We start from the raw sequence: 56,343 nt of genomic DNA, 5'->3' as shown, positions 1-56,343 counted from the left end.
CCATATGCGGGACGCGCTGCCGTAGCCGTGGCCAAGCTCAACTACCAGGAACAGGACCTGGAAAGCGCCAAGTCGCAACTGACATGGGCTGCCAAGAACGCCAAGGAAGATGCGGTGCGCGCGATCGCATTGCTGCAGCTGGCTTCCATCCAGTACGAGGAAAAAGCCTACGACGAGGCGTTGAAGACCTTGTCTGAAAAGCATGACGCAGGATACGCCGGATTGTTTGCCGACCTGAAGGGCGATGTGCTTGTGGCGCAAGGCAAGACCGACGATGCCAAGGCCGCTTACAAGGATGCGCTTGCCAAGCTGGATATGCAAGGCGATTACTACAAATATACCGAGCACAAGCTGGAAGCACTCGGCAGTTAAGTGGAGCTAAGTTTGCGTTCAATTTCATTGCTGGTCGCCGCTGCCCTGGTGTTGGGCGGTTGCACCACGATCACCGACCTCAAGACCGATATATCCGAGCGCATGTTCGGGCGCGACCAGGCGGATCCGCCAGCAGAGCTGGTCGATTTTAAGCCTACCTTGAAGCCGAGGATTGTCTGGTCTGCCAAGCTGGGCGACTCAGGCCTTGCCGACTTTATTCCGGCAGCGGCTGAAGGGTTTGTCTATGCCGCAAGCGGCAACGGCGAAATCGCCAAATTTGATGCGATCAGCGGCAAGCAGGTCTGGAAGATCAATGCCGGCGAAGCGCTCACGGGCGGCGTCGGCCTGGGCAGCCAATTGGTGCTGGTCGGGACGCCCAAGGGCTATGTGTTGGCATACGATCTCGAAGGCAAACTGTTGTGGAAGTCCAAGGTCAGCAGCGAGGTCTTGAGCGCACCGCAAGTGGATAACGGCGTGGTGGTGGTACGTTGCGGCGACAGCCGGATCTTTGGCTTGAATGCCAAGGACGGCGCGCGCAAATGGGTATACGAGCGCGCGACCCCAACCCTGACACTGCGCAGCAGTGCAGGCGTGACCATTGCCGACGGCGCTGTCTATGCTGGTTTTGCGGGCGGCAAGCTTGTCGCATTGCGGGCCGAGGACGGCAAGACCTTGTGGGAGGCATCGGTGGCCTTGCCAAAGGGAACGACGGAATTGGAGCGTATCGCCGACATTACCAGCCTGCCGGTCGTGGATGGCCCGCTGGTATATGCAGTCGCCTATCAAGGCCGTGTTGCAGCCGTCGAGCGTACGACCGGGCGGGTCACCTGGAATCGTGACATTTCGAGCTATACCGGCCTGGGGGCGGAAGATGCCCGCGTGTACGTCTCGCATGCGACCGGCGCCGTGTTTGCGCTTGATTATTCGAGCGGCCGCACTTTCTGGCGCCAGCCCGATCTCAAGAACCGCCTACTGAGCGCGCCGCTGCCCATGGGCGGCGTAGTGACCGTGGGCGATGTCGAGGGCTATATCCATTTCATGGACCGGGACGAGGGTAATTTCGTTGCCAGGCTGCAAACGGAAAAAGGCGCCATCATGCCGCAGCCGGTTGCCATCGGCACCAATGGTTTCCTGGTCCAGACCCGCAAGGGCGGCCTGTATGCCGTTTCAGTAGTTCCGCAATGATGCTGCCGACCATCGTCCTCGTAGGCCGGCCCAATGTGGGTAAGTCGACCCTGTTCAACCGCCTGACCAAAACCCGCGATGCACTGGTGGCGGACCTGCCGGGGCTGACGCGCGACCGGCACTATGGCCGCGGCGTGGTGGGAAGCAAGCCCTACCTGGTCGTCGATACCGGCGGTTTCGAGCCATTGGTGGATAGCGGCATCCTCAAGGAAATGGCGCGCCAGACATTGCTGGCGATCGATGAAGCCGACGTGGTGATTTTCCTGGTGGACGGACGCAACGGCCTGGCGCCGCAAGACAAGGTGATTGCCGAACGCCTGCGCAAGAGCCAGCGCCCTATATTATTGGCCGTCAACAAGACGGAAGGCATGCAGCGCGCGATTGCCAGTGCCGAGTTCCACGAACTTGGCCTGGGCGCCCCCTTGTCTATTTCCTCGGCCCATGGCGAGGGCGTGCGCGACCTTGTCGAGCTGGCCCTGGAAAACTTCCCTGAGCCGGATGAGGAAGAAGAAGCCAAGGCGAACCAGGTGCCCAAGGTGGCCATTGTGGGCCGCCCGAATGTTGGCAAGTCCACCTTGGTCAATGCATTGCTCGGTGAAGAGCGCGTCATCGCATTCGACCAGCCCGGCACTACCCGCGACTCGATCTATCTGGACCTTGATCGCAACGGCAAGCGTTACACCATCATCGACACGGCAGGCGTGCGCAAACGGGGCAAGGTATTTGAGGCGGTTGAGAAGTTTTCCGTGATCAAGACCATGCAGGCGATCGAGGAAGCCAACGTCGCCATCCTTGTGGTAGATGCACAGGAAGGGATCACCGAGCAGGATGCGCACGTATCGGCCTACATCCTCGACAGCGGCCGTGCATTGGTAGTGGCCGTGAACAAGTGGGATGGCCTGGAAGAGGACAAGCGCGAGTGGATCAAGCGCGAGATCGACCGCAAGCTGCAATTCCTCGATTTTGCCAAATTCCACTATATTTCCGCCTTGCGCAAGAAAGGCCTGAATGAACTGTTCAGTTCCGTGGATGGCGCCTACAAGGCTGCCATGGCCAAGCTTTCAACCCCGCAACTGACCCGGGTGCTGGAGGATGCGACCATGCAGCACCAGCCGCCGATCAGCAAGGGCATACGCCCCAAGCTGCGCTATGCGCACCAGGGTGGCAGCAACCCGCCTATCGTGGTGATCCACGGCAACCATGTGGACGGCATCAAGGATAGTTACAGGCGTTATCTTGCCGGGATATTCCGCAAGGCGTTTCAATTGACCGGCACGCCGCTGCGGGTGCAGTTCAACCAGGGAAACAATCCTTTTGCCGAGCCGGAAGAACGCAAGCAGGGAGAGGGCATCGTGAGCATGCGCAGGCGCAAGACTGCGGAACGTGCCGCCTTGAATGCACGGAAGAACGAGGATCAAGGGCGCAAGGTGAAGAAAAAGCCTGGCGTGGTGGCAAATGCACGGAATGTCAGAAAGCCGGCAGCAATCAAGAAGTAGATTGAATGTCTGCTAGGAAAGAGAGTTAGCGAATTATTGGCCGGGCAATGCCCGGCCATGTTTTTATGTGAGCGTATTAAAAGCGCCTGACAAAACTTAGCGAAAAGACTTGGCTAGGCGCTCCTGCCGCAGACAGTAAAAGCAGAGTACGGCAAGGCAGGACTACAACGCCGGAAGCGTTTTGTCAACGGCCCTACAGCAGGCTTTCCCAGAACTTCCACCAGACGCGTTCGTCCTTGGGCACATTATTGCTGAGCATGGGGCTGTTGGGATAATTCTGTGCCAGCACGCGCTTGGTGTCGTCACGCAGGTCATCCATGCTCATGGCGTCGTAGGCGCTGATCAGGATCACCAAGGCTTCTTCGATATGGGGCGTGTCGGGGTAGAACTCCATGACATATTTGCAGCGGTTGGCCGCAGCCACGTAAGCCTGGCGCTTCATATAGTAGCGGGCGACGTGCAGCTCATGCTGGGCGAGCGAATTCACCAGATAGCTCATGCGCAAGGTGGCGTCCTTGACATAGCGGCTGTTGGGGAAGCGGTTCACCAGCTCCTTGAGGGCAAGGAATGATTCGCGCAACGATTTGGGGTCGCGGTCGCTGATTTGCTGCTTGGTGAGTTTCTCGATGACGCCGCGTTCGTTGAAGGTGGCCAGGCCCTTCATGTAGTATGCATAGTCCACGTTCGGGTGGTTGGGATGCAGCTTGATGAAGCGGTCTGCCGCGGCCATCGTGGCGGCAGGGTCGTTTTTCTTGTAATGCGCGTAAATCACTTCAAGCTGTGACTGGGTGGCATAGCGGCCATGCGGATAACGGGACTCCAGTATCTGGAAATACTTGATGGCTTTTTCATAGTCGCGGGTGGTCATGTTTTCCACTGCAGCGGCGTAGATACGCTGCACTGGCCAGCCCTTTGTTTCATCCAGTTCTGTCGGCGAGCCGAAAATCGCGCAGCCTGTGAGCCAGAGTACTGCAATTAACGCTAAACTATGCTTCATTTACAAAATCCATGATTAAGGTTGTGGGTGCCGTTTAACACAATGCCGCTGCCTTGGCGCAGCGCATCATGATTGATTATAACCGATGAGCAACACCGCAACGCCTATTACTCTCACAATTACCCAGGAGCTTGGGGGCATGCGCCTGGACCAGGCGCTGCAACGCCTGATGCCGGAACACTCGCGTTCTCGCATCCAGGGCTGGATCAAGGATGGGTTAGTCACCATTGCCGAAGAAACCCCCACAGCCAAGTTCAAGGTATGGGGCGGGGAGCAGGTACAGATCACGCCGCAAGCGGCGCCGGAGGCATCGGCTTTCGAACCGGAAAACATTCCGCTGGACGTGGTGTTCGAGGATGAGCATATCCTGGTGATCAACAAGCCTGCCGGCCTGGTGGTGCATCCTGCGGCGGGCAACTGGAGCGGCACCTTGCTCAATGCCTTGCTCTACCATGCGCCGCAGCTCAAGGATGTGCCCAGGGCCGGCATCGTGCACCGGCTGGACAAGGATACCAGCGGCCTGCTGGTCGTTGCCAAGACGCTGGCTGCGCAAACGAACCTGGTGAGGCAATTGCAGGCGCGCACCGTCAAGCGCGAGTACCGCACCATCGTCTGGGGGCAGGTGTGGCGCAACGGCAAGGTGGACCAGCCTATCGGCCGCCATCCGCACGCCCGCACCAAGATGGCCGTGAACCGCATGGGCAAGCCCGCGGTCACCCATTATGAAGTGCTGGACCGCTTTTCCGTGCATACCTACATGCGCTGCCTATTGGAAACCGGGCGCACGCACCAGATCCGCGTACACATGCAGCACCTCAAGGCGCCTATCGTCGGCGATCCGGTCTACGGCATACGCGGCATTCTGCCGCTACGCCATATTTCGGACAACCTCAGGACCGTATTGCTCGATTTCAAGCGCCAGGCGTTGCATGCCATCCGGCTCGGGCTCAAGCATCCTGCGACCGGCGAACCGATGGAGTGGCAGGTAGAGCTTGCCGCCGACATGAAGGTGCTGCTGGAAGCGATCCGCGCCGAAAACGTGCCGCCGGAAGAAGCGGATGCGTTCTACGTGGATGATGACGAGTTTGCCTACGAGTATGACGACGATGAAGGGGATGACTGGTTCGAGGAGGACGAGGATGCTGAATGACCAAGACTTGATTGTTCCAGATTGGCCCGCGCCGGCCAATGTCAGGGCGTTGCAAACCACGCGGGCAGGCGGTCTCAGCAAATCGCCTTACGACAGCCTGAACCTGGGGATGCATGTCGGTGATGCGCCGCTGGATGTGGCAGCCAACCGCCAGCGCCTGAACCGCTATGTGCCAACGGAGCCGGTATGGCTCAACCAGGTGCATGGCATCACGGTGGTGGATGCAGGTACCGCCAGCTGCGCGCCTGATGCCGATGCCGCTTTTGCCCGCACCCGTCACACTGTATGTATCGTCATGACGGCGGACTGCCTGCCTGTGCTGATCTGCGATAAGGCAGGCACCATTGTGGCTGCTGTGCATGCGGGCTGGCGCAGCCTGCTGGATGGCGTGATAGAGAAGACGGTCGTCGAAATGGGTAAGCACGGCAGCGACCTGCTGGCTTGGCTGGGCCCGGCCATCGGGCCTGACGCCTTCGAGGTGGGTGATGAGGTGAGGAGGGCATTCATTGCAAAGGACGCAAGGGCTGAGCAGGCCTTCAAGCGCGCTCCTGCCGGAAAATGGCTGGGCGATATTTTCCAGCTAGGGCGGCAGCGTTTGGCGAACGTCGGCGTGACAGAAACCTACGGCGGGGGCCTATGCACTTATCATGATGCCGGGCGTTTTTTCTCGTTCCGCCGCGACCAGGCCACAGGCCGTATGGCAAGCCTGATCTGGCTGGAGTAACACTAAAATAAATATCTAGGGCAGCTGATAAAATTTCCTGAAGTTATACTCTTTGCCTTGTACTGCTTCGATCATTGCTCTTCCAGCAATGGAATGCCTTCGCCGCCCGCGTAGAACACAATCAATACCGCAGGGCTATCGCCTGTATAACCACGGTGCACGGCATGCACCATTTCGGGGAGCGCCTGCCCCGGGCCGAGGTGCAATGTTTCGCCGGTGCCATGCTTTTCCACGGTGATTTCGCCGGAAAGGATATAGGCGACATTGGGCACAGGATTGCTATGCCATGGCAGGGATGTGTTGGGCGGAATGGTAAAGCGCAACACGCTCAGCTCCGGCTTGCCCCCCGGGTAATTGGCGTAGTTCTTGCCATCCCAGGCCTTGACGCTGCGCAGCACCGGCTCGACTTGCAGTTGTTGCTCGGAAGCGGCGATGGCCGATGTGCTGAGGAGATTGAGGCCGGCGATACAGCATAATGTCCAGAAGCTTTTCATGAGGCACCATTCCTTTCTTGCAGATTGCAATGTCACACATTGCTTATCAAGCAAGGAACAGGCCAGGAGTATTTGCTAGATATTATGGCCGATGCGCCAGAGCACTCCGCTCGGGTCGGTGAAGACAAAATCGCGCATACGCCATGGCTGGTCGGTCACTTCTGAGATTTTACTGCCATATTTCTCGGCTATGCCGGACTGCCGGATACGCTCATGCCAGGCATCCGCATCCTCCACCAGCAAATGCATCATGAAATTGTCCGCGTAAGGCTGTACATAGAAATCCTGCAGCAGGAAAGCGCAATGTTCATAACAAAAATAGGCGATGCCGCCGCCTTCAGAACGCTTCTCGAAACCGATATCCTGGTAGAACTGCTGGGAAAGCTTGAAATCCTTGGCTGGCACGAATGCCTTGATTTCAACGGTCTTGAGCGTGCTCATCTCGCTTCCTCCATTGGGAATGGTGCCGGCGTGCGGCGATCATGGGCGTGCCGCCATCAGGGTGGTTGAGCAGTATGCAGGGCAGGTCGAAGCAGGCTTCGACCATGGCGGGCGTCATGATGGCTTCCACCCGGTCAATCGCTTGCAGCCTGCCGTCGCGCAGCAAGGCAATACGGTCTGCATATTGCGCTGCGAGGTTGAGGTCGTGCACGATGGCGACTACTGCCACATCGCCCTTGTCCGCCCATTTGCGGGCGATCTCGAGAATGCGGTGCTGTTGACGCGGATCCAGTGCCGCGGTGGGTTCGTCCAGCAGGAGCAGCCTGGGGCCTTCGCCTGGCTCCCATATCTGGGCCAGCACGCGCGCCATCTGCACCCGCGCCTGCTCCCCTCCCGAGAGGGTGGTATACACCTGCTCGGCCAGATGGGCCGCATCGACTTCCTGCATGGCCGCCATGGCGATCTGGTAATCCTGCGGGCGGTTTGCACCTTGATGGTGCGGATGACGCCCCAATAGGATGATTTCCAGTGCAGTATAGGCAAAGCCCACTTCAGCCTGTTGCTGCATGAGCGCACGCTGGCGCGCGAGCTTGAGCAAATTCCATTCGGATAAGCGCTTGTCGCCCCAATGTACTTCGCCTTGGCTGGGCTTCAATTCCCCGGACAGCAGGCGGATGAGCGAACTCTTGCCGGCGCCGTTGGGACCGCAGATCGCCACCAGCTCTCCTGGTGGAATCATGAAGTTGATATCGCGCAGCAATGTCTTGCTGCCAATATCGAGTCCGGTATTGATGACTTTTAGCATGACTATCCCTATACCCCGATTTTGCGGCGCATGCGGAACAGCAGCGCGAGGAAGAAGGGCACGCCGAGCAGGGCGGTGATGATGCCGACGGGCACCTCCGTCGGCACGGCAATCGTGCGCGCAAGCAAGTCCGACAGCAGCACCAGGATGGCGCCTACCAGTGCGGAGGCCGGCATGACCAGGCGCTGGTCCGGGCCAATCGCCAGCCGCACCAGGTGCGGCGCTACCAGGCCGATAAAGCCGATGATGCCCGTCACCGACACCACGGCGCCCACGGCAAGCGCAATCGCGCCGATGCATACCTGGTTGAGGCGGCGTACGGAAACCCCCAATAGGCTGGCCTGCACTTCGCCGAGTGCAAGCGTATTGAGCGCGCTGGACTGCTTGAGCAGGATGAGGACGGAACTGCCGCTCAGGCAGGCCACCATGGTGACCATCGGCCAGGTGGCGGCGCCCAGGCTGCCCAAGGACCAGAAGTTGAGCGAGCGCATCTGCAGGTCCGAGGCGATAAACGTCATCAAGCCGATCAGCGCTCCGCAGAGCGAACTGATGGCAATCCCGGCCAGCAGCATCAGGGCGATCGAGGTGCGCCCCTGGCGCGTTGAAATGACGAAAATCAGGATAGTGGCAATCAGGCTGCCGATGAAGGCGAAGATGGGCAGGGCGAACTCGCCGATCACGTCGTGCAATGCCGCCATCCAGACGCCGCCCAGCACGATGGCAAGCGCTGCAAACAGGGCCGCGCCGCCGGAAACGCCCACCAATCCGGGCTCTGCCAGCGGGTTGCGCAGCAGTGCCTGCATCGCCGCGCCGGATACGGCCAATGCCGCGCCGGTGAGTATGCCGAGGGCCAGGCGAGGCAGGCGTATATTCCACAGCACCATGGCTTGCTGCATGTGTTCCTGCGGAATGGCTTGCCATGCGGCAGACCCGGGCGGGCTGGTCAACAGCTTGACGACGTCCAACGGCGCAATGCTGACCGCGCCTATGCCTGCCGCCAGTACGACGAGGATGAAAAGTGTCACGCCCAGCCCGATCAATACACGGCTGCGTAATTGCAGGCTATGGCTTGCAGGCAAGGCCATTCGCAAGGAGGGTGCCGCTCCGCTCATTGCTTGCGAATGGCTTGCCCCAGCTCGACAAGCGCGGCGGGGAGGCGGGGAGTGAATCCGAGAATGTATTGCGTATCCATGCTGACAATCCGGTTGTTCTTGCCTGCGGGCGTCATATTGAGGCCCGGCGTTTTCAGGAAGTTCTGCAAACCGCCGCTGGCTTCCAGCCCCTCGTTGGTAGTGATGATCACATCGGGAGCGGCTGCCACCAGCGCTTCAGCGGTCAGCGGCCTGTAGCCTTTGTATTGCGAAGCCATTACGTTCTCGGCATGCACCAACTTGATGACGGCCGATGCGGCAGTATCGTCGCCGGCCGCCTGGGCGCCGCGCCCTGAATTATTCATGACAAACAATACGCGAGGATGGTCGGGCAGCTTCGCAAGCTTGGCTTCCGCCTCTTTCCAGGCAGCTTCGTATTGCTTGGCGAGTTGCTCCGTGCTGCTTGCGTTGAGCTGTTTGCCTATGGTACGGATATCCGCTGCCACTTGCTGCGGGGTATGCGAATTTTCCTGCAGCTGCAGCACCTTGATGCCGGCATTGCGCACCTGGTCGATCACGTTGCGGGGGCCTGCGCCAGCCTCGGCGATGATCAGCGTCGCACCGGTAGACACCAGTCCTTCCGCGGACAAGGTCCGCATATAGCCTACCTTGGGCTTATTGGCGGCGGCCTGGGGATAGACGCTGGTGATGTCATTGGCAATGACTTCGTCGCCCTTGCCCAGGGCATAGACAATCTCGGTCACGGCACCACCTATCGTCAGCAGCTTCTCAGCCGCAATAGCAACATGGCTACCGAACATCAAGCCGGTAGCAAGCAACAGGGCGCGGATTTTCATTGCTTTCCTTTGATTATTTCAGTGTCGGCAGCTGGGCCACGATGTTGCGCCAAGCTTCGAGCTCGGGTTTGCCCGGCTTACGCTCGCCAAAGAACTGCGCCATGATTTCGCCATTTTTATCAAACACTTCCAGCGAAGTCACGATGCCGTCCTCAGTCGGCTTTTTGACAACCCAGGTTTCCACGATCAGGTCGGTGCGCAAGTGCAGGTTGAACGACTCGTCCAGCACGTTGATCCAGGGGCCGAGTTCCTTCACGTTCTTGATCGGGCCGGTATGGATCTGGATATTGCCCGGATTGCCGACAAAGCACATGATGCTGGTGCCGTCTGCCGCGGCAGCTTCCAGCATTTGCTTGGCGGCATTGTTATCCACCTTGTACGCATGGCCCTCAGGCGCCAAGCGCAACCCTTGGGTGCGGCCAACGCCGAACTTGCGCAACAGCATGAAGAAATCGTGCGTATCCTTCATGGCTAGCCAGGCGGCCTTGAAGCCTTCCTGGTCGATTTCACTGTCGGGCGTCTCTGCGGAAGCAGGCTTGGCCACCTCGACTTCCTGGCCCGGCGTCTGGTCGTCGCTGCGGTATTTTTGTACCAAGTCGTTCCAGGCATCCACATTGCTGAAATCCTTGAGGTGGATCTTGTGGATCGCCGTGCCGGTGGCATCGTAGAACTGCAGGCTGCGCTGGGTGCCTTTTTCGGTTTCTTCGGTTACTGCATATCCATGCTTCCATTGCGAATAGAAAATGCGCAAGTCGATGTCTGGGCCAACAACCAGGCCGACATGGTCGAACGATACGTTTTCGTATGTGCCGACTTTCTCATGCACGGTGCTTTCATTGCGGGTAAGCGCCATCACGCGGCCCAGTTTTGGCACTTCCGCGATGATCTCATGGAACGGCCCCTTGAGGCGTACGGTCTCGCGGCCGATGGCGTTGGCGATGGCCTGTCCTTCGCTGATGCCGATGGCTTGCGCCGCTTCACGGTTGCGCAGTTTTTGTTCCCTCTTGGCATTGTGGAAGGCTTGGTATTGCTGTTCGGTTGTCGCTAGCTGATTCATAGTGGCTCCTCTTGCTTGCTCTAACTAGATGATAATTAATGATACGGTTAATAAATAAGTTCTGTATAGAATTTGATATTGCGTCCAGGGCCGGGCAGGCCAAGATTTCCACTAAACCCACCATCCAAGATATATTCTTTGTTAACGAGGTTTTCGCCAACAAGGCGGAAAGTCAGGTGTTGGTTAGGACTCCAACGGATGCCGGCATTAAAAAGTTCGTAACCATCTTGAGTGCCAAAACGCGCTGTCGGACCAGGAAAGTCGTTCAAATAAAGCCGATCTGAGACTTTGCGGTAGTTGAGGTTAATATCCAGGTTATTCCCGATATTTGCCCCCAGTGTCAAATTAAATGCATTTCCAGGAATTGTATAAAGTGGACGAGAGACATTCGCATTCGGATATATGACGCTACCTGCTATTCTTGAATAAGATGCCTGTACATATAGCTGTTTGTAATTAATGTTATTTTCAAATTCCCAGCCATTTCTGCGTTGAGTCAGGTATTGTGGATTACCTGCATTCATCACTGCGTTACTGGTGTGAATGTGATAATAAGTGGCTTTTGATGTGAATTGAATAGGCTGTCCCAGCAGTTGATTGGTCGAGTAATTAAGGCCGGCTTCTGTGCTTTCAACACGCTGGGATCGATAAACATCGTCACATGATGAATAATCCCGAGGACATAAGCTTTGGCTTGATGGCACTCCAGCTACTATCGGTCCTAGGATAAAGGCGGATCCAGCACGGATTGGACTGAACCCCTGTCCGTAATTAGCAAAAACGGTAAGTTGCTCTGGAAGGATGTCAAAAGCGACTGACAAATTATAAATCTCTTCCGTGAGTTGAATTTCATGACGCTGTTTGGCCGCGTCCATGGCTTGTCGGTACTTATCCAGCGCTTCTAAAGAGGTATAGTCTTTTCTGTACCCTGGGGTAATAGTTAGGCGTTTAATTTGTATTGTGGGTTGTATGTAAAATGCTGTACTCGTGGTAAGGGCTGACGGTGTCGGATTGTTATCCACCATTAAAGCGGAAACTGCATTAGGCCTTGTATATGTTCGATTTGTTATCGTTTCTTGTTTTGCGTATTGAACGCCAAACAGTAGCTCCAACCTTAAATCTTTGCTTGTGAAGATATTGGCCGTGTTGGCGAAATCGAAATTTGTATTTTTAAAACTGTAATCATCTATACGGTCTCCAAAGTTAAACATCCCGCTTCCATTGTTTCCTACCCAGCCATGTGGGGTTGTTTCGTCTTGTTTCGTATGCCCTGTCCCTATGCTTGCCTTGAGATTTATCCATTTACTTTCAGGAGTAAATTCCCATGTCTGGGAAAGAGTTTCTTCATCGATCGCACGTAGAACGTAGGGAGTAGAAAACATCAGGTCTGTGATCGTGTCGTACAGTTGTGCAGTTGGGGCTTGTTTGAGTTTTGCTAACGAGGTAGAAACTCTTAATGAATCAATGGGATATAAAGTGATTTTGAATAACTCAGAGACTGTGTTGATATTTGAGTATTCAAACTTGTCGCCATTCGCAAGGGTCATGTCATTGGATTGACGATTGGTATAGTTATAAATTAAATCAATTCTTTCATGTGGCCGGGCATAGGCAATATATGAGCGCCAATATTCATCATTATTATTGCCGTAACCAAATTTTATTCGGGCGCCTGCAGTTTGACCTGGGCGGAGAAAATCTTCAGCATCCTTCGTTCTGGTGATAACTGCTCCTCCAACATAGCCAGAGTTGGTATTGATCTGCGGGCCGCGTCTGATTTCTATGGTTTTAAGTAAATCGGGTTCAATATAGGTTCCCTTAGAGCGATATTTACTATAATTTTTCAATACACCATCTACCGATACTGCAACATCATTGCTTTCAAATCCGCGGATATTAAAGCTCATGCCGTTCAGGCGAGGCCCGCCATCGATACTGACGCCAGCAGTATTCCTGACAGCATCAAATACAGTCGAGACTTGCCGTCTTTCCAAGTCTTCTGAAGTGATCTTGGTAATGGACTGTGTTTTATTGATGCGTTCGTCACGAATTCTGGACGAACTGACGCTGGTTTCCGGCAAAATGGTATCTTGAGGATTGCTTCTGGTGGCCGGAGTTGACGTAGATGTTGGAGTAGGAGCTACTTTTTCGATAGGTTGTTCTTGATCTTCCTCAGGCTCTTCCGCTAGCGCGAGCAATGGCTGATGCAGCAAGGCAGAGAATAAAACAAGTGCCAATGGTGTGCCTCGGTTCGACATGATGGAGCTGGCAATTGTCATGATGGGATAAGAAGGACCAAATAAATGTTCAAGCAAACCCGGCATGTGAAATGCATGCCGGGCATACGGCTAACTAATAAACTTACTTCTTGCGACGACGGCTTGTGGCACCGAGAATGCCCAGTCCAAGAGCCAACATGGCATAAGTGCTGGGCTCGGGCACGGCGGCTACCGCAACCGTTGCCAGGGCTACCTGGTCGATCAGGATGTGAGCTTCGGCAGCCTTGAACTGGAAGGTGTACAGATCTGCGCCTGTTACATTGTTCCAAACCCAATACAGTTCTTGCTCGCTGCCGGCACCCTGATCTGCTCCATCGGTAAAGGCCAGGATGCTATTGGCGGCAACACCGTTAAGCGAAGCCTCGGAAGCCAGGCTGTTTCCCTGGGTGGCTACACGCAGGTACACATCAAAAACGCCTGCAGTACCAGCCAAGGTGGCGGTAATGGTTGGCAGGCTGAACAGGGTATAGATGTCACCATTTTGGAAGGTGAAACCAGCAGGAGAAAGGCTGATGGTGCCTGCGCCAATTTCGGGAGTGGAATCGCCGGATAAGGTGTCGAAAGTATTCCACTCTGTCAATTGGACTGGTTCGGCATCACCCCACGGTGAAGCAGAGTCCCAGACGCCGACAGCCGCCAATGCAGAGCCGCTGAATACCAAAGAGGTTGCCAACGCGATCGAAGATAATGTTGTGTTCATTGTTTTAATACCTAACTTAATAAAATAATTGAAGACTAATTACTTACGAGCGCGCCGGGCAGTCGCTCCTAGCACGCCTAGACCCAATGCGAGCATTGCGTAGGTGCTTGGCTCCGGCACGGCGGTAACGACGGCCAATGCGAGTTGATCAAGGCTCAGGTGTGTTTCAGCTGCACCGAAATTGAAGACATAGATACCTGCTGCAGATACATCGCTCCACTTCCAATAAACCTCTTGCTCTACGCCACGGCCTGACAACAGGAAGGTTTCTACCAAAGTGGCGGATACGCCGTTTAGGGTCGCTTCTGTATTGAGCAGAGTGCCCGTGGTAGCGGCGCGCAGGTAAACGTCAAATGTGCCGGTAGCGGTTGGCGAGCCGAGTAGGGTGGCGATGAAGTTGCTTACGCCAAAAGAGTTGTAAATATTCTGGGTGCTGGTGAGGGAAGCCAAGGTGCTGGTTTCGGTAAGCGTCGCACCTGCGCCATATTCTGGCGTTGTATTGTGGAATGAAGACGCAAAGTTATCCCAAGCGGCATATTGCACAACCAGGGAGTCGTCCCATGGCGTTGCGGAATCCCAAGCATTGGTAGCAGCGAACGATGTCGTGGCGAATGTCGTACCTGCCGCCAAGGCGATAGCCGCCATTTTTATGGAAAAATTCATGATGTATTGCCCCGATGTAATATAAAGATACTAGCCCGCACAAAGTACGGGCTAGTGATATTGCTTTTAGTTGATTAGCGTTTAGGCGTTGTTCTTGCGGGAACGACGGCCAGCGTAAGCAAGTACGCCCAGGCCGAGTGCCAGCATGCCATAGGTACTAGGTTCAGGAACTGCTGCGACCGCAACAGTAGCGATGGCCAGTTGATCCAGGCTGACGTGGGCAGTTGGATCCGTCCATGTGAAGTTGAAAGTGTTGCCTGCAGTTAGTGAAACATCGTTCCAGACAAAATAGTATTCACGCTCAGCATCAACCAAGCCAAACTGTGTACCATTGTATTGGTAGAATGTTTCTACGGCTGTTGCAGCAACGCCATTCAAGGATGCAATGCTGGAAGGCTCCAAGCCTGCAACAGCAACGCGAAGGTAGATATCAAATACACCGCTGGTGGAAGCTGTGATGGCCGCATTGTAAGAAATGGGGTTCTCTTGCCAGCTGTAGATGTTGCTAGTGGATGTAATGATTGGTGTGCCAGTCGCGGTCAGGCTGCCGCTGCCAGCTACATCAGGAGTAGAGTCGGTATAGCTGTTACCCACAAAGCTATCAAAACCGAAATAATTCCATTCTGTATAGTCTACAGTGGTGGAACCACTCCAAGGAGTAGCTGCCGTGTCCCAAGCATTGATGGTTGCGAAAGCGGAAGAGCTGAATGCCAAACCTGTAGCGAGAGCTAAAGCTGAAAGTTTCATCATGAATACCTTTATCAAGTGAATGCCATCAACCCCTTCCCCTTGAAGGCGTAGACATTCAATTCAACATTTAGGCTCACGGACCCACACCGTCGAGCAATCAATGACCATCACCCTATGAACGGGTGCGGTCAGAAAACCAATTCCATTAATCGGCCGTGTTATGTTGGCTTTTATCCTGATCATTGCTTGCGGGTTGGAAGTCCACGACAAAGCGGTACTGTTTGCCGCAATCAATAATGATTTCTTTTTGCCCGCGACGCAGCAGGCGTATATCGACCTTAAGGCTGCCGAAGCCATCATGCTCAACCAACTCATCCAATAGGTTGATTAGGCAAGTCTTTACAGGGGCTTTTGCTGGCAACATAAGGTTAAATCTATCCGCTTATTATTAATGATACTTGCATACCGATAGCAACATTAAAACAAATGATAACAATTATCATTGAGAAATGCAATAGCGATATGCATACATTTACATTTGAAATTAGAAGCTTATTTCAGTAATGAAGCGGATATTGCGGCCTGCGGCGCGGTTGCCTTGGAATCCGCCAAGATCCCCGCTTGCATTTAGGTAATAGTCCTTGTTTTTGATATTTTCACCAACCAAGCGAAAAGCAAGATTCGGGGCGGCGATCCAATACAGTCCTGCATTGAATATTTCGTATCCGTCCTGAATATTAAGCCCGGAAGTGCCTATATACGCCATGCGGGGAGATACTTTTCTATAGCTGATATTGAAGCCCAGATTTTTTAGTATCTGAGTGCCCATGGTCAAATTGAAGGTTTTTGCGGGAATGCGATAAAGTTTTGCCGATTGCTCTTCATTGTTGATTTCTGTACCCCAAGTATTGGAAAAGGAAGCCCGGGCATAGAAGTCGCGGTATAGCAGACTCCCTTCGAACTCATTGCCTTTTCTTTTTTCTTTACCGTCTTGCGTTGCAATGCCTGTGATTGGATCCATGCTGAAGGAGCGTAATAGGTGATCAGTATCTATCTCGAAATAGGTCAGTTTTGAAATCAATTGCACTTCACTATTGAATAAGCGTGGGTTTTCATAGCTCAAGCCAATTTCACGTGATTCGCTCTTCTGTAGCTTGTATACGTCTCCGCAGATGTAGTTGGTAGATGGGGTTGCGCAGTTTCCTTCGCCGCCATCGTAGCCGTTGTAAGGAAAGTCAGCTGCACTCGAATATGAGAAGTATTCATTGGTGGATGGCGGACGGAATCCTTGGGCATAGTTTCCGAACAAGGTCAGTTGCCTGGGAATTAAGTCAAAAGTCAGGCCAAGGCTGTAGGTTTTATGGGTAAAGCTGATGCTGTCGGACAAGCCTTTTTCTGCCAGATGGTTTTTGACGCGCGGCTCCAGCGTTTTCATTTCATACCAGTCGATTCGGACACCGGGAATGATGCCCAGCCGGTCGATTTGCAGTCTTGGTTGGACGTAAAAGGCGGAATAGGTATTTTTACCAGAAACGCTCGCAGCCCAGAATCCGTCATTGCAAGAGTAGTTCGGATCACGAAGCGGGTCACGGCAGCTGCTGTTCTGTGAATAGGTCCTGCTGATTTCCTTGCTGATGCTACGGTGTTGCAATCCGGTCAATAATGACAGGCTGAGTGTATCTTGCTTGAAAATATCAGCAGTATTGGCAATGTCGATCGTCGTACTTTTAAACTTCAAATGATCATATCTCGTGCCTAAATTCCTTGTGCATTTTACATTGATCGCATAGTAGCAATTGTCGTCCATTTTTGTATGACCTTTGCCCACGGTAGCAACAAGATTGATCCAAGGATGGTTGGGATTCCAGCGGATGGTTTCAGAGATACTGTAGTCTTCTATCGTGCGGACCACGTTGCCGAATAAGTCGGGATTTGCCCCTATTGCATCGTATTGTTGCAATCCGGACTCTTCCAGTAATACGGCTGATGTGGAAAGCTCGAGCGTATCCGTAGGGAAGATACTGATTTTCAGGAGTTGGGATGTTGAGTCTACATTGGACGCTTCAAGCTTGCTGCCGTCAGCATGGGTAATGTCGTTGGAGTTTCGATAGGCGCGGTTATACAAAATATCAATTGCATCGTGAGGGCGTGCATACACAAGATAGGATTTCTGGAATTCATCGTTATTGCTGGCGTATCCAAATTTCAGGCGCGCGCCATAGCGCTGGCCGGGCTTCAGCAGGTCGGCAGCGTCTTTCGTCCTGAGCAGGACGGTTCCGCCTATGGAGCCTGAGCCACTGGAGATTTGCGGCCCTCGTTGCACCTCAATGGATTTCAATAGTTCCGGCTCGGCAAAAGTGCCGCCAAACCGGTATTTTTCAAAGCTTTTCGGGATGCCGTCCACACGGACTTGAACGTCTTCATTATCTGCAAAGCCTCGCACGTTGAAAGACATGCCGCTTGGTCGAGGCCCGCCTTCAAATGTTACACCGGGCACATTTTGAACAGCCTCGAAAATAGTGGCTGGTTGCGTTCTTTCCAGTTCCTTGGCCTCTATGGTCGTAATGGTTTGAGTTCGGTCGATAGTGACGGCATCCTGCTTAATGCGGCTGGCACTGACGCCGACTTCCGGCAGTACTGTGGCTTCAGGAGGGAGAGGTTTTGAAGAGGGGCGCGTAGTGGATGGCTTTCTCTCATTCTTATTGAATGTTGATTTATTTTCTGTCGACTCCACTGCCACTGCAGGAGTGGTTTGCTGTTGATCGGCAGCTAGTGCCGGCAAGCCTGTTAACACTGGCAAAAACAGCATCACTGCGCAGGCGATGCGAAAATAGCCAGGTTTTTGAAAGGTTTTCATGATGGGCTGCATTGAGCTGGAGCATGGGCGAGAAAAACCGGCATCTGGACATTATGTCCAGTTGCCGGTATCGGTGAATGCCGGAAGTATTATGACGATCAGGCGATGTTCTTGCGGCGGGAGCGGCTGCCCATGAAGCCCAGGATGCCTAGACCGATTGCCATCATGCCGTAGGCGCTTGGCTCAGGCACGGCAGCAACAGCTACAGTAGCAAGGGCCAGTTGATCCAGGCCTACGTGGGATTTTGCAATGGCATTGAAGTTGAATACTTGGTTTACACTGGTAATCGTGACGTCTTGCCAAACCCAGTAGGCTTCTTCCACGTAGCCAGAACCCATGCCTTCAAATTCCACAACATCAAAGAATTGAGTGACTTTAGTCGCTGATACACCGTCAAGCGTGGCTGTAGGCAGGAAGGTGGAGCCATTGGTCTTGACCTTGAGATACACGTCAAAAACATCGCCAACTGCGCCAATGCTGGTCAACTGGAAGTTGTAAGTCGCATCGTTGTTGGTGAAGTGATAGAGATTTCCAGTGCTGGTAACAAATACTCCAGCTTGCGCATTGACGTAGCCGTTGCTGCCGTATTGCGGTGTTGCATCGCGTCTGCCAACGAATGTATTCCATTCGGCATAATCGGTGGCGTCTGCAACGTCACCCCATGGATAGTCTTCGTACCAAACATTGTCAACAGCGAAAGCCTGGCTGCTGAAAAGTGCGCTACCAGCCAAAGCCAAGGCAGCAAATGTGGTTGTCATTTTCATTGATTTATTCCTCGCTTGAGAGCACCTGACAGTCCCTTCCCCGAGAAGGCGCTAGTACTCAACTACATACAAAAAACCCCACGGACTCTCACCGTCGGGGCAAATGGATAACCTTCTTTATGAGCAAGACGATTATCCGGAGTCATGGCAGTTTCCCAGTAGGGGGGAGGTAAGGGATCTACCTACAACTACAAATAATAATTATTAGCATTAACATTATATGGGTTTTATAAAAAACGCAAGGCTATGCTCATAAAAATTGAGGCGTCCCTTATAATTCATTCTTATGTCCATATTGCTCATGATTATTTTGGTGAGTGTCGCCGGCGGAGTATTGAGTGTGCTCGCTGCGGCATTTTTTGCACTCAAGGCCAAGGCCGCCTGGGTGCCCATGTTGATCAGTTATGCCATAGGCGCGCTGCTTGGGGCGGTATTCCTCGAAATCCTCCCGCATGCATTTCAGATATCAAGCAGCCTGGAGGTGATGTCGGCTACGGTGCTGCTGGGTATCCTGCTATTTTTCATGCTGGAGAAGCTGGTGTTGTGGCGCCATTGTCATGGTGAAGCATGTGAGGCGCATGCGGTAGATGCTCATCACCACCAGCATGGGGAGCATGATCATGGCCGTAGCGGATTGATGATCATGATCGGCGACACTTTCCATAATTTCGTGGACGGGGTGTTGATCGCGGCTGCTTTCTTAGTGGATGTGCGGCTGGGATTCGTCACTGCGATTGCCATCATCGCCCACGAAATCCCCCAGGAAGTGGGTGATTTCCTGATTTTGCTGCATTCCGGGTATAGCAAGCAGCAGGCATTGCTGTTTAACCTGGTGTCGAGCATGGCGACCCTGGTCGGGGCTGTGGGGGCTTATTTCGCGCTGGGCTTGGTGCAGGGCTGGATTCCCACGATTCTTGGGTTGGCTGCCGCCAGCATGATATACGTGGCTGTCGCAGACTTGATTCCCGGGTTGCACAAGCGGACGGAATTGCGTGCGACCTTGCAGCAGGTTGGCCTCATCGGGCTGGGCGTGGCGTCCATATGGCTAGCGGGAGAGTTGGTGCACTGATTGCGGATGGACTGATTCTGTCTTACCTCGATGTGCCATTGCAGCATTTCAGCCCGCGCATCCTCAAGGCGATGAAACGGCCGGCCAGCAGCGAGAATAACTTGGCGCGCATCAAGGCCTGGCGGGACATTTGCTCCGACATCACCATCCGCCGCACTTTATATCGCTGGCTTCCCCGGCGAAACGGATAAGGATTTTGAACACCTGCTTGAGTTTCTGCAGGAAGCCCAACTGGATCGGGTAGGGTGTTTTGCTTATTCTGCAGTAGATGGCGCTGCAGCGAATGCGCTGGGTAATCATGTGTCAGAGCCGTTGAAGCAGGAGCGTTTGGCGCGATTCATGGAAGTGCAGGAAAGCATCAGCGCTGAAAAGCAAAAACGCAAGATTGGGCGCATTGAAACCGTACCGTATTGACTGATGAGGTAAATGGCGACCAAGCGATTGGCCGTACGGCAACGGATGCTCCGGAGATTGATGGAGTGGTTTATCTTGCGGGTGCGGATGGTTTGCAGCCGGGCGATCTGGTGGAAGCGCAGATTGTCAATTCAGACGGTCACGACTATGGGCTGCTCCGCCGGTAAGGGATTGAACGCAATAATGCCCGGGCTAGCTGAACAGGTCTGGCATGATGGGCGCGGGGCGCTCTGAATCAGCGCGCTCTTCCAGGAAATCCAGAGTATGAGGGCAGCGCGTGGGGTTGCGGATGGACTTGCGCTTCTTGCCAGTGGCGTGAATGTTGATGTAAGGCGTCTGACTGATGCGCATATAGCCGGATGCTTGCAGTTTTGCCAGCGTGGTTTCAAACAGGCTGAGCGGGTTGTCTATGTTTTGCAGGGTAATGGAGTTCTTGCCGACCTTGAGCACGTTATACATGACGAACTTGCTGCCTGTCTGTTTGCCATAGATTTCGCCGCTGTGAATATCCACGATTTACCTTTCCCAATACTTTTCCAATCATATCGTTATGGCTGGAACTTTACAAGGTTGGTGAAATCAGCGGCCGGTTTGCGTCATTCTGCGGAACTGGATGTGTTGCTTAATGAAATCAATGGCCTGGGAACGGTAGCCTAAGTTGGAGTTATCCTTGATCCACATGTGGATCAAGCCGCCGAAGAATAACTGCGTATCCATAGCCAATGTGGCGGGATCAAGTTCCGGATGGATCAGGCCCTTTTGTTTGGCTTTTTCGTAAAGCTGTTGCGTTTTGTCTATGAAGCTTTGGCAGGTGATGAGAACTTGTTGCAGCATTTCATTGAATTCATCGACATATTCGCACTTTGCCATCATGATTTCATAGGTTTGCCGGGTTGAGGCGTCTGTTTCCAGCGTTTTAATCGTATTGCAAAAGAATTGCTCTATAGATGCCAAGGGGTCTTCTGATTGATCATCCAGTACGACAGCGTCCAATTGTTCAATGAAGGGCAGCATGGCTTGGTCGCGCATGGCTTGAAACAGCTCGATCTTGTTGGCGAAGTGCCAGTAGACGGCGCCCCGGGTGACTTGTGCGTGCGTGGCGATATGCTCCATGGTGGTGTGGCTCACGCCTCGCTTGGCGAATACTTCGCGTGCAGCGGTAATAATGCGCTGGCGGGTGAGTTCGGCGTCTTCCTTAGTTTTACGTGCCATGTGCTTTAAGATATCCCTGACGAGAAAACAGTTTTACATACAAACGTGATTGTATATAATATACATTCGTTAGTGAATGTAAGCAAGTAATTTGTTTATAAGACATGGGGTTATATATGAGGGTGCGCGTGATGAATCCAGTTCATACCAATGCAAGAGGGTTGAATTCCAGTAAAAAAATCGTGCTGGCCATGATGGCGGCTTTTGCCTTGGCTTCCTGTAGCAAGGGCGAGCAGCAGGCCGGGCAGGCAGGCCCCCAGGCATTGCCTGTTAGTGTCGTCGAGCTGCAGCCCGCCAGCGTTCCTGTCTCTGCCGAGGCCGTGGCTCAAACCGAAGGCGCACGCGAGGTGGAGATTCGTCCCCGCGTGGGCGGCATTCTGTTGAAGCGGTTGTATGAAGAAGGCGCGCCCGTCAAGGAAGGCCAGGTGCTGTTCCAGATCGATCCCGAGCCATACCAGATTGCGCTTGAGCAGGCAAAGGCCCAGTTGGCCCAGGCCCAGGCCAAGATTGCCCAGACCAAGCGTGAGGCGGAGCGGCTTAAAGGACTGCTGGAGTCGAACTCGATCAGTCAGCGGGAATATGACAATGCCGTCTCCGACGACGACGTGGCCCAAGCCTCTTTGCTGCAATACCAGGCCAGCGTGCGCGAGGCTGAGTTGAATCTTTCCTATACCAAGGTGACGGCGCCCGTGAGCGGCATTTCCGGCCGCTTCCAGTTCTCTGAAGGGGCACTGGTGTCTGCCAACGATAGCCTGCTGACCACTGTGGTGCAACTGTCTCCTATCTGGGTTCGCTTTAGTCTTTCTGACAATGAAATCCAGCAGCTTGGCGGCCCTGTGACGGAAAAGACAGTGAAGAAAATTGCCTTGAAGTTGCCAGATGGGACTGAATACGGCGAAAGCGGAAAACTTAACTTTGCTGCAAGTCAAATTGATCCCGCATTGGGCACGCAGCAGTTGCGTGCGACATTTGCCAATGCGGATAAAAAGTTATTGCCGGGCCAGTTCGTTCGCGCCAAGGTCGTGGTGGGGGAGCGTGATGGCGTCTTCCTGGTGCCCCAAGTGGCGGTGATGAATTCTCAGCAAGGCCGCTTTGTATATGTCGTGGATGAAAACAATCATGCCGCAGTGCGCCCCGTCGTCACCGGCGACTGGAGCGGCCGTGACTGGGTGATCCTCAAGGGCTTGAATGCTGGCGACAAGGTGGTGATCGACAACCTGATCAAGATCCGTCCCGGTGCGCCTTTGCAGCCGCATCCTCCTGCCCAGGAAGGTGCACCGGCACAAGGTGAGCCGCAGAAGTCCGCAGCCAACACCAGCGGCAAGCTGGCCTAAAAGAGGGCAATCATGACGAGATTCTTTATTACGAGGCCGATTTTTGCGTCGGTCGTATCGATCATTATTGTGCTCGCAGGCTTGGCCGCTGCTTTTCAGCTGCCTATCGCGCAATATCCGCAAATTGCCCCGCCGACAGTCATGGTGACTGCCACTTATCCAGGCGCCAGCGCCGAGACGCTTGCCAAGACGGTGGCTGCGCCGATCGAGGAGCAGTTGAGCGGCATCGAAGGGCTGCTTTACTATCAATCCAGCGCTGACTCCAGCGGCACCTTGACCATTACCGTCACTTTTGAGACGGGAACGGATGTGGACCAGGCGACCTTCAACGTCAGCAACCGTGTCAACATTGCCACGCCGCGGTTGCCTGAAGATGTGCGCCGGACCGGCTTGATCGTGCAAAAGCGGTCGAATGACATCTTGATGGCATTGATGCTGGTTTCCCCGAACAAGACCTACGATCCGCTCTACCTGAGCAACTACGCCACGCTCAATGTGCTGGACGAGTTGAAGCGTATCAAGGGCGTGGGCGATGTTACCGTGTTCGGTACGCAGGATTATTCCATGCGTATCTGGTTGCGCCCGGACAAGATGGCGCAATTGGGCGTGACCACCAGCGATATTGCAGCTGCGATTGCTGCACAGAATGCGCAATACGCCGCTGGGCGGATCGGTCAGGACCCTGCGCCGGATGACCAGCAGATCGTCTATACCGTGACAGCCAAGGGCCGCTTGATCGAGCCCGAGCAGTTCGCCAATATCATCGTCAAGGCCAACGGCCCGCGCGGCGTCCTTTATCTCAAGGACGTGGCGCGGATCGAGCTGGGCGCGCAAAACTACAATATCCGCACGACCTTGCAAGGGCAGCCTGGGGTGGGTATCCCGGTCTTCCTGCAGACAGGGGCGAATGCGCTGGATACCGCCGAGGCGATCAAGGCCAAGATGGAGGAGCTGAAGCAGCGCTTCCCCGAGGACATGGATTACCGCATTCCTTACGACACCAGCGATTTCGTCAAGGCTTCGATAGGCGAGGTGGTGCATACGCTGGGCGAAGCCATGATCCTCGTGGTGCTGGTGGTGTTCGTGTTCCTGCAGAGCTGGCGCGCTACCTTGATCCCGATCATCGCGGTGCCTATCTCCCTGATCGGTACGTTTGCCGGGTTGTGGTTGTTCGGCTTCTCGATCAACACGCTGACGCTTTTTGCCATGGTGCTCGCGATTGGTATCGTGGTGGATGATGCGATCGTGGTGCTGGAAAACATCGAGCGCCTGATGAGCCAGGAAAAGCTCTCGCCGCTGAATGCCGCCATCAAGTCGATGCAGCAGGTGTCCAGCGCGGTGGTGGCCATCGTGCTGGTATTGTGCGCCGTGTTCATTCCCGTGGCTTTCATGGGCGGCATCGCGGGCGAACTGTACCGCCAATTCGCCGTGACGGTCGCTGTTGCCGTGGTGATTTCCGGTATCGTCGCGCTGACGTTGACGCCGGCGCTCTGTGCGATCCTGCTCAAGCACGTCCATGGCGAATCGAAGCTGTTCAGGCCTTTCAACCGCGGTTTCGATAAGCTGACCAACTTCTATACCTCCGTGGTCGGCTTGACCTTGCGTCACCGGATCATCGGGGCGATCGTGTTTGTTGGCATCATCGCGGCCGGGGTCTACCTGTTCCGCATCGTGCCGACGAGCTTCGTCCCTCCAGAAGACCAGGGATATGTGGTGACTGCGGCCATCATGCCGGACGGCGCCAGCCTTTCCCGTACTAGCAAGACCATGGAAAACGTACGCAAGACAATTGCCGAAGATCCGGCAGTGGCCAGTCAGTTCGTGATCAATGGCTTCGACCTGATCGGCGGCGGCAACAAGACCAGTGCCGCGACCATGTTCGTGCGGATGAAGGATTGGGATGAGCGCACCACCACTGCCGAACAGATTGTGCAGCGCTTGTTCGGCATCGGCATGATGCAGCCGGACGGCATGGCGATCGCGTTCAACCCGCCTGCGATTCGCGGCCTCGGCAGTTCCGGCAGCATGGAAATGTATATCCAGAGCCGCGAGGATACCGACCCGATCCACCTTTCCGAGGTGGTGAATAACTTCATGGACGCTTTGCGCAAGGAATCGCGCCTGTCCGGCATCAACACTTTCTTCCGTCCGACCGTGCCGCAGCTGTCGATCGAGGTGGACGAGGCGAAGGCCTTGTCCCTGGGGGTGCCGATTGCGGATGTTTACGCCACCTTGCAAAGCACGATGGGCACTTTGTATGTCAATGACTTCAACCGTTCCGGCCGTACCTATCGCGTGCAGTTGCAGGCGGAACCAGCTTACCGCATGAAGCCTGAAGATATCGGGCGCGTATATGTGCGGGCCGCCGGCGGGGAAATGATCCCGATGTCGGCGCTGAGCAAGGTGAAGGAGATTATTGGTGCCGAGCAGTTGGAGCGTTACCAGGGCCTGCTGGCTGCCAAGGTCATGGGCGGCGGAGCCTACGGCGTCAGCTCCGGCGATGCCATCAGTCTGATCGAGCAGATCGCCCACGATACCTTGCCTGACGGCTACCAGCTCGCCTGGACCAGCCAGGCTTACCAGGAAAAGCTCACCGGCAATGCAGCGATCTTTGCGTTCAGCTTCGCCATTATCATGGTGTTCCTGATCCTGGCGGCACAGTTCGAAACCTGGGCGTTGCCGCTCGCGGTCATCATGGCGGTGCCGTTCGCCTTGGTGGGCGCCTTGCTGGCGGTGTTGTTCCGCGGCATGCCTAACGACATCTACTTCCAGATTGGCCTGGTGACATTGGTCGGCCTGGCGGCGAAGAACGCCATCCTGATCGTCGAGTTCGCGAGCCAGAAGCTGGAAGAGGGCTTGCCGATCAAACAGGCCGCCATCGAAGCCGCGCGCTTGCGCTTCCGCCCGATCGTCATGACCTCGATGGCGTTTGTGCTGGGGATCGTGCCGTTGGTGATTGCAACAGGCGCAGGTGCTGCCGCACGCCGCTCGATGGGGACGGGCGTATTCGGCGGCATGCTGCTGGCAACCTTTATTGCCACGATATTTATCCCGATGTTCTTTACCTGGTTGTCTGGGCAGACCAGCAGCCGCGTGCATCACGATGACCAAAAGGAAACAGCATGATGGTACGTCACAACATAATTTATGCTGCCGTTACATTGGCTTTGGCCGGCTGTATGGTGGGGCCGGATTACCATCGGCCAGACACGAAGCTGCCAGCTAGTTTCAATGCGTCTGAAGCTACGCAGACAGACGCACAGGCCGCATTGAATCTGGATAAATGGTGGGAAACATTCCAGGACCCGGTCTTGAACGAGCTGATGGACAAGGCATTTGCCGATAACCTGGATATCGTCAAGGCGGTGGCCAGGATTGAAGAGGCTGATGCCGCCATGCGCGAAGCGGGCGCTGTCTTGTTTCCCCAGATTGACCTGAGCGGAAACGGCGTGCGCCAGAAAGTGACGGAAACCGGTGCCTTCCCGTTGCCGTCCCATGTACCTGCGATTCGTGAGAATTACAACCTGCAGCTGGGAACCAACTTCGAGCTGGATTTCTGGGGCAGGTTGCGCCGTGCGCGTGAGGCTGCAAGGGCCCAGGCCTTGGGCACTTATTTCGCCAAGGATACGGTCAGCTTGTCCTTATCGGGATTGGTGGCCAGCAACTATCTCTTGTTGCGCAGCCTGGAGGCGCAGATTGCTGTCTCGCGGGATAGTCTGAAAAGCCGTGAAGAAAGCCTGGCATTGACCAAGCGCCGGCTCGAGGGAGGCATTGCCTCCATCCTCGACGTGCATCAGGCCGATGTAGCCAACTCCAACCTGGTGGCGCAGATTGCCGACCTGGTGCGGCAGCGTGAAATCGTGCAGCATCAGCTTGCCGTGCTGACGGGTGACCTTGAGCTCAAGGTGCCGGAAGGGGATATTCACCAGTTGCCAGCGCCTCCGATTCCTCCGGCAAACCTGCCTTCCAGCTTGCTGGAGGCACGCCCTGACATCCGCGAGGCCGAGCAGACCCTGATCTCTGAAAATGCCCAAATTGGGGTTGCCAAGGCGGCGTTGTTTCCCACTATCAGCTTGACTGCGACCTATGGCGGCGAAAGTGCAGCATTGAATGAGATCATGCATGCACCATCGCGTATCTGGTCTGCCGGCCTGGGATTGAGCCTGCCTATTTTCAATGCGGGCAGGTTGTCAGCTCGTGTCGACCAGGCAACCGCAAGGCAAAAGCAGGCGTTGGCAACATACCAAAGCTCTATCCAGACTGCGTTCAAGGAAGTGAACGACGCGTTAGTGACGGTCCGTCAGAGCCGCGAGCGCGAAGACGCCTTGAATATCAGCCAGGAAGCGGCGAAGAAGGCGTTGCAGGTGTCTGAGAACCGTTATAAGTCGGGATATTCCGCTTATTTGGATGTGCTCGACTCGCAGCGGGTTTACAACGATGCCGTGTTGGCGTTCATCCAGAGCCGACAGGCAAGGTTGACCGCGACCGTCGATCTCTTCAAGGCCCTGGGCGGAGGATGGAAAACCGCCCAATACGATCAGCCTGAAAAGCAGGCCAGTAAATAGCGACGCAACATCAATAGCTATACGTTAAGGAAAACCGGGCGTGTCCCGGTTTTCTTTTGTGAAGTGATTCAATTCAGCTGCCGCCCTGGCGCCATGTTAAAATTCCTCGTTTATTTTCATTGCGATTTCCCATGACAGTTCGTACCCGTTTTGCCCCTAGTCCTACCGGTTTCCTGCATATCGGTGGCGCCCGTACCGCCTTGTTTTCATGGGCTTATGCCCGCAAGCATGCAGGGCAGTTCGTATTGCGTATCGAAGACACCGATGTGGCGCGCTCGACGCCGGAGGCCGTGCAAGCTATTCTCGACGGCATGAACTGGTTGGGTCTGAGCTGGGATGAAGGCCCGTTCTACCAGATGCAGCGCATGGACCGCTACAAGGAAGTCATCCAGAAGCTGCTGGATGAAGGCAGCGCGTATTACTGCTATTGCAGCCGGGAAGAGCTGGACGCGATGCGCGAGCGGCAAATGCAGGAAGGCAAGAAGCCTCGGTACGATGGACGTTGGCGGCCGGAGGCCGGCAAGGCATTGCCGGCCGTGCCGGCAGATATTCCGCCCGTCGTGCGGTTCAAGAACCCGCTCACGGGCAACGTGGTCTGGGATGACCTGGTCAAAGGGCAGATCAGTATTGCAAATGAAGAGCTGGACGATTTGATCATTGCGCGGGCGGATGGCACGCCCACCTATAATTTCTGCGTGGTGGTCGATGACTGGGATATGGGGATTACCCAGGTGATACGCGGCGATGACCATGTCAACAACACGCCGCGCCAGATCAATCTGTTGCAGGCGCTTGGCGCTGCCATCCCGCAATATGCCCATCTCTCCATGATCCTCGGCGATGACGGCCAGAAGCTGTCCAAGCGCCATGGCGCCGTGAGTGTGATGCAGTATCACGAGGACGGCTATTTGCCGGAAGCCGTACTGAATTATCTGGCGCGCCTTGGCTGGTCGCATGGCGATGACGAGATTTTCAGCATGGCCCAGTTCTGCGAGTGGTTCGGGCTGGACCATGTGACGCCTTCTGCCGCCCAGTTCAATACTGAAAAGCTCAACTGGCTCAATGCCCACTATATCAAGCAGGCAGACTTGCAGCGTTTGGCGGAAGATGTTGCCGGGCGCCTGGCGCGGTCCGGCATTGCCGTCAACGCGGGCGTGGACCTGCAGGCGGTGATTTCGCTATACCGCGATCGCGCCAATAGCCTCAACCAGCTTGCCAGCAGCATTGCGTATTTCTACCGCAAGCCCGAAATTGACGCAGCCGCATTGGAAAAGCACGTGACTCCCGAAATATTGCCGGTCATGAATGCGTTGTTCGGCGAGCTCAAGGAGATAGATTGGACGCAGGAAAAGCTGCATGAAGCCATTGAGGCTGCCGTCACCAACAATGGACTCAAGTTTCCCAAGGTGGCTATGCCGTTGCGCGTGATGCTGACCGGTGGCGCCCAGTCGCCCAGCATCGATGCGGTGATGACGCTGCTGGGAAGGGAAGAGGGCCTGGCACGGATGCAGGCAGTCTTGCAGGCGCAGCGATAAGAGAGAAAAAGCCTGTAAAGGACAGAACAATTTGGTTTCTATGCAGTCCTAGTGTCAAGTTGATGACGTTGTGTCGGAACTGAATTGACAATAGGCACTTGTTTTTCAGCTTGTAGGCCCCACTAATTGAGAGGCAGGGAATTGCTGATTGTTAGTGGCAAGCGCTAGCTTGGGGAAAGTTTTTCACGTAAAGTTACTTTTAAGAATAAAACTCCCTATATATACAACTACAAGGTAAAGGAGCATCAAAATGAGCGTTAAAGGGCAGATGTTACAAGACCCCTTTCTGAACACGTTGCGCAAGGAGCACGTGCCTGTTTCGATTTATCTCGTCAATGGGATCAAGCTGCAGGGGCAAGTGGATTCCTTTGATCAATACGTCATCCTGCTCAAGAATACCGTCACCCAGATGGTATACAAGCACGCGATTTCAACCATTGTGCCAGGCCGTGCGGTTTCTATTCCCCATGGGCCTTCCTCCTCGTCCGAAGGTTAATTCTTGCCAAGTATTTGTTCATATGTTTGACCGGCCAGTCGGTGGGGATGCTTCCGTACTGGTAAGCGTGGATTTTGGCGATCCTGGATACGAGGAAAGCCTGCAGGAGTTGCGACAGCTCGTCATTAGCGCGGGCATGTCGATTACAGGGACGGTAGAAAGCCGCCGTCCCAAACCCGACCCCAAGTTCTTTGTCGGCAGCGGCAAGGCGGATGAATTGCTCGCCACGATGGAGGCCGCGGATGCCAAGGTCGCAGTGTTCAATCATGATCTAAGCCCTTCCCAGCAGCGTAATCTCGAGCAGTTGCTCGAGGCGCGCGTCGTGGACAGGACAGGGCTCATCCTCGACATCTTCGCCCAGCGCGCGCAAAGCCATGAAGGCAAGCTGCAGGTGGAGCTTGCCCAGCTTGAGCATTTGTCCACGCGCCTAGTGCGCGGCTGGACCCACCTTGAGCGCCAGAAGGGCGGTATCGGTGTCCGTGGCGGTCCCGGTGAGACCCAGCTCGAGCTCGATAGGCGGATGCTGCGTATACGCGTCAAGCAGTTGCGCGAAAAGCTTGCCAAGCTGAAGCAGCAGCGCGGCATGCAGCGTCGCGCCCGCCGGCGCTCCCAGGTCCTGTCCGTGTCCCTGGTCGGTTATACCAATGCTGGCAAGTCCACATTGTTCAACCGGCTGACCCAGTCTGGCGTCTATGCGGCCGACCAGCTGTTCGCGACCCTGGACACCACTTCGCGCAAACTTTACATTCCCGACGGCGGCCCGGTCGTGATGTCGGATACGGTGGGGTTCATCAAGCATTTGCCGCATGCGCTGGTGGAAGCCTTTGGCGCGACGCTGGAAGAGGCGGTGCAGGCCGACTTGCTCTTCCATGTCGTCGACGTGGCCAGCGATAGCCGTGACGAGCAGATTGAGCAGGTCAATCTTGTCCTATCCGAGATTGGCGCCCAGGATGTGCCCCAAGTATTGGTGCTGAACCAGATTGATCGTGTCGGAATCCCGCCGGGGCTTGATCGCGACGAGTATGGTAGAATCTCGAAAGTGCGTGTTTCTGCCAAGACAGGGGAAGGGCTTGACCTCTTGCGTCAAGCTTTGCTCGAACATCAGCAGGGATTGCAGGAAAAGCTGTCGCAATCCTATCTAAACGCATAATTTTTTGATTTTTCGGAGTGATGCATGGCTAACGATCCCGGTTGGGGCAATCGTAACAACGATGGTCCGCCCGATTTGGATGAAGTGTTTCGGCAGTTCAGCCGCAAGCTGAATGGCTTGTTCGGCAAGAATGGCGGGACGGGTGGCGAACCTAATCCAGAGGCAAGGACGATCCCGGTACTGCCTGTGCTAGGCTTGGTCGCCGTCATCTGGTTCGCGACTGGCTTCTATATCGTGGACCAGGGGTCGCGCGGTGTCGTGTTGCGTTTTGGCAAGCATGTGGAAACCACCATGCCCGGCCCGCGCTGGCACCTGCCGTATCCAGTCGAAAGCGTCACCGTGGTGAATATGGAGCAGGTACGCACCATAGAAGTGGGCTACCGCTCTGCCGAGGGCGGTTCCGGCCGTGGCCGTGAATTGAGGGAATCCTTGATGCTGACGGACGATGAAAACATCATCGACCTGCAGTTCGCGGTGCAGTACAACCTGAAGAACGTAGAAGAAACCTTGTTCAACAACCGTTTTGCAGAAGAGTCCGTGCGCGGCATTGCCGAGACCGCGATTCGCGAGATCGTCGGCAAGAGCAAGATGGACTTCGCGTTGTATGAAGGGCGCGAGGAAATTGCCGTACTGGCCAAGCAGCTGATGCAGGAAATCCTGGACCGTTACTCCACCGGCGTGAACATCGTCAATGTCACGATGCAGAACGCCCAGCCGCCAGAGCAGGTGCAGGCGGCATTTGACGATGCCGTGAAGGCTGGCCAGGATCTTGAGCGCCAGAAGAACGAAGGCTACGCCTACGCCAATGATGTGATTCCGCGTGCGCGCGGTACCGCTTCCCGCCTGCTGGAAGAGGCTGCGGGTTACAAGCTGCGTGTCGAGAACGAGGCCAAGGGTAATGCCAGCCGGTTCGAGCAAGTGTTGGCGCAGTACCAGCGCGCTCCTGAAGTCACGCGCCAGCGTCTATACCTGGATGCGCAAGAGCAGATCATGTCCAGCGTCAGCAAGGTCGTGGTCGACCAGAAGGGCAACAACAGCCTGCTCTACCTGCCGCTCGACAAGCTGCTGTCGGCTTCCGGCGCGAATCCGGCTGCCGCATCCACCGTGCAGCCTGTAGTGCCCAGCAGCACTTCCGAGCTTGACGTCAATATCCAGCGTTCACGGGACTCATTCCGTAGCCGAGACAGGGAGAGCCGATAATGCGAAATCTTGGAACAGTGCTCTTGGGCCTGATTGCAGCCTTGCTGCTGCTGAGCCTGTCTGCCTTTAGCGTGGACCAGCGCGAATATGCCTTGGTGTTCCGCCTAGGTGAAATTGTATCGGTGAAAAAAGAGCCAGGCCTTTACTTCAAGGTGCCGTTGGTGGATAACGTGCGTTATTTCGATAAGCGTATTCTGACCTTGAATTGGGTGGAGCCTGACCGCTTCCTGACCAGCGAAAAGAAGAACGTGCTGGTGGATTCGTTCATCAAGTGGCGTATCGTCGATCCTGCCAAATACTATGTTTCCGTGAAGGGCGATGAGCTGCAGGCGGAACGCCGCTTGTCTCAGACAGTCAATGACGGCTTGCGTGCCGAGTTCGGTAAGCGCACCATTCATGAGGTAGTGTCCGGCGAGCGTAGCAAGATCATGGACATCCTGCGCCAGCGCGCGGACCGTGATTCACGCCAGATGGGCATCCAGGTGCTGGACGTGCGTTTGCGCCGCGTGGACCTGCCCCAGGAAGTGAGCGAATCCGTCTATCAGCGTATGGAAGCCGAGCGTAAGCGGGTTGCCAATGAGCTGCGCTCCAGGGGCGCTGGCGAAGCGGAAAAAATTCGCGCCGATGCGGACAAGCAGCGCGAGGTGATCATTGCCGAAGCCTTCAGCGAAGCGCAGAAGATCAAGGGTGAGGGCGATGCCAAGGCTGCGGAAATCTATTCCCAGGCGTATAGCAAGAACCCTGAGTTCTATGCGTTCTACCGTAGCCTCGATGCGTACCGCAATAGCTTCAAGAGCAAGAGCGACGTCATGGTGCTTGACCCGGGTTCGGATTTCTTCAAATACATGCGTAACTCCGGCCGCGCGGGTAGCGCCGCCAAGTAAGCAGGAACGCCCATCTTGACTTCCAGCTTGCTGCTTGCCTTTGGTTTGGTGCTGGTGATCGAGGGTATATTGCCCTTGATCGCACCGCAAACCTGGAGGCAGACCTTTCAGCGCATGGTGGAAATGAAGGATGGGCAGTTGCGTTTCGTCGGACTGGCATCCATGCTGGTAGGTCTGTTGATCGTGCTATTGGTGCACTAGCCCTAAACCTTGTAGAAAATAATGCGTAACTGGTTACTTCCTGAATACATCGAAGATGTACTCCCGGCCGAGGCTGCCCGCGTCGAGCAATTGCGTCGCAGCTTGCTGGACTTGTTCAAAGTGCACGGTTATCAATATGTGATTCCTCCCATGATGGAGTACATGGAATCGCTGACGACCGGTATCGGCCATGACCTTGATATCGCCACCTTCAAGGTGGTCGATCAATTGACCGGTAAGCTCATGGGTATCCGGGCGGATATGACGCCGCAAACGGCTCGTATCGATGCCCATATGTTGAACAACCAGGGCGTGACGCGCTTGTGTTATGCCGGCAGCGTCCTGCGCACGTCGCCAGACGGTCTCGCGCGCAGCCGCGAACCCTTGCACGTCGGCGCTGAGCTCTATGGGCACGCGGGCGTCGAGAGCGATATCGAAATCCAGAGGCTGATGGTCAAGGCCTTGCATGCGGTTGGCCTGGATACTTTATATATCGATGTCAGTCATGTCGGCATCTTTGCCAGCCTGCTTGAAAATGCCGGGATCGGCGAAACCCAGGAGCAGGAGCTGTACGCAGCCTTGCAAAGCAAAGACCAGTCGGCGGTGCGCGAGCTGGGACGGAATTTAAACCCGGATACCCTGGAAGCCTTGTCCAGCCTGACCGAGCTGAGCGGCGATATCAGTGTGCTTGAGCAAGCTGCCAAGTATTTGCCGCAGACGGCAAAAATCCAGCAGGCGCTGCGCGACCTCAAGGCGGTCGGCGCAGGGTTGGCCGACCTGGACGTCAAGGTATGCTTTGACCTCGCTGAGTTGCGCGGCTACCACTACCATAGCGGCATCGTCTTTGCTGCCTATGCGCAGGGATATGCCGGGCCGTTGGCTCGGGGCGGCCGCTACGACGAGGTCGGCGCCATTTTCGGCCGGGCCCGGCCAGCGACCGGGTTCAGCTTGGACTTGCGCGGCGTGGTCAGCTCATTGCCTGTCGCCGAGGCGGCAGGCGCCATTTTCGCGCCCGCCGTTGCAGATGCTTCCCTCGCCCTGGTGATCGAAGGTTTGCGTGCGCAAGGGCAGGTGGTCATTCAGGATTTGCCAGGGCAAGAGCCCTATCGTGCGGAGCTGGGTTGCGATCGCAACCTGGTCCAGCAAAATGGAGAGTGGGTCGTAGTGGCCGCTCCCGAGTTATAACTCTATCTATTGGATCTATTCATGAGTAAGAACGTCGTCGTTATCGGTACCCAGTGGGGGGATGAGGGTAAAGGTAAGATCGTAGACTGGTTGACAGACCATGCGCAGGGTGTCGTGCGTTTCCAGGGAGGCCACAATGCCGGCCATACCCTGGTCATTGGTCAAGGTGCCTCGCAGAAGGAATACAAGCTCAACCTCGTTCCTTCCGGCATCGTGCGCGAAGGCGTCAATTGCTATATCGGCAACGGCGTGGTACTCGATGCCAACCATCTTTTGTTCGAGATTGACGGCCTGGAAAAGGCCGGCCTGGAAGTGCGCAACCGCTTGAAGGTCAGCCCGGGCTGCCCATTGATCCTGGATTACCACGTGCGCCTCGATAAGGCGCGCGAGGCTGCACGCGAACCTGGCCGCAAGATCGGCACCACAGGCAAGGGCATAGGCCCGACTTACGAAGACAAGGTCGCCCGTCGCGCCCTGCGCGTTTACGACTTGTTCTATCCCCAGCGCTTTGCGGAAAAGCTCAGGGAGGTGCTGGATTACCATAACTTCGTATTGACCAAATACCTCAATGTCGAGGCCGTGGACTACCAGCAGCAACTGGATGACGCCTTGTCCAAGGCACCGTTGCTGCAACCGCTGGTGACGGATATTTCGGCTGCGCTCTACGAGGCCAACAAGGCTGGGCAGAACCTCTTGTTCGAGGGCGCGCAGGGCACATTGCTCGACGTCGATCACGGCACCTATCCGTACGTGACGTCCTCCAATTGTATCTCCGGCCAGGCTGCGGCTGGCACCGGGGTCGGCCCGAGCATGCTGCATTATGTGCTCGGCATCACCAAGGCCTACACCACCCGCGTTGGCGGCGGTCCTTTCCCAAGCGAATTGGACATCGAAACCGAGGATTCGCCAGGGTTCCAGATGTCGGACAAGGGCCGCGAGATCGGTACCGTGACCAAGCGCAAGCGCCGTTGCGGCTGGTTCGATGCGGCCGCCTTGCGCCGTTCTGCGCGCATCAACGGCCTGACGGGCTTGTGCATTACCAAGCTCGACGTGCTGGACGGCATCAAGGAACTGAATATCTGTACCGGTTATGAGTTGGACGGCAAGCCAGTCGATTTGCTGCCGGTGGGAGCGGACGATGTCGCGCGTTGCCAACCGGTTTACGAGACGTTGCCGGGCTGGGACGAGAACACCTTCGGCATCAGCCGCTGGGAAGACCTGCCGCAGAATGCCCGCAACTACCTCAAGCGCTTGGAAGCATTGTGCGAGGTCTCGGTGGACATCGTCTCCACAGGCCCGGAGCGCGATGAAACGATTGTGCTGCGCCATCCTTTCGGAGTTTAAGACAGGCGTGAAAACGGTAGAAAAGCCGAGGTTGGCCTGGGCAATCACTGGTTCGGGTCATTATCTGCGGGAATGCCTGGAGATTATTGACGGCCTTGATGATGTGGATCTGTTCCTGAGCCGTGCGGCCGCAGAGGTGCTTCAGCAGTACGGCTTCAAGCACCGCGTCGCCAAGGTTTTTCAGGATAAGACGGCAAGCTCGGTGCCGGTGGAGATGTTCTACTACGGTACTTATCATAGCGTCGTCATCGCACCGGCAACCTCCAACACCATTGCCAAGATGGTATATGGAGTTTCTGATACCCTTGTGACCAATGTATATGCCCAGGCGGGCAAGTGCGGTGTGCCAAGTATCGTGTTTGCATGCGATACCGCTCCCGAAGTGGAGTCGGAGGCTCCGCGGGAGAATATGGTCAAGGTGTTCCCGCGCCGTATTGATCTGGACAATATCGCAAGGCTCCAGACCTATGAAGACACCACGGTGGTCAGTGATATGCAGCAATTGCAAGCAGCAATTCAGGCTAGGCTCGCATGTCTGAAAACATCCTATTCCTGACAGGAAAGCTCGCAGAAAAAAGCCTGCATAAAGTGCTTGAAGACATGCAGCCTACCGAGTTCAGCTACCGCATAGCACAGCTCGGCGTCTCGGTTGCAGCCTTGTTGACGCCCCAGCTGATCATGCGGCGCTTACCCGATGCGGGAGGCGCGGACCGCATTATTGTGCCAGGGCTGTGCAAGGGCGATTTGGATCTGCTTGTGGAAAAATACGGCGTTCCTGTCGTGCGCGGGCCTGACGACCTCAAGGATTTGCCGCAGTTTTTTGGCCGGGGAGGGCGCGAAGTGGATTTGTCCAGGTTCGACGTTAAGATTTTCGCCGAGATTGTCGAGGCGCCACAATTGACCGTGGATGGCGTAGTGGCGCGTGCGCAAGAGTTTCGCCGCCAAGGCGCCGACGTGATCGATCTCGGGTGTTTGCCCAATACGCCTTTCCCTCACCTCAAGGATTCCATCCAAGCCTTGAAGCAGGAGGGCTTCAAGGTGAGCGTGGACTCGTTGAACACGGACGATCTGCTGCTGGCCGGCAGAGCGGGTGCGGACTACTTATTGAGCCTGACTGAAAAAACCTTGTGGGTTGCCGACGAAGTGGCGTCCACGCCCATCCTGATCCCCACCACGCCAACCAACCAGAGATCGCTTTACCGTGCCATAGAAGCCATGTTGAAGCGTGGCAGGCCCTTCATTGCGGATGCGATCCTGGATCCCATTCCGTTCGGCTTCACCGATTCCATCGTGCGCTACCAGCGGCTCAGGAAGCGCTATCCGGGCATCGAGATCATGATGGGAGTAGGGAACTTGACCGAGCTGACGGATGCCGACACCACAGGCATCAATGCGATGCTGTTCGGCATCATTACCGAGCTCAAGGTCAATGCCGTGCTGGCCACCTCTGTCAGTTCCCATGCCGTGTATGCGGTGGCCGAGGCTGACGTCGCACGCCGCATCATGTATGCGGCCCGTGAGGAAAACCGCTTGCCTAGGGATTACAGCGACGGCCTGCTGGGGCTGCACGACAAGCGCCCTTTTACCTACACGCCTGAAGAAGTGCAGGAGTTGGCTTCCCAGATCAGGGACCCGAGCTTCCGTATCATCATCAGCCGGGACGGTATGCATGTCTTCAATCGCGATGGCATCCATTGCGATACCGATCCTTTCAAGCTTTATCCCTACCTCAACGTGGAACAGGACGGTTCCCATGCCTTTTACCTTGGCGTGGAGCTGGCGCGCGCCCAGATCGCCTGGCAATTGAAGAAACGCTACAGCCAGGACGAAGAACTGGAATGGGGCTGCGCTACGTTGGCGAAAGATCCGGAAGGCAGGGTGGAGCACCGGGATGCCGCCCTGAAGGAAAAAAGAGAGAAGCGGGCCGAGCAAGGCAAGGAAGACGCAGCTTGCGGACCCCGCAAGGTTGAAAAAGAAGTCAAAGTCGAACAGCCTGCTGAAGAGGTGACTTGCGGGCCTCGTAGAATAGGGAAGGCGCCTGAAGCATGATTTATGAAAGCATATTGACCTCGCTCAATACTGAAGGGGAAGCACATATTGCCCCTTTCGGGGTGAGGGAGCGCAACGGATTGATATTGATTGCGCCATTCAGGCCTTCCGTAACCTTGGAAAACCTCTTGTCGACGCGACATGCCGTCTTGAATTTTACCGATGACGTCCGGGCTTTTGCCGGCGGTATGACTGGACGCCATGATTGGCCGCTGACTAAGGCCAGCAAGGTCAACGGCGTGGTATTAGCATCCGCGTTGACGCACCGTGAGTTGGAGTTGGTGGAAATCAAGGACGACGAGACGCGTCCCGAGCTTTATTTCCGCGTGATTCATGAAGAAATCCACGCGCCATTTCGCGGCTTCAACCGCGCGCAAGCCGCCGTAATCGAGTTGGCGGTATTGGTAAGCCGACTGCATATGCTGCCCATAGAAAAGATCGAGGCTGAAATTAATTATTTGAAAATTGCGATTGAAAAGACGGCTGGCGAGCGTGAACTGGAGGCCTGGCAATGGCTTGTCGACAAGGTCGAGAACCACAAGGCGGCAAGGACGGGAGAAAACCAGGCATGAGTAAGCTGCTGGTTAGCGTGACTTCCGCGGAAGAGGCTTTGCTGGCCTTGGCAGGGGGGGCGGACATCATCGACATGAAAAACCCTTCACAAGGCGCGCTCGGGGCCCTGCCCTTGTCGGTCGTCACTGAGGCGGTGGCCGCTGTTGACGGCAGGAAGGTCACCAGTGCGACGACTGGCGACTTGCCCATGGAGCCTGCGGTGATTTGCGAGGCTGTCGTGCAAATGGCGGAGACAGGCGTCGATATTATCAAGGTAGGCTTTTTTGGCAATGAGCATGACAACATCGCCTGCCTCAATGCCTTGCAGCTCCTGATTGCCGAACGCAAGCTGGCGGTGGTCGCAGTATTGATGGCCGACCTTGCGCCCCAGTTCGCCTTGGTGCCTTTGTTGCGGGAGGCAGGTTTCTGGGGCGTAATGCTGGATACCGCCAACAAGGATGGCCGCAATTTGCTTGCCCATTTGGATATGGGAAGCCTGGCGGTTTTCCTGCAAATGGCCGAAGGTATGCAAACAGGTCTCGCTGGGTCATTGAAAATTGAAAATATTAAAAATATAATTAAAGTGAAACCTTCGTACATAGGGGTGCGTGGTGCGGTGTGCGTAGGGTTCGATCGTGTTGCAAAACTCTGTAAAGACAGGGTGTCTGCCTTAAGTGTGTTGTTGTATAATTGCAACAAATCGGTTGAAAGTGCCGATCTAGCTTGATTTCCTCGACTAGACCCATTGCGTGGCTTTTATGCATTGAGTATAGTCAAGTCGTCCGTTAGTCATCAGGAGTTAAATCGAATGAAAAAAAATCTGATTGGTCTTGCAGTTGCTAGCGCATTCGCGTTTGCGGCATCGGTAGCGAGTGCTGACGATGTAGCATACAGCGGTGCTTGGTATGCATTGCCAGGTGTTAATGTGTTGAATGCTGATAGCGATGCTAGGGCTGAAAACCAAAGTGTTGGCGGTTTCCTGAAGTTTGGTAAGGAAATCAGCGAGCACTGGGATGTTCAAATCGGCTTGAGTCACAACCGTGCCGACGAAAACCGTGCTGAATTCAGCGATGGCAAATATAGGCAGACTCTGTTCGGTGTTGATGCACTGTACTTCTTCAGCCGTGACAAGTTCCGTCCTTTCCTCCTTGCCGGTGTGGGTGCAGCGCGTAACAAGATCGACTACACTGAAACTGTTGGTGGTGGCGACTGGGGTGGCAAGAAGACCTCTTGGATGGCTAACGTTGGTTTCGGTGCACAATACTTGTTCAACGAATCCTTCGGTTTGCAAGCTGACGTACGTCAAGTATGGAGCCGTGGCGAGACAGGTCCTGTAGGCGATCGTGATACTACTACTCTGAGCAATACCTACCTGAATCTTGGTGCCATCTTCCGTTTTGGCGCTCCTAAGCCAGCTCCAGTAGTTGAGCCAACTCCAGAGCCGGTAGCTGCTGTAGAGCCAGCACCTGAGCCGGTTGCAGAACCAGCTCCAGCTCCAGTTGGTCCTGCGGAGCCAGCTTTCGAGAAGGTGACATTGTCTTCTGAAGTGCTCTTCGGTTTCGACAAGGACAACCTGAAGGAAGAAGGCAAGGCAGCGCTCAATGCCGACGTCGTTGAAAAGATGAAGGCTCATCCAGAAGTTGAGCTGGTTCTGATCACTGGCCACACTGACCGCATCGGTGACGAAGCTTACAACCAGAAGTTGTCTGAGCGTCGCGCTAACACTGTCAAGAAGTACCTGGTTTCCCAAGGTATTGAAGAAAGCCGCCTGCATGCAGTCGGTAAGGGCGAGTCCGAGCCTGTTGTCGAGTGCGCTGGCGTACGCGGCAAGAAGGCGATCGAGTGCTTGCAGCCTAACCGTCGTGTAATCGTTGAAATTGAAGTACAACGCGCTAGCGAGTAATTTAGCTTAAGCGTTGAAAAAGCCCCGCCTAGCGGGGCTTTTTCATATATGGCCATTCATGAATCAAAATTTCAAATCCCGTTCGGCTGAGCAGCCGGCTTTGCACTCACTTGAGGCGCGCTGGGTTGTGCCCGGCCTTCCCTTGGGCAAGGTGCTGGAGCATCACAGTGTGATTGTCGAGGGTCAACGTATCCTGGATACCCTGCCGACCGAGCAGGCCAGGGAGCGCTATCCATTGGCACAAACTGTGCTGCTGGATGAACATGTGTTGATACCTGGGTTGATCAACCTGCATACCCACGCAGCAATGAGCCTGATGAGGGGAATTGCAGATGACCTTCCTTTAATGCAGTGGTTGCAAGATCATATCTGGCCTGCGGAGAAGCGGTTTGTTTCGGAGCGTTTCGTGCGCCAAGGGACCTTGCTCGGATGCGCTGAGATGCTCGCAGGTGGAACGACCTGTTTCAACGATATGTATTTTTTCCCGCAGGCTGTGGCAGGGGCTACAGTCCAGGCAGGCATGCGTGCGAATATCGGTTTGGTGGTCATGGAGTTTCCCACCAGCTACGCGCATGATGCAGAAGACTATTTGCAGAAAGGTTTGCAGGCAAGGGATGATTGGCGAGATAGTGAACTGCTGAGCGCAAGCCTGGCTCCGCATGCGCCTTATACAGTCAGTGACAGTACGTTTGGGAACATCCTGACTTATGCAGAGCAGTTGGGATTGAACATCCATACGCATCTGCATGAGACAGAAGCGGAAATTGAGGGCAGCATAAAGCAATATGGAGTCAGACCATTGCAACGCCTGGAGGCGCTTGGTTTGCTAGGTCCCAATCTGGTGGCGGCGCATGGGGTTCACTTGAGTGAGGCTGAGATAATTTCCTTGGCTGCCCATGGTTGCCATATTGCGCATTGCCCAGCGTCAAATCTCAAGCTTGCCAGCGGTATCGCGCATGTGGATGCGCTCTTGAAAAAGGGGGTGAATGTCGCGATAGGCACAGATGGTGCGGCAAGCAATAACCGCCAGGATATGTTTGCGGAAATGCGCCTGGCTGCATTGCTGGCCAAAGGAGCGAGCAAGGACGCAGCCAGTGTGCCGGCTGCAGAAGCGTTGGCCATGGCGACGATCAATGCGGCGAGAGCATTGGGACAGGAAGCGGACCTGGGTTCGTTGGAGTCTGGGAAGTATGCGGATGTGGTAGCTGTCAACCTTGCCTCAATCGAGTTGGAGCCATGTTTCAATGTGGTTTCCCACCTTGTATACAGTGCCGGGCGTGAGCATGTCAGCCATGTATGGGTGGCCGGAGAGTTGAAGTATCAGAAGTTGCAAGGGCAGGCGGGCGTGTATGCCAATATCGAGCCTGCCGAGTTAAAGGAGATCAGTACCGAATGGCAAGCCCAACTGAATCAGTATCTGGCGTGAACGTAGACCAGGCAGAGTTGCAGAAATTTGCCGAGCTTGCCCATAAGTGGTGGGACAAGAATAGCGAGTTCAAGCCGTTGCATGAAATCAACCCGTTACGCCTCAACTATATAGACGAGCATGCAGGCTTGGCAGGCAAGCGTGTGCTGGATGTCGGTTGCGGCGGCGGCATTTTGTCCGAGTCCATGAGTGAGCGAGGCGCCGATGTGACGGGCATAGACCTGGGAGAGAAGGCGCTCAAAGTAGCGAAGCTGCACCAATACGAAAGCGGCGCCAAAGTCGATTATCGCCTGATCTCGGTCGAGGATCTGGCGCAGGAGGCCCCCGAGAGTTTTGACGTCGTGACCTGCATGGAGATGCTGGAGCATGTGCCAGATCCTGCGGCCGTGGTGCTGGCATGCGCGAGCTTGGTCAAGCCTGGAGGCAAGGTATTCTTTTCGACGATCAACCGCAATCCCAAGGCTTATCTTTTTGCCGTGCTGGGGGCTGAATATGTATTGAACCTCTTGCCGCGCGGCACCCATGAATATGAGAAATTCATCAAGCCTTCCGAGCTGGCTGGCTGGGCCCGTGCTGCCGGCCTCGACGTCATCGGCTCAAAAGGGATGGGTTACAACCCGCTGACCAAGCATTACAAGCTGAACGACGATGTCTCCGTCAATTACATCCTGCAAACGGTCAAGTAAGCCATGAAAAGCCTTGTCTTGTTCGACCTCGACGGTACCCTGGCCGACACGGCGCCCGACCTTGGGCTTGCGCTCAACTTGCAGCGCAAGCGCCACGGTTTGCCTTTTCTGGACCAGGACATTATCCGTCCCTATGCGTCCCACGGTTCCAGAGGGCTGTTGGGCATCGGGTTCGACATCACGCCGGAGGATGCAAATTTTGCAGTCATGCGGGACGAGTATCTGGCGCTGTATGATGAGGTATATACGCGCACGCCTATCTTGTTCGACGGCATGGAGACGTTGTTGCAGAGGATTGAAGCGGCCGGGATTCGCTGGGGAGTCGTGACCAATAAACCCAGGCGTTTTTCGGCTCCCTTGCTTGCCGCGTTGAAGCTGGACCAGCGCCTGGCTTGCCTGGTGTGCGCAGATGATGCGCCGCGTCCCAAGCCTCATCCCGACTCATTATGGATGGCTTGCGAGCAGGCTGGCGTACAGCCGAACGATTGTATTTATATCGGGGATGCGCAACGCGATATTGCAGCCGGGGTTGCGGCAGGCATGCCGACTGTGGTGGCGCTTTATGGATACCTCGACCAGGCAGACCGTCCGCTCGAGTGGGGAGCGGATTATGCCGTGCACGATGTGGCTGAAATAGAAACCTGCCTGGCCGCCTGGCAGCAGAGCCTGGCTGGCCGCGCTCTAGAAGCAGAACCCAGCCAGTTTTGAACTAGCTTAGGTTGCGGCGCTCCAGCATGGCTTGTGCGAGGGTGCCGCTATCCACATGCTCGATTTCCCCGCCCATCGGCAGGCCGCGCGCAATGCGGCTAACCTTGATGCCGCGGGCGCGGAGCAGCTCGCTGACATAGTGCGCAGTCGCTTCGCCCTCCACAGTGTAGTTCGTTGCCAGGATGACTTCTTCCACCTCTCCATCCTGGGCGCGTTTGAGCAGCTTGTCTAAGTGGATGTCGCGAGGGCCGATGCCATCCAGCGGCGATAGCCTGCCCATGAGGACGAAATACATGCCTTGGTAGGATTGGGTTTGCTCCAGCATCATGAGATCGCTCGGCATTTCCACGATGCAGAGCAATGAATGATCGCGCGCAGGAGAGGCGCAAAGCGGGCAGATTTCCTGTTCGCTGAAGTTGTTGCACAGGCTGCAGTGGCTGACCACCTGCAAGGCCTGATCAAGAGACTTGGCAAGCAGGCCAGCGCCCTTGCGGTCGCGTTGCAGCAGGTAGTAGGCCATGCGCAAGGCGGATTTGGGGCCCACCCCAGGCAGGCAGCGCAAGGCTTCGACCAATTGTTCCAGCGCGGGCGGGTTACGCATGATGGGGCAAGTTCAGGTGCAAATCAGAATGGCAACTTCATGCCGGGCGGGATTGGCAGTCCCGCGGTCAGGCTGCTCATGCGTTCCTGGGAAGTGGCTTCCGCCTTGCGTGCGGCATCGTTGAACGCGGTGGCGATCAGGTCTTCCAGCAGTTCCTTGTCATCGCTCAGCACGCTGTCGTCAATGCTGACGCGGCGCACTTCATGGCGGCAGGTCATGGTGATCTTGACCAGGCCCGAGGCTGCCTGGCCTTCCACTTCAACCTTGCCCAGTTCTTCCTGGGCGCGTTTCATGTTCTCCTGCATTTGCTGGGCCTGCTTCATGAGGTTGCCCAAGCCGCCTTTCATCATATGTTTATCCTCCGGGATTTATTGAAGTGGTTTGATGCTGGATGGAATGATCTGTGCGCCGAAATCCTTGATCAGCGCCTGCACAAAGCCATCGTTGTGAATCGCGCTTTCCGCGTGCGCCTGCAAGGCGGCCTTTTCCTGGCTCATCAACTGGGCCGGCGTGTTCCCGCTGCCGCCCAATGCGAAAGTCATCTTGATCTTGCGGCCAAAGTGCTGCTCAACCGCGCTTTGCAATTTTTCCTCATAGCCCATGCCCAGCAGGTGCTTTTGCGTCGGCGGCACGGAAAAAGCGATATGTTCCTCATCGAAACTTGCCAGCTCGCAATTTTGCGCAAGCGCTCTGGCCAAGCCGAGCTTCAACCGGTCAACCAATCCACGCCAATCGCCGTCAAAGCTGCGGGTAACTGCTGAGACAGGGGTATCTTCAACGCTGGAAGCAGGCGCGGAAACCGGAGCCGGTTGCGGAGCAGGTTCTGATGGCGGTGGGGCCAGTTCAGGCGTTGCCTCCACGCTGCGGGTCGTGATGCTGGGGGCTGCAATCTTGGCGACTGGCTGGCTGATGGCAAGGGCGGCACTGGCACGGGGCGTCGAGCTTTCAGCCGCTACGGGTGGCGCAACAGCAGCCGGTTTTGCCTTTGCCGGTGATTTCTGCTCTCCGGGGTTGAAAGCCAGCATGCGCAGCAATGCCATGGTGAACCCTGCAAATTCATCCGGCGCCAGGCCGAGGTCCCGCCTAGCGAGGAGGGCGATCTGGTAATAGAGTTGGATTTCCTCGGCGCTCATGCGTCCTGCGATATCAAGCATCGCCTGGCGCTCGGGATGGTCGTGCGCGATGCTGTCCGGCACCGCCTGCGCAATGGCAATTTCATGCAGCAGGTTGGCAAGGTCGTTCAGCGCGGCGTCAAAGGAAATCGCACGTTGCTCCATGGCGCGGGCCTGGCTCAGCAGGGCATTGCCGTCCCGGGCCAGCAGGGCATTGATCAGGTCGAATAAGTAAGCCTGGTCAATCGCGCCCAGCATGGCACGAACCTCTTTTTCATTGACGCTGTTGCCGCCATAGGCAATCGCCTGATCCAGCAGGGATAATGCGTCCCGCATGCTGCCGTTGGCGGAGCGGCCGATCAGTTGCAGCGCGACAGGCTCGAAGGCGATGTTCTCTTGGGCCAGCACATGCTGGAGATGCTCGGCAATGCCGCTGCTCGACATCTGGCGCAGGTTGAACTGCAGGCAGCGCGACAGGATGGTGACCGGCACTTTTTGCGGATCGGTGGTGGCGAGGATGAACTTGACGTGGGCTGGAGGCTCTTCCAGCGTTTTCAGCATGGCATTGAAGGCATGCCCGGTGAGCTGGTGGACTTCGTCAAGCATGTATACTTTGTAGCGGCCTTGCGTGGGGGCGTAAATGGCTTTTTCCAGCAGCGAGGTCATGTCTTCCACCCCGCGGTTTGATGCGGCATCCATCTCGACGTAATCGAGGAAGCTGCCTTTGTCGATTGCGACGCAGGCTGCACATTGGCCGCAAGGGGTGGCGCTGACGCCGAGTTCGCAATTCAGGGATTTTGCCAGGATGCGGGAGAGGGTGGTTTTGCCGACGCCGCGGGTGCCTGTGAAAAGATAGGCATGATGCAATCGCTGCTGCTGCAAGGCATTGGTGAGCGCACGTACCACATGCTCCTGGCCTACCAGCGCATCAAAGGATTTCGGACGCCATTTGCGGGCAAGAACCTGATAGCTCATCGGCGTATAAACTCATTGGGTGTCATGCGTTACAGGAGCCTGCTCTGCCCGGTCAAATGCGCCCCTTGAAACGAAGATTCGGCGCTGCCCATCGCAGCCAGGCTTGTCGGATTCTTTAAAGAGGCGAGCCAAACCCCCGGCACTTGCTTCAATAGTTGTGGCTGCTTCCTTCCGGACCTGACCAGGTTGGCTACTTTGCAATGCGGGGAGGCCCGCCAGATGCCATTCTAACCCAAACCCGCGGCAATCAGCCAGCGCTTTGATTGACGACGACGGGGATAGATTAACTGCCGGCCTTGCGATATATTGCTCAAATCAATTGAATTACAACAAAAAAAGAGAACGCAATCATGCATCAGGCTGACCGTTATTTCATGCGGCTTATCCAGCCTTTCCTGGGGAACAAGCCTTCTGAAATAGCCAAGACGGTCGTGCTTGGCGTCGTCATCCTATCCATTCTGGTGCTGGCTGAAAGCCTGGCCTGCGTATTCTGGATATTCACCCTTTCCAGCCTGGGGGAGGGATATGCGGTGATGGCGGCCGTGCCGTACATCTACATCATCATTTCATACGGCAGCTTGCTGGTGTTTTACCATTTCAAGCGCTTCGACGCCTTCACCTTCACCCAGCTGGTCATGCTGCTGGTGATGCCGTTCTTCATGCAATGGATCATTGGCGGGTTCCAGGCTTCCAGCGGTGTCGCTTTCTGGGCAATCTTGTCGCCGGTGGGCGCCCTGATGATTCTGGGGACGAAGCAGTCCACGCCATGGTTCGTGATGTTCGGGCTGCTGGCGATACTGTCATGGCACTTGAACCCCTTGTTTTCCGTCCATGCCTTGCCTATCCCCAGCGATATACGGGACGCGTTCTTTGCCATCAATATGGCGGGGGTCTCGGCTATTCTCTATATCGTCATGCGTTATTTCCAGTCGCAAAAAGCCAAGGTGCTGGAGGCATTGGCGGTGGAAAAGGCGCGGTCGGAGCAATTGTTGCGGAGCATACTGCCGGAATCGGTAGCGCAACGCTTGCATGAGTCGCAAGGGGCGCGAATCGCGGATTGAATCGGCCAGAGTTTAATAGACACTTTTTAGCCTCATAATACTCACAGAGGAGAGCATTATGAGCACGGTCCGATTTACAGAAGAATTCAAACTCGAAGCGGTGAAACAAATCACCGAGCACCAGCGTCCGGTGGCCGATGTGGCCAAGCGGCTTGGTGTATCGACCCACAGCCTGTATGCATGGGTCAAGCGGTACAGCAAGTCGGCACCGCAGCGTGAGCAAGATTGCAGTGAGGCCGCTGAGCTTCGACGCCTGCGTGCTGAGGTAAAACGTCTGACCGAAGAGCGCGACATATTAAAAAAAGCCGCCGCGTACTTTGCCAAGGAGTCCGGATAAAGTACGCGTTCATTGAGCAATATGCGACTCAATATCCCGTGCGCAGGCTCTGTAAAGTGCTCGAGGTTCACCCCAGCGGCTATTACGCCTGGAGGCGCAATCCCTATAGCCAGCGCCATCATGAAGACCTGCGCTTGCTGGAGCTGATGAAGCCCTCCTGGCTTGAGAGTGGCCGAGTGTACGGGTATCGTAAAGTGCACCACGACTTGCTGGCCCTGGGAGAATCCTGTAGCCGGCATCGTGTCGCGCGGTTGATGCGTAGCCGTGGCTGGCGTGCCCAGGTTGGCTATCGTCGCCGTCCCGGATTCCATAGTGGTGCCGTGCATAACGTGGCGGCCAACATCCTGGACCGTCAATTTAATGTGGCCGCGCCCAATATCGCATGGGTAACTGATATTACCTACATCCGCACGCATGAAGGCTGGCTCTATCTGGCTGTGGTTGTCGACCTGTTCTCGCGCCAGGTAGTCGGATGGTCGATGGATGCCCGCATGAGTAAAGACGTGGTTCTACAAGCATTATTGGCAGCGGTCTGGCGGCGCAAACCCAAACAAAGCGTGATGGTGCATTCTGACCAGGGGAGCCAATTTACCAGCTACGAATGGGCCGCCTTTCTGGCTTCCCATAATTTACAACCCAGCATGAGCCGACGCGGAAACTGCCATGACAACGCTGTCGCAGAAAGCTTTTTTCAGTTGCTCAAGCGCGAACGCATCAGGCGCAGAATTTATCCCACCAGGGAGCTGGCACGCCAGGATATCTTTGACTACATCGAAATGTTCTACAACCCGATTCGTCGGCATAGTCACGCCGCGAACCTTTCCCCAGTAAACTACGAACGGCAATACTTTTCTGAGGCAACAAACTGTCTATAAAAGACTGGCCGATTCAGATAGCCATGATGAAGTGACTATCCTGTTCGCGGATATCGTGCACTTCACCCAGATTTCCGCCGGTATGGCGCCAACTGAAGTGGTGGATATGCTAAACCATGTTTTTTCCCGCTTCGACCAGCTTGCCGCACGCTACGGCGTGGAGAAAATCAAGACCATAGGCGATGCCTACATGGTGATAGCAGGGGCGCCTAACGCCCGCGCCGACCATGCCGAGGTCATGGCGGATATGGCCTTGGCAATGCCGGCATTACTTGAAGAGGTTTCCCGGGAAATCGGCCGGCCGCTGGCGATGCGCATTGGGATCAACAGCGGCGCGGTCGTAGCCGGCATTATCGGCAACACCCGATTTAGCTACGATTTGTGGGGGGATGCCGTCAATATCGCCAGCCGCATGGAACATACCGGCTTGCCCAATGAAATCCAGGTATCCGCCGCTACTTATGAATTGCTGAAGCGGGATTACTACCTTGAGCCCCGCCACGGGGTCGATGTCAAAGGCAAGGGCAAGGTCAGCACTTATTTGCTTAAAGGCAGGCTGGAAGAAATTCGGGTTTAGATTCAGCTAAGTAGTCTGTAAATCGGCAAATTTTGTAAATATATGAAATTTGCAATTTGTATATTTCCTTAAATTTTTTACTTTTCCTTCCGTTATTTCAATCATCAGTGTCGTCAGCTGGGCGTCATGCCAAGCGCTGCATTGAGTTCATTTGTCGAAGGAATAACATGAAACAGTTTCTTAGGGATATTACAGTTCACCGCATGGTGATTATTGTGCTGATCTTCATCAGCATCCTGATCCTGACGCTTTCTGCCATCGGGTTGAAGGGACTCAGTAATGCCGGGAAAGAGCTTGGAGCCAGCCACGCCATGCTGCAGCAAACTCGCGCCTTGTCTCAGGTAAATGAACAATTGCTCAGGGCCAGGCTACGGCTGGTCAGGCAGGGCGACTACCTTGATGCGGGAGACCAGAACGCAAGCCAGGCGGAATCCCAGGCTGCACTGGCTGCGATCGAGCAGACCGATATATCGTCCATTTCGTACGTACACCCCTGGACCAAGTGAAAGAGTATTTCCAGAAAATTGCCGATGGAGACTTAACCTTCCATATAGAGCCATTCGGCAAGAATTGCCCAGGGCAGATCTATCCCTACCTGATTGATATGAAGAACAGCCTTGCCCAGATGGTGCGCCAAGTGCGGGAGGGCGTTGAGCAGATCAACAGTGGCACGAGCGAGATTGCAACAGGCAACAACGACCTTTCGCATCGCACCGAGGAACAGGCCAGTTCTCTCGAAGAGACCGCAGGCAGTATGGAGGAGCTGGCGGAAACGGTCGCACATAACGCGGACAATGCCAGAACCGCCACCGGCATGGTGCATAATGCCGCCACTGTTGCAAGGCAGGGCGAGACCGTCATGGACGAGGTCGTGCGGATCATGCAGGAAATCAGCAGCAAGTCCGGACAGATCGAGGAGATTACCGGCCTGATTGACGGCATTGCATTCCAGACCAATATTCTTGCTTTGAATGCTGCCGTGGAAGCAGCTCGCGCGGGCGAGCAGGGCAAGGGGTTCGCCGTAGTGGCCAGCGAAGTGCGTTCTCTGGCGCAGCGTAGTGCCAGTGCCGCCAAGGAAATCAAGGTGTTGATCGCGTCTTCTGGCGAGGTGGTGGATGCGGGGACCCGTAAAGTGACCTCTGCAGGCAATACCATTCACGAGGTCGCGAATTCGGTCAACCAGATTGCGACCTTGATCGAGGAGATTGCCGCCGCTGCCAGCGAGCAGGCGAACGGTATTGCACAGGTGAAGCTTGCCATCACGCAGATGGACGATGCAACACAACAGAATTCTGCCCTGGTCGAACAATCAGCGGCCACTGCGACCGCATTGGATGACCAGGCGAGTAACCTGAGGAAAGCGGTGGAGATATTCAAGATAGCCTGAGGGCGAATTCTTGATCAGGCGAAACAGTAGAGTCCTCACTCTGGAACCCAAACTGTTGCATTATCCGCACATTCCTATCCATCTGCTGATTTACGAGCACAATTGCTATCTTGGTGCTGGATATTCAGCACTTCTCCCTAAAGTGAATATAGGTTTTTATTGTTCTCAATTGATTTATAATCATATTTTGCCCTGGCACTTTTATTGCTGAATTTATTCAATGCATGCCTTGGCATGAGTTTGAATTAATTAATGGAGTAGGAGTTGGTATGGCAAAAATAGTAGGCATCTCGGGCAGTTTGTCGCAACCGTCCAGGACAAGGGCGCTTGTGGAAGAGATTGCTGCCAGCGCATCGCATCAATTGCACGCGCCTGCTGAGGTGATCGATATTGCTGAATTTGCAGCAGTCTTGGGTAGCACCGTGTCTTATGGAAATTTCCCTTCCGAATTGGAGGAAATATACAAGAAGGTACAAGAGGCGGATTTGCTCGTGATTGCGAGCCCCGTATACAAAGCTTCTTATACCGGCTTGCTGAAGCATTTTTTTGATTTGCTCGATCCCAAGGCCTTGGTCGGCAAGGTCGCCATCCTGGCGGCAACCGGCGGCAGCGACCAGCATGCCATGGTGGTGGACTACCAACTGCGTACCCTGGCGAGCTTTTTCAACGTTTACACTACCCCCACGGCTATCTATGCCAAGGATACCGAGTTCGCCCATTACCAATTGACCAGCGATGCCATCCGCCAGCGTATAGGCGTGGCCGTCGAGCAGGCAGCGTTTCTGCTGAAGCAGGAAGCGCCGCAGACCTTGGTGGCCTAAGGGCCATTGGTCGGGTAAACAAAAGGGAGTCCTCTGGCTCCCTTTTTTAGTGCCTGAGTATGCTGCATTGGAGTGATGGGCTAAAGGAGGACTTCATTTTCTCCGCTTTCTGCCGATATGGATGAATACCATCTCAGAACCACCACATAGGAGATCACCATGGTTGCATCCAGCAATGGCGTTATCACTGGCACGACGGCTCCCGCCGCCTCTGCGCCTGCCAACGAAGCATTGAACGAGGCTAAGAAAGCTGCCGAGACCAGGCCCGAGTCCCAGAAAGCGGTGCTGAACGGACAAATCTTGCAAGCTTCGTTGCAGGTTTCGATCCAATCGGGCAATGATGGCTTGACTTTGCTGTATCGTTCAGCCGTAGAGCAGCTCAATGCCGTGCTGAAGCCCGAATTGGGCGCGAATGCAATCGAAGGCGCGATGGGCCAGGATAATAGCCCTGAGGCCACGGCCGGACGCATTTTGTCGATGTCCACAAGCTTTTTTGACGCCTATGCCTCGCGTTATCCGAACAAGGACCCGGAAACTGTGGCCCGCGATTTTGTGGCATTGATCCGGGGCGGATTCGAAAAAGGTTATGCTGAGGCCAAGGATATTCTCACGAGCTTGAACGTGCTGGGAGAGGGTAGCACTGTTGCGGCAGGTATTGCCAAGACATATGAGTTGGTGCAAAAGGGTTATGACGATTTTCTCGAAGCTAAGCTCTCTGCGATCCGTGGGGATACTGATCAGCCTAGCGCTCAGGGGTGAAGTAATTTTTTTAGACAATAAAAAACCACCTCATGAATGAAAGTGGTTTTTGTTTGTATGTTTGTATGTCGGTCATCAAGCAATCAGCTTCAATTCTTTCAGCCTTGCCCGTAGGATATTGCGGCTAATACCCAACAACCTAGCCGTATGCACCTGATTCTTGTTGCTGAATTCATAAGCCTTTTCTACCAAGACCGCATTCACCAGTTCAAATAGGTTGGGCGGCGGCGATTCAAAAAACTGGCCGAGAACGCGTTCCAGTTGATAGGTTTCCAGCGTGGTAGGCGACTGCGCCGGATAGTGTGCATGGGGCGACCCGCTTGCCAGTTTATTGCCTCCATAAGCTGCCAATACCGGCTTTGCTTCTTGTTTTTCCAGTGGCACTGTGCCGATGGGAGGCAAGCCCAAGTCTTTGGGGTAGAGGGTGCCTGAAGTCGAAATCAGCAATGCGCGGTGGATGACATTCTCGAGTTCGCGGATATTTCCCGGCCACGGATAATGAAGCAATTGCTGAATGGTTTCTGCCGCGAGCTTGGGGATGTCGGTGTGCAGCCGTGACTTGTAGACATTGAGGAAATGCTCGACCAGCGGCAGGATATCGCCTGGACGCTCGCGCAGCGGTGGCAAATCGACAGGCACCACCTTGATGCGGTAGTACAAGTCTTCGCGGAAGCGCCCGGCACGTACCGCTTCTTCTAGGTCCACGTTGGTGGCGGCTATCAGACGGACGTCGATCGGTGTTGATTTGCGGGAGCCCAGGCGCACGACTTCGCGCTCTTGCAGCACCCGCAATAGTTTGACCTGGGTTGATTGGGGCAGGTCGCCTATTTCATCAAGGAACAGTGTGCCGCCATTCGCGGACTCAAACCAACCGGTCTTGGCGCTGGTCGCGCCTGTGAAGGCGCCGCGTTCGTAACCGAACAATTCGCTTTCCACCAGGGTTTCTGAAAAAGCCCCGCAATTGATGGCTTGGAAAGGGCCGTCGCGCCTATTGCTGAGCGCATGGATATGGCGGGCAATCAACTCCTTGCCGGTGCCGGTTTCGCCAATAATCAGCGCGGTGGCGTTGCTGGCCGCAATTTTCTCAATCAGGTTCAATAACCCCTGGGACCTAGGGTCGCTGAAAACCAGTGCACTTGCGCGCACGGATAGGCTGACAGAGCTGGGATTTGGGTGCGTGATGACGTGATCAGCGCTTTCGAATGCCCGCTCATAATTCCATAGTTCAGCATGCATTTGCTTAGGACTTTCTATGTAGAAACTTCTCACAATATACGCACAATCCTTTAGCCGGTCTAAAACTATATTTTTATATTTATATTCTTTTTTGGAATAAAAAAGATGCTGGAGAACGGTTGTTGTTTCCTGAGCAATTATTCAATGGCATCCACTGTTTGTATTTCAGCAACTGTTGATTTTGAAACAGACGGGGTGGAGCCAAGTACTTTTTGTGCTGGATGTATGTATATGAAATACATAGGGTATTGTGCAATTTTATAGGATGAATTGCTCTTGGCATGTGTTTTGCCACTTTAGTTATCAAGATGCCCGGCAGGTTCGCCTGCCTTTCATGATGACTACAGAGGTGAATGATGACCATAACCGCAATTGAAACAGAAAACGATCTAGAAGCTTTTGCTGCACAAGTCTTGGCTGACGCCAAGATCGCGTTTGCCGCGTTTCGCAACACCGGCACCATTACTGCTAACGGGACGGTAGGCTTTGTCGAGCGCGTGCCCGGCGAGGAAAAGCTGGTCATCGTGAACGATCCCGGCCCGTTCAATTGGGATGGTCGTGGCTTGCAGGCGGTCGTCGTGGACTTTGAAGGCAATGTGGTGCTGGGCAAGGGAAGCGCCGCCGGCTCGACCCGCTATACCAAGCTCTTCAAGGAGCATGCGGACATCACGACGATTTCACATGTGCATTCCCCCTATCTGGGCGCCTGGGCGCAAACTCACCGTACATTGCCGATTCGTTATGTTCCGGTACAGCGTTATAACCTGATTCGTGAAATTCCTATTTATATAGACCGCCGCCAGCAAGAAGTGGATTTTATTCTTGACCAGATCAAGCTGAATCCGCACAACACGGCAATCCTGGAAGCCAATGGCGGTTCTACCGTCTGGGGCAAGCAGGGTTTGCGCAAGACCGCCGAGTTTATCCTCATCCTTGAAGAAGGCGCGCAAATCCAGACCTTGGCAGACCCGATTGGCGGATCTCGTGATTACGGTCCTGGCGTGTTGGCGCAGCAATGGAAGATGGCCAGGATTTACGACCAGGCCAAGGGGCTGAACCTGCTGCCAGCCACTGACCTGGGCTAATCGAGGGCGCGGCAATGAGCGAGCTGATAAATAGCGTAGACCAAATCTGGTTTACCCGTTGCCCGGTGCCGACGGCAACCGGGATTGCCTACAAGCTGGGCTGGCTGGATGAAGAGTTTTCAAAGGATGGCATTACCGTTTCCACCTTACAGGACGGCCCCCGCGAATACAACCGGCACCATTACGACCACCAATTGCCTACCCTCATCCGCGAAGGGGGCAACTTGCTGGCGATCGCGGCCCGCGCGCAATATGCGCCTACGCGCTTGATTGGGCTGACATGGATAGACGAATGGCAAGCGATCCTGGTGAGGCCGGATTCCGGGATTACCGAGCCGCACCAGCTCAAGGGAAGGCGCTTGGCCTTGCCTGCTTTTGTCGACCATCCGATCAAGGACCATGTGCGCGGCAGCAGCATCGCCCGCGGCATGAGCCTGCACGGATATAAAGGCGCGCTCGGTATCGCAGGCTTGACGCTGGATGACGTCGAGCTCGTCGAAGTGGCTGCAGCCGGGGCAGGCCGTGGAGATGGCAGGCGCAGCCGCGAAGTGGTCGGCAGCCTGTGGGCAGGACTGGACGAACTGGTGGCAGGGAATGTCGATGCGGTCTACGTCAAGGGCGCTTCCGCCGTCGAAGCAGCCAAGCGCTTAGGGCTCGTGGTCGGGATTGACCTCGACAGCTATCCCGACAAGAGCGTGCGGGTGAACAATGGCACCCCGCGGCCCATCACGGTGCATGAGGATTTGCTGGAGAACCATTTCGACCTGGTGGTCCGCTTCTTGTACCAGACGCTGCGTGCGGCCGATTGGGCCAAGCACAACCTGGAAGGCGTGCGCAGCATTCTGCAGGACGAGACCTTTGCTGGCGCTGAGAGCGTGGCGACGGCATACCGCAACGATTTCCACCTGCATCTTGAGCCGACATTGACACCCGATCGCCTCGAGCTATTCCGCAAACAGAAGAATTTCATGTGGATTCACGGGCTGCTGGACCGCGATTTCGATTTTGACGCATGGGTGGATCAACGCCCGTTGCAGGAAGCCAAGAAGCAGCTAGAGGCAAAGGTCGCCTAAGAGTGCTTCGCTGAGTTTTGTGAATCGTTCTAACTCAGGCAGGTAGTCATTTGTGTTGAGTAACAATGTTGTGAGTAACAGTGATGATTTTCCAGACTGTCACCTTATATCGGTGTGTTTTACCCGACCACGGGCGAGCGCACTGTTTTTTCATTGAATTATCATGAGCTTCGAATACCCCGCACTGGATTTTGAAGCAGGACTGACATGTTTTGGAGTGATTTAAATGTTGCATAGAAAAATTTATCATCTGGCGCTGGCCGCCATGATGGCATTGCCGGCTTCTGTTGGCTTTGCCGAGGAAGCACCTAAGGTCGTGCGAATTGCGGCAGTGGTATACAACATTGCGGGCAAGACTACTTACCTCAACGGCGCCGCAGTGCTGACCGAAGGCGGGCTGGAAGAGACGCTCGCGAAAAAAGGCGTGAAAATCGAATGGGTGCCTGCCTCCCATTCCGCCGTGGGCCCGATCATCAACGAAGGTTTTGCCAGCGGCAAAATCGATTTCGCCTCTTATGGCGACTTGCCTCCGGTGATCCTGAATGCCTCCAGGCCCACTGTGCAATTGGTGGCGCCCTGGGGACGCAGCGGCAATTCCTATCTTGTAGTGCCGGCAAAATCCAAGGCCAGTACTATTGAGGACCTGAAAGGCAAAAAGATTGCCTTGCACCGCGGCCGCCCCTGGGAAATCGCGTTTGCCAACCTGATCGAATCCAAGGGTCTCAGTTTCAAGGACTTCAAGATCGTCAACGTGAATCCCCAAGTCGGCGCAGCCGCGTTGGCGAGCGGCACGGTGGACGGCTTCTTCGGCCTCAATGATGCGCATATCCTGGAGCAGCGCAAAGTCGGGCGCATCATCTGGTCCACCAAGAACTCGCCGCCCGACTGGAAACTGATGGGCGGGCTATGGGCCAGCAACGATTTCATCAAGAAATATCCCGAGCTTACCCAGACCATCGTGACGGCCTACGTGAAGACCAATTACTGGACTTCGCAGGATGCGAACAAGGACAAGTACATCAAGGAATATGCCACCAATGCCTTGCCGGAAGAGGTGGTGCGCAAGGATTACGATAATGACATCGTCGCCTGGAAGGACCGTTGGTCCCCGCTTTATGATGACGCGCTGAAGACGCATTACCGCCGTGTAGCGAGTTACGCCAAGCAATCAGGCTTGGTGCGCAACGAGGTCAAGTTGGATCAATTGCTGAACCCGCAATTCGTCGAGCATGCGCTCAAGGAACTGAACCTTGAACATTACTGGCAAAGCCAGCAGATCAAGCAGGCTCAGCTCAGTCCAGCAGCGGGTAAGGGGAAATGATGAGGTTGACTGTATTGCCTGCCTTATTGCTGGCAGGGTTCCTGGGCTATTTCCCTACTGCCCATACCGAAGACCTCAAGGTGGTCCGTATCGCCTCGGTGGCAACCAACGTCGGCGGCAAGACGGTGTATACCGGTAGCGCTTCTCTTGTCGTCAATGGTGCTTTCCCGGAAGAGCTGCGCAAGCAGGGTATCAAGGTGGAATGGGTGCCCGCCGCGATGGCGTCCGTCGGTCCCGTGATCAACGAAGGCTTTGCCAGCGGCAAGATCGATTTCGGCATCTACGGCGATTTGCCGCCCATTATCCTCAATGCCAGCAAGCCCACCGTGCAGCTGGTGGCGCCTTGGGGTACGACTTCCAATTCCTATTTGGTTGTGCCGAAGAACTCGACAGCCAAGAGCATCAAGGACTTGAAGGGCAAAAAGATTGCCTTGCACCGTGGCCGCCCGTGGGAGCTGGCTTTTTCCAACCTGTTGCAGAGCGAAGGCCTGACGTTCAAGGACTTCAAGATCGTCAATGTCAACCCGCAAGTCGGCGCTGCCGCCTTGGCAAGCGGCACTGTCGATGGTTTTTTCAGCCTGTTCGATT

General features: G+C 55.2%; 56 protein-coding genes, 1 other RNA gene and 1 pseudogene (2 of these 58 only partly in view). 37 read left to right on the top strand and 21 right to left on the bottom strand.

Annotation, left to right across the window (positions count from 1 at the left end):
- The 3 genes in view from ACWXTG_RS04625 to der are tightly spaced (at most 12 nt apart) and all read left to right on the top strand, a layout consistent with a single transcriptional unit that may run on beyond the window.
- Positions 1-372, top strand: the 3' portion of a protein-coding gene (locus tag ACWXTG_RS04625) for a YfgM family protein (RefSeq protein WP_309565425.1). The gene continues 255 nt to the left of window position 1, outside the view; 372 of the gene's 627 nt are visible here — the last part of the coding sequence; the start codon falls outside the window, past its left edge; the stop codon is at positions 370-372.
- A gap of 12 nt (positions 373-384) precedes the next feature.
- Entirely contained in the window at positions 385-1,557 is a 1,173-nt protein-coding gene (gene bamB / locus ACWXTG_RS04620) for an outer membrane protein assembly factor BamB (protein WP_480220860.1), read from the top strand.
- Complete coding sequence (gene der / locus ACWXTG_RS04615; RefSeq protein WP_480221208.1) at positions 1,557-3,053, top strand: ribosome biogenesis GTPase Der; 1,497 nt, start codon at positions 1,557-1,559, stop codon at positions 3,051-3,053. The genes bamB and der overlap by 1 nt, the downstream gene beginning before the upstream one ends.
- Before the next feature lie 193 nt (positions 3,054-3,246).
- Here der and ACWXTG_RS04610 read toward each other — a convergent pair whose 3' ends face one another.
- A complete protein-coding gene (locus tag ACWXTG_RS04610) occupies positions 3,247-4,050 on the bottom strand; it encodes an outer membrane protein assembly factor BamD (protein WP_480220859.1) in 804 nt (267 codons plus the stop codon).
- 85 nt (positions 4,051-4,135) lie between these two features.
- Here ACWXTG_RS04610 and rluD point away from each other — a divergent pair, with 85 nt between their 5' ends.
- Together rluD and pgeF are read left to right on the top strand one after the other, a co-directional pair.
- The gene (gene rluD, locus ACWXTG_RS04605; RefSeq protein WP_480220858.1) at positions 4,136-5,200 is read left to right on the top strand and encodes a 23S rRNA pseudouridine(1911/1915/1917) synthase RluD; all 1,065 of its coding nucleotides are present in this window, start codon (positions 4,136-4,138) and stop codon (positions 5,198-5,200) included.
- Positions 5,190-5,924 carry a peptidoglycan editing factor PgeF gene (gene pgeF / locus ACWXTG_RS04600; RefSeq protein WP_480220857.1) on the top strand — a complete coding sequence of 245 codons (735 nt, stop codon included), beginning with the start codon at positions 5,190-5,192 and terminating at the stop codon, positions 5,922-5,924. Before rluD ends, pgeF begins: the two co-directional genes overlap by 11 nt.
- Positions 5,925-5,995: 71 nt before the next feature.
- Here pgeF and ACWXTG_RS04595 read toward each other — a convergent pair whose 3' ends face one another.
- The 13 genes from ACWXTG_RS04595 to ACWXTG_RS04535 form a co-directional block, all read right to left on the bottom strand.
- Positions 5,996-6,418 carry a cupin domain-containing protein gene (locus ACWXTG_RS04595; RefSeq protein ID WP_309565420.1) on the bottom strand — a complete coding sequence of 141 codons (423 nt, stop codon included), beginning with the start codon at positions 6,416-6,418 and terminating at the stop codon, positions 5,996-5,998.
- Between the two features lie 75 nt (positions 6,419-6,493).
- The gene (locus ACWXTG_RS04590) at positions 6,494-6,859 is read right to left on the bottom strand and encodes a VOC family protein (RefSeq protein ID WP_309565419.1); all 366 of its coding nucleotides are present in this window, start codon (positions 6,857-6,859) and stop codon (positions 6,494-6,496) included.
- Complete coding sequence (locus ACWXTG_RS04585) at positions 6,837-7,664, bottom strand: heme ABC transporter ATP-binding protein (RefSeq protein ID WP_407994980.1); 828 nt, start codon at positions 7,662-7,664, stop codon at positions 6,837-6,839. The genes ACWXTG_RS04590 and ACWXTG_RS04585 overlap by 23 nt, the downstream gene beginning before the upstream one ends.
- Before the next feature lie 8 nt (positions 7,665-7,672).
- Complete coding sequence (locus tag ACWXTG_RS04580) at positions 7,673-8,749, bottom strand: FecCD family ABC transporter permease (RefSeq protein ID WP_480221207.1); 1,077 nt, start codon at positions 8,747-8,749, stop codon at positions 7,673-7,675.
- A 23-nt stretch (positions 8,750-8,772) separates the two neighbouring features.
- Positions 8,773-9,612 carry a heme/hemin ABC transporter substrate-binding protein gene (locus ACWXTG_RS04575; RefSeq protein WP_407994978.1) on the bottom strand — a complete coding sequence of 280 codons (840 nt, stop codon included), beginning with the start codon at positions 9,610-9,612 and terminating at the stop codon, positions 8,773-8,775.
- 13 nt (positions 9,613-9,625) lie between these two features.
- A complete protein-coding gene (locus tag ACWXTG_RS04570; protein WP_480220856.1) occupies positions 9,626-10,669 on the bottom strand; it encodes a hemin-degrading factor in 1,044 nt (347 codons plus the stop codon).
- 47 nt (positions 10,670-10,716) lie between these two features.
- A complete protein-coding gene (locus tag ACWXTG_RS04565; RefSeq protein WP_480220855.1) occupies positions 10,717-12,993 on the bottom strand; it encodes a TonB-dependent receptor domain-containing protein in 2,277 nt (758 codons plus the stop codon).
- A gap of 37 nt (positions 12,994-13,030) precedes the next feature.
- Positions 13,031-13,648 (bottom strand): PEP-CTERM sorting domain-containing protein, encoded by a 618-nt coding sequence (locus ACWXTG_RS04560; protein WP_480220854.1) that lies wholly within the window; start codon positions 13,646-13,648, stop codon positions 13,031-13,033.
- Positions 13,649-13,687: 39 nt separating this feature from the next.
- Entirely contained in the window at positions 13,688-14,311 is a 624-nt protein-coding gene (locus ACWXTG_RS04555) for a PEP-CTERM sorting domain-containing protein (RefSeq protein ID WP_480220853.1), read from the bottom strand.
- A gap of 81 nt (positions 14,312-14,392) precedes the next feature.
- A complete protein-coding gene (locus tag ACWXTG_RS04550; protein ID WP_480220852.1) occupies positions 14,393-15,061 on the bottom strand; it encodes a PEP-CTERM sorting domain-containing protein in 669 nt (222 codons plus the stop codon).
- 145 nt (positions 15,062-15,206) lie between these two features.
- Positions 15,207-15,425 carry a hypothetical protein gene (locus tag ACWXTG_RS04545; protein WP_309565410.1) on the bottom strand — a complete coding sequence of 73 codons (219 nt, stop codon included), beginning with the start codon at positions 15,423-15,425 and terminating at the stop codon, positions 15,207-15,209.
- Positions 15,426-15,545: 120 nt separating this feature from the next.
- Entirely contained in the window at positions 15,546-17,858 is a 2,313-nt protein-coding gene (locus ACWXTG_RS04540) for a TonB-dependent receptor domain-containing protein (RefSeq protein WP_480220851.1), read from the bottom strand.
- 98 nt (positions 17,859-17,956) lie between these two features.
- A complete protein-coding gene (locus tag ACWXTG_RS04535; RefSeq protein WP_309565408.1) occupies positions 17,957-18,622 on the bottom strand; it encodes a PEP-CTERM sorting domain-containing protein in 666 nt (221 codons plus the stop codon).
- A 286-nt stretch (positions 18,623-18,908) separates the two neighbouring features.
- Here ACWXTG_RS04535 and ACWXTG_RS04530 point away from each other — a divergent pair, with 286 nt between their 5' ends.
- Together ACWXTG_RS04530 and ACWXTG_RS04525 are read left to right on the top strand one after the other, a co-directional pair.
- Positions 18,909-19,691: a ZIP family metal transporter gene (locus ACWXTG_RS04530; protein WP_480220850.1), complete on the top strand. Its 783-nt coding sequence runs from the start codon at positions 18,909-18,911 to the stop codon at positions 19,689-19,691.
- A pseudogene (locus tag ACWXTG_RS04525) lies at positions 19,688-20,280 on the top strand (radical SAM protein); the annotation flags it as partial. The gene ACWXTG_RS04530 and the pseudogene ACWXTG_RS04525, both read left to right, overlap by 4 nt.
- Positions 20,281-20,297: 17 nt before the next feature.
- On the opposite strand, the gene ACWXTG_RS04520 reads toward ACWXTG_RS04525, so the two are convergent.
- Complete coding sequence (locus tag ACWXTG_RS04520) at positions 20,298-20,618, bottom strand: hypothetical protein (protein WP_480220849.1); 321 nt, start codon at positions 20,616-20,618, stop codon at positions 20,298-20,300.
- A gap of 66 nt (positions 20,619-20,684) precedes the next feature.
- Positions 20,685-21,317, bottom strand: coding sequence for a TetR family transcriptional regulator (locus ACWXTG_RS04515; RefSeq protein ID WP_480220848.1), 633 nt, complete (start codon positions 21,315-21,317; stop codon positions 20,685-20,687).
- Positions 21,318-21,448: 131 nt separating this feature from the next.
- Between ACWXTG_RS04515 and ACWXTG_RS04510 the strand changes: the two genes are divergently transcribed.
- The 19 genes from ACWXTG_RS04510 (at position 21,449) to ACWXTG_RS04420 (ending at position 42,535) form a co-directional block, all read left to right on the top strand.
- Complete coding sequence (locus tag ACWXTG_RS04510) at positions 21,449-22,651, top strand: efflux RND transporter periplasmic adaptor subunit (RefSeq protein ID WP_480220847.1); 1,203 nt, start codon at positions 21,449-21,451, stop codon at positions 22,649-22,651.
- A 12-nt stretch (positions 22,652-22,663) separates the two neighbouring features.
- Positions 22,664-25,777 (top strand): efflux RND transporter permease subunit, encoded by a 3,114-nt coding sequence (locus ACWXTG_RS04505; protein ID WP_480220846.1) that lies wholly within the window; start codon positions 22,664-22,666, stop codon positions 25,775-25,777.
- Positions 25,774-27,216 (top strand): efflux transporter outer membrane subunit, encoded by a 1,443-nt coding sequence (locus ACWXTG_RS04500; protein WP_480220845.1) that lies wholly within the window; start codon positions 25,774-25,776, stop codon positions 27,214-27,216. The genes ACWXTG_RS04505 and ACWXTG_RS04500 overlap by 4 nt, the downstream gene beginning before the upstream one ends.
- Before the next feature lie 131 nt (positions 27,217-27,347).
- Positions 27,348-28,751 (top strand): glutamate--tRNA ligase, encoded by a 1,404-nt coding sequence (gene gltX / locus ACWXTG_RS04495; protein ID WP_480220844.1) that lies wholly within the window; start codon positions 27,348-27,350, stop codon positions 28,749-28,751.
- A 250-nt stretch (positions 28,752-29,001) separates the two neighbouring features.
- A complete protein-coding gene (gene hfq / locus ACWXTG_RS04490; RefSeq protein ID WP_309565400.1) occupies positions 29,002-29,247 on the top strand; it encodes an RNA chaperone Hfq in 246 nt (81 codons plus the stop codon).
- Positions 29,248-29,269: 22 nt separating this feature from the next.
- Positions 29,270-30,397 (top strand): GTPase HflX, encoded by a 1,128-nt coding sequence (gene hflX / locus ACWXTG_RS04485; RefSeq protein ID WP_480220843.1) that lies wholly within the window; start codon positions 29,270-29,272, stop codon positions 30,395-30,397.
- A 24-nt stretch (positions 30,398-30,421) separates the two neighbouring features.
- Entirely contained in the window at positions 30,422-31,597 is a 1,176-nt protein-coding gene (hflK, locus tag ACWXTG_RS04480; RefSeq protein ID WP_309565398.1) for an FtsH protease activity modulator HflK, read from the top strand.
- Positions 31,597-32,481, top strand: a complete 885-nt coding sequence (hflC, locus tag ACWXTG_RS04475; protein ID WP_480220842.1) for a protease modulator HflC — start codon at positions 31,597-31,599, stop codon at positions 32,479-32,481. Before hflK ends, hflC begins: the two co-directional genes overlap by 1 nt.
- A 15-nt stretch (positions 32,482-32,496) precedes the next feature.
- Entirely contained in the window at positions 32,497-32,682 is a 186-nt protein-coding gene (locus ACWXTG_RS04470) for a DUF2065 domain-containing protein (protein WP_480220841.1), read from the top strand.
- A gap of 21 nt (positions 32,683-32,703) precedes the next feature.
- Positions 32,704-33,867 (top strand): ATP phosphoribosyltransferase regulatory subunit, encoded by a 1,164-nt coding sequence (locus tag ACWXTG_RS04465; RefSeq protein ID WP_480220840.1) that lies wholly within the window; start codon positions 32,704-32,706, stop codon positions 33,865-33,867.
- 21 nt (positions 33,868-33,888) lie between these two features.
- Positions 33,889-35,211 (top strand): adenylosuccinate synthase, encoded by a 1,323-nt coding sequence (locus ACWXTG_RS04460; RefSeq protein ID WP_480220839.1) that lies wholly within the window; start codon positions 33,889-33,891, stop codon positions 35,209-35,211.
- Entirely contained in the window at positions 35,174-35,767 is a 594-nt protein-coding gene (locus tag ACWXTG_RS04455; RefSeq protein WP_480220838.1) for a flavoprotein, read from the top strand. Before ACWXTG_RS04460 ends, ACWXTG_RS04455 begins: the two co-directional genes overlap by 38 nt.
- The gene (locus tag ACWXTG_RS04450) at positions 35,743-37,260 is read left to right on the top strand and encodes a DUF6513 domain-containing protein (RefSeq protein ID WP_480220837.1); all 1,518 of its coding nucleotides are present in this window, start codon (positions 35,743-35,745) and stop codon (positions 37,258-37,260) included. The genes ACWXTG_RS04455 and ACWXTG_RS04450 overlap by 25 nt, the downstream gene beginning before the upstream one ends.
- Positions 37,257-37,832 carry a DUF447 domain-containing protein gene (locus tag ACWXTG_RS04445; protein ID WP_480220836.1) on the top strand — a complete coding sequence of 192 codons (576 nt, stop codon included), beginning with the start codon at positions 37,257-37,259 and terminating at the stop codon, positions 37,830-37,832. The genes ACWXTG_RS04450 and ACWXTG_RS04445 overlap by 4 nt, the downstream gene beginning before the upstream one ends.
- Positions 37,829-38,539, top strand: coding sequence for a (5-formylfuran-3-yl)methyl phosphate synthase (locus ACWXTG_RS04440; protein ID WP_480220835.1), 711 nt, complete (start codon positions 37,829-37,831; stop codon positions 38,537-38,539). The genes ACWXTG_RS04445 and ACWXTG_RS04440 overlap by 4 nt, the downstream gene beginning before the upstream one ends.
- A gap of 81 nt (positions 38,540-38,620) precedes the next feature.
- Positions 38,621-39,715, top strand: coding sequence for an OmpA family protein (locus ACWXTG_RS04435; protein WP_407996699.1), 1,095 nt, complete (start codon positions 38,621-38,623; stop codon positions 39,713-39,715).
- 58 nt (positions 39,716-39,773) lie between these two features.
- Positions 39,774-41,141 carry a TRZ/ATZ family hydrolase gene (locus tag ACWXTG_RS04430; RefSeq protein WP_480220834.1) on the top strand — a complete coding sequence of 456 codons (1,368 nt, stop codon included), beginning with the start codon at positions 39,774-39,776 and terminating at the stop codon, positions 41,139-41,141.
- On the top strand, positions 41,108-41,827 hold the full coding sequence (ubiG, locus tag ACWXTG_RS04425; RefSeq protein ID WP_480220833.1) for a bifunctional 2-polyprenyl-6-hydroxyphenol methylase/3-demethylubiquinol 3-O-methyltransferase UbiG: 720 nt from the start codon (positions 41,108-41,110) through the stop codon (positions 41,825-41,827). Before ACWXTG_RS04430 ends, ubiG begins: the two co-directional genes overlap by 34 nt.
- Before the next feature lie 3 nt (positions 41,828-41,830).
- The gene (locus ACWXTG_RS04420) at positions 41,831-42,535 is read left to right on the top strand and encodes an HAD family hydrolase (RefSeq protein WP_480220832.1); all 705 of its coding nucleotides are present in this window, start codon (positions 41,831-41,833) and stop codon (positions 42,533-42,535) included.
- Position 42,536: 1 nt separating this feature from the next.
- Here the strand turns inward: ACWXTG_RS04420 and recR are convergent, their stop codons facing one another.
- The 4 genes from recR to ffs form a co-directional block, all read right to left on the bottom strand.
- Positions 42,537-43,136 (bottom strand): recombination mediator RecR, encoded by a 600-nt coding sequence (gene recR / locus ACWXTG_RS04415; protein WP_480220831.1) that lies wholly within the window; start codon positions 43,134-43,136, stop codon positions 42,537-42,539.
- Between the two features lie 23 nt (positions 43,137-43,159).
- Complete coding sequence (locus ACWXTG_RS04410) at positions 43,160-43,486, bottom strand: YbaB/EbfC family nucleoid-associated protein (protein WP_309565383.1); 327 nt, start codon at positions 43,484-43,486, stop codon at positions 43,160-43,162.
- 18 nt (positions 43,487-43,504) lie between these two features.
- The gene (gene dnaX, locus ACWXTG_RS04405) at positions 43,505-45,223 is read right to left on the bottom strand and encodes a DNA polymerase III subunit gamma/tau (RefSeq protein ID WP_480220830.1); all 1,719 of its coding nucleotides are present in this window, start codon (positions 45,221-45,223) and stop codon (positions 43,505-43,507) included.
- A 119-nt stretch (positions 45,224-45,342) separates the two neighbouring features.
- Positions 45,343-45,440: signal recognition particle sRNA small type (gene ffs / locus ACWXTG_RS04400), an RNA gene on the bottom strand.
- A gap of 133 nt (positions 45,441-45,573) precedes the next feature.
- Here ffs and ACWXTG_RS04395 point away from each other — a divergent pair.
- From ACWXTG_RS04395 to ACWXTG_RS04365, 7 genes are all read left to right on the top strand, one after another.
- Positions 45,574-46,284, top strand: a complete 711-nt coding sequence (locus tag ACWXTG_RS04395; protein WP_480220829.1) for a hypothetical protein — start codon at positions 45,574-45,576, stop codon at positions 46,282-46,284.
- A gap of 58 nt (positions 46,285-46,342) precedes the next feature.
- Positions 46,343-47,496 (top strand): IS3 family transposase gene (locus ACWXTG_RS04390; protein WP_480219770.1). Its coding sequence is split into 2 segments (ribosomal slippage): positions 46,343-46,577 and positions 46,577-47,496, totalling 1,155 coding nucleotides; the frame shifts between segments, so codons are not numbered across the junction.
- Complete coding sequence (locus tag ACWXTG_RS04385) at positions 47,474-48,073, top strand: adenylate/guanylate cyclase domain-containing protein (protein WP_480221206.1); 600 nt, start codon at positions 47,474-47,476, stop codon at positions 48,071-48,073. The genes ACWXTG_RS04390 and ACWXTG_RS04385 overlap by 23 nt, the downstream gene beginning before the upstream one ends.
- Before the next feature lie 167 nt (positions 48,074-48,240).
- Complete coding sequence (locus ACWXTG_RS04380; protein WP_407994947.1) at positions 48,241-48,579, top strand: Tar ligand binding domain-containing protein; 339 nt, start codon at positions 48,241-48,243, stop codon at positions 48,577-48,579.
- Between the two features lie 98 nt (positions 48,580-48,677).
- Positions 48,678-49,460 carry a methyl-accepting chemotaxis protein gene (locus tag ACWXTG_RS04375; RefSeq protein ID WP_480221205.1) on the top strand — a complete coding sequence of 261 codons (783 nt, stop codon included), beginning with the start codon at positions 48,678-48,680 and terminating at the stop codon, positions 49,458-49,460.
- 269 nt (positions 49,461-49,729) lie between these two features.
- Positions 49,730-50,281 (top strand): NADPH-dependent FMN reductase, encoded by a 552-nt coding sequence (locus tag ACWXTG_RS04370; RefSeq protein WP_309565380.1) that lies wholly within the window; start codon positions 49,730-49,732, stop codon positions 50,279-50,281.
- Positions 50,282-50,440: 159 nt separating this feature from the next.
- On the top strand, positions 50,441-51,040 hold the full coding sequence (locus ACWXTG_RS04365) for a DUF5610 domain-containing protein (protein ID WP_480220828.1): 600 nt from the start codon (positions 50,441-50,443) through the stop codon (positions 51,038-51,040).
- 75 nt (positions 51,041-51,115) lie between these two features.
- On the opposite strand, the gene ACWXTG_RS04360 is transcribed toward ACWXTG_RS04365, so the two are convergent.
- Positions 51,116-52,276 (bottom strand): sigma-54 interaction domain-containing protein, encoded by a 1,161-nt coding sequence (locus tag ACWXTG_RS04360; protein WP_480220827.1) that lies wholly within the window; start codon positions 52,274-52,276, stop codon positions 51,116-51,118.
- A 413-nt stretch (positions 52,277-52,689) separates the two neighbouring features.
- Here ACWXTG_RS04360 and ACWXTG_RS04355 point away from each other — a divergent pair, with 413 nt between their 5' ends.
- The 4 genes from ACWXTG_RS04355 to ACWXTG_RS04340 form a co-directional block, all read left to right on the top strand.
- A complete protein-coding gene (locus ACWXTG_RS04355; protein WP_480220826.1) occupies positions 52,690-53,361 on the top strand; it encodes a class II aldolase/adducin family protein in 672 nt (223 codons plus the stop codon).
- A 14-nt stretch (positions 53,362-53,375) separates the two neighbouring features.
- Positions 53,376-54,434 carry an ABC transporter substrate-binding protein gene (locus ACWXTG_RS04350; RefSeq protein WP_309565377.1) on the top strand — a complete coding sequence of 353 codons (1,059 nt, stop codon included), beginning with the start codon at positions 53,376-53,378 and terminating at the stop codon, positions 54,432-54,434.
- Positions 54,435-54,660: 226 nt separating this feature from the next.
- Complete coding sequence (locus ACWXTG_RS04345) at positions 54,661-55,755, top strand: ABC transporter substrate-binding protein (protein ID WP_407996691.1); 1,095 nt, start codon at positions 54,661-54,663, stop codon at positions 55,753-55,755.
- Positions 55,752-56,343: the 5' portion of an ABC transporter substrate-binding protein gene (locus ACWXTG_RS04340; RefSeq protein WP_407996690.1), read on the top strand. Its footprint extends 455 nt past the window's final position; only the first 592 of its 1,047 coding nucleotides appear in the window; it begins with the start codon at positions 55,752-55,754; the stop codon falls past the right edge of the window. Before ACWXTG_RS04345 ends, ACWXTG_RS04340 begins: the two co-directional genes overlap by 4 nt.

This window comes from Methylobacillus sp. DLP286 (assembly GCF_056636515.1).
The sequence above is the reverse complement of the archived record's forward strand: the minus strand, read 5'-3'. Positions and strand labels throughout refer to the sequence as shown.

Bases quoted from the DNA above. Each gene is read 5' to 3' on its own strand.
- ACWXTG_RS04375 (WP_480221205.1), top strand. From the start codon at position 48,678: ATGAAGAACAGCCTTGCCCAGATGGTGCGCCAAGTGCGGGAGGGCGTT.
- ACWXTG_RS04395 (WP_480220829.1), top strand. From the start codon at position 45,574: ATGCATCAGGCTGACCGTTATTTCATGCGGCTTATCCAGCCTTTCCTG.
- ACWXTG_RS04565 (WP_480220855.1), bottom strand. From the start codon at position 12,993: ATGCCGGGTTTGCTTGAACATTTATTTGGTCCTTCTTATCCCATCATG.
- ACWXTG_RS04590 (WP_309565419.1), bottom strand. From the start codon at position 6,859: ATGAGCACGCTCAAGACCGTTGAAATCAAGGCATTCGTGCCAGCCAAG.
- der (WP_480221208.1), top strand. From the start codon at position 1,557: ATGCTGCCGACCATCGTCCTCGTAGGCCGGCCCAATGTGGGTAAGTCG.
- ACWXTG_RS04465 (WP_480220840.1), top strand. From the start codon at position 32,704: ATGCGTAACTGGTTACTTCCTGAATACATCGAAGATGTACTCCCGGCC.
- ACWXTG_RS04360 (WP_480220827.1), bottom strand. From the start codon at position 52,276: ATGCATGCTGAACTATGGAATTATGAGCGGGCATTCGAAAGCGCTGAT.
- ACWXTG_RS04515 (WP_480220848.1), bottom strand. From the start codon at position 21,317: ATGGCACGTAAAACTAAGGAAGACGCCGAACTCACCCGCCAGCGCATT.
- ACWXTG_RS04610 (WP_480220859.1), bottom strand. From the start codon at position 4,050: ATGAAGCATAGTTTAGCGTTAATTGCAGTACTCTGGCTCACAGGCTGC.
- ACWXTG_RS04500 (WP_480220845.1), top strand. From the start codon at position 25,774: ATGATGGTACGTCACAACATAATTTATGCTGCCGTTACATTGGCTTTG.
- ACWXTG_RS04540 (WP_480220851.1), bottom strand. From the start codon at position 17,858: ATGAAAACCTTTCAAAAACCTGGCTATTTTCGCATCGCCTGCGCAGTG.
- hflK (WP_309565398.1), top strand. From the start codon at position 30,422: ATGGCTAACGATCCCGGTTGGGGCAATCGTAACAACGATGGTCCGCCC.
- gltX (WP_480220844.1), top strand. From the start codon at position 27,348: ATGACAGTTCGTACCCGTTTTGCCCCTAGTCCTACCGGTTTCCTGCAT.
- ACWXTG_RS04345 (WP_407996691.1), top strand. From the start codon at position 54,661: ATGTTGCATAGAAAAATTTATCATCTGGCGCTGGCCGCCATGATGGCA.
- ACWXTG_RS04445 (WP_480220836.1), top strand. From the start codon at position 37,257: ATGATTTATGAAAGCATATTGACCTCGCTCAATACTGAAGGGGAAGCA.
- ACWXTG_RS04410 (WP_309565383.1), bottom strand. From the start codon at position 43,486: ATGATGAAAGGCGGCTTGGGCAACCTCATGAAGCAGGCCCAGCAAATG.
- pgeF (WP_480220857.1), top strand. From the start codon at position 5,190: ATGCTGAATGACCAAGACTTGATTGTTCCAGATTGGCCCGCGCCGGCC.
- ACWXTG_RS04580 (WP_480221207.1), bottom strand. From the start codon at position 8,749: ATGGCCTTGCCTGCAAGCCATAGCCTGCAATTACGCAGCCGTGTATTG.
- ACWXTG_RS04430 (WP_480220834.1), top strand. From the start codon at position 39,774: ATGAATCAAAATTTCAAATCCCGTTCGGCTGAGCAGCCGGCTTTGCAC.
- ACWXTG_RS04435 (WP_407996699.1), top strand. From the start codon at position 38,621: ATGAAAAAAAATCTGATTGGTCTTGCAGTTGCTAGCGCATTCGCGTTT.
- ACWXTG_RS04380 (WP_407994947.1), top strand. From the start codon at position 48,241: ATGAAACAGTTTCTTAGGGATATTACAGTTCACCGCATGGTGATTATT.
- ACWXTG_RS04450 (WP_480220837.1), top strand. From the start codon at position 35,743: ATGTCTGAAAACATCCTATTCCTGACAGGAAAGCTCGCAGAAAAAAGC.
- ACWXTG_RS04555 (WP_480220853.1), bottom strand. From the start codon at position 14,311: ATGAATTTTTCCATAAAAATGGCGGCTATCGCCTTGGCGGCAGGTACG.
- dnaX (WP_480220830.1), bottom strand. From the start codon at position 45,223: ATGAGCTATCAGGTTCTTGCCCGCAAATGGCGTCCGAAATCCTTTGAT.
- ACWXTG_RS04505 (WP_480220846.1), top strand. From the start codon at position 22,664: ATGACGAGATTCTTTATTACGAGGCCGATTTTTGCGTCGGTCGTATCG.
- ACWXTG_RS04365 (WP_480220828.1), top strand. From the start codon at position 50,441: ATGGTTGCATCCAGCAATGGCGTTATCACTGGCACGACGGCTCCCGCC.
- ACWXTG_RS04460 (WP_480220839.1), top strand. From the start codon at position 33,889: ATGAGTAAGAACGTCGTCGTTATCGGTACCCAGTGGGGGGATGAGGGT.
- hflX (WP_480220843.1), top strand. From the start codon at position 29,270: ATGTTTGACCGGCCAGTCGGTGGGGATGCTTCCGTACTGGTAAGCGTG.
- rluD (WP_480220858.1), top strand. From the start codon at position 4,136: ATGAGCAACACCGCAACGCCTATTACTCTCACAATTACCCAGGAGCTT.
- ACWXTG_RS04545 (WP_309565410.1), bottom strand. From the start codon at position 15,425: ATGTTGCCAGCAAAAGCCCCTGTAAAGACTTGCCTAATCAACCTATTG.
- ACWXTG_RS04370 (WP_309565380.1), top strand. From the start codon at position 49,730: ATGGCAAAAATAGTAGGCATCTCGGGCAGTTTGTCGCAACCGTCCAGG.
- ACWXTG_RS04420 (WP_480220832.1), top strand. From the start codon at position 41,831: ATGAAAAGCCTTGTCTTGTTCGACCTCGACGGTACCCTGGCCGACACG.
- ACWXTG_RS04595 (WP_309565420.1), bottom strand. From the start codon at position 6,418: ATGAAAAGCTTCTGGACATTATGCTGTATCGCCGGCCTCAATCTCCTC.
- ACWXTG_RS04455 (WP_480220838.1), top strand. From the start codon at position 35,174: ATGAAACGATTGTGCTGCGCCATCCTTTCGGAGTTTAAGACAGGCGTG.
- ACWXTG_RS04550 (WP_480220852.1), bottom strand. From the start codon at position 15,061: ATGATGAAACTTTCAGCTTTAGCTCTCGCTACAGGTTTGGCATTCAGC.
- ACWXTG_RS04530 (WP_480220850.1), top strand. From the start codon at position 18,909: ATGTCCATATTGCTCATGATTATTTTGGTGAGTGTCGCCGGCGGAGTA.
- hflC (WP_480220842.1), top strand. From the start codon at position 31,597: ATGCGAAATCTTGGAACAGTGCTCTTGGGCCTGATTGCAGCCTTGCTG.
- ACWXTG_RS04510 (WP_480220847.1), top strand. From the start codon at position 21,449: ATGAATCCAGTTCATACCAATGCAAGAGGGTTGAATTCCAGTAAAAAA.
- ACWXTG_RS04535 (WP_309565408.1), bottom strand. From the start codon at position 18,622: ATGAAAATGACAACCACATTTGCTGCCTTGGCTTTGGCTGGTAGCGCA.
- recR (WP_480220831.1), bottom strand. From the start codon at position 43,136: ATGCGTAACCCGCCCGCGCTGGAACAATTGGTCGAAGCCTTGCGCTGC.
- ACWXTG_RS04585 (WP_407994980.1), bottom strand. From the start codon at position 7,664: ATGCTAAAAGTCATCAATACCGGACTCGATATTGGCAGCAAGACATTG.
- hfq (WP_309565400.1), top strand. From the start codon at position 29,002: ATGAGCGTTAAAGGGCAGATGTTACAAGACCCCTTTCTGAACACGTTG.
- ubiG (WP_480220833.1), top strand. From the start codon at position 41,108: ATGGCAAGCCCAACTGAATCAGTATCTGGCGTGAACGTAGACCAGGCA.
- ACWXTG_RS04570 (WP_480220856.1), bottom strand. From the start codon at position 10,669: ATGAATCAGCTAGCGACAACCGAACAGCAATACCAAGCCTTCCACAAT.
- ACWXTG_RS04440 (WP_480220835.1), top strand. From the start codon at position 37,829: ATGAGTAAGCTGCTGGTTAGCGTGACTTCCGCGGAAGAGGCTTTGCTG.
- ACWXTG_RS04350 (WP_309565377.1), top strand. From the start codon at position 53,376: ATGAGCGAGCTGATAAATAGCGTAGACCAAATCTGGTTTACCCGTTGC.
- ACWXTG_RS04560 (WP_480220854.1), bottom strand. From the start codon at position 13,648: ATGAACACAACATTATCTTCGATCGCGTTGGCAACCTCTTTGGTATTC.
- ACWXTG_RS04575 (WP_407994978.1), bottom strand. From the start codon at position 9,612: ATGAAAATCCGCGCCCTGTTGCTTGCTACCGGCTTGATGTTCGGTAGC.